The organism is Paenibacillus agri, from assembly GCF_013359945.1.
In the GTDB taxonomy this organism is placed as follows: Bacteria; Bacillota; Bacilli; order Paenibacillales; family Paenibacillaceae; genus Paenibacillus_AQ; species Paenibacillus_AQ agri.
The window spans coordinates 230,686-288,356 of record NZ_JABWCS010000219.1 but is presented as its reverse complement, the minus strand read 5'-3'; the positions used below and the strand labels follow the sequence as shown (position 1 = coordinate 288,356).

Here is a 57,671-nt window from a genome sequence, read left to right as displayed (position 1 = left end):
TCACCCGTGCAGAAGCCGTGAAGGTTCTGACAACCGAGCTCGGATTGACGCCACAGACGAACAGCTTTACAGATGTTACCGCCAGCCACTGGGCTGCTGGATTCATCGGAGCCGCACAACATGCTGGCCTTATGACTGGATACACGAACGGTACGTTTAAAGCAGATGCTCCGATAAGCCGTGAAGAAATGGCCGCTTTGCTGGTAAGAGCATTCAAACTGAGTGACGGCACTACCGTTTCGTTCCCAGACATTCCAGCAAACTCCTGGTCATACAACTATATTGCAGCACTAACAGCTAACCAGATCATCACGGGTTATACAGACGGCACGTTCAGACCTGCCAATAACATCACTAGAGCAGAATTCTCCACAATGGTGACCAAGGTATTGAAGCTAATCAAGTAGTAATTACATCTATCAGCTCTAATCATTCAGCTATCATTTAAGGAATCATACAAGAAGAAGCTATCCCAAAAATAGCTTCTACGACTGGTGTTCCCCATACAGTAACAGGTATTAATAATTCACCTGTCTACTGTATGGGGAGCATTTTTATGATCCAAAAGAAATCCTGAATTTGTTGATTTTCCTGTAGACGGAAGACCTTCCAAGAGGATTGATTTAGTTTGTTTCATAGAGTAACCTCCAGACGCGTCAAATCAATTGGATTTGCCACCCCATCTACGTGAACTATCATATATTCTCTTGCTTTAACGCATCAATAATATTTTCCTTCCTCACTTTTGCGCTGGAATATAACATGGCGGAACCGACAATGACAAATACGGCGACAATGACAGACACAATGCTTATCCATGGTAGGGTGAACCCGTAGCTGAATTTATTCGCAAATGCCCTATAGATTACATACATCACGACGAAGCTGGCGGGCAGCCCGAAGAGCAGCGACTTGATCCCGTAAAAAACACTTTCATAGTTCATCATTTTCGCAAAGCTTTTTGGCGTCATGCCAACGGATTTAAGCATCGCAAATTCTCGTTTTCTCAGGAATATCCCCGTGGAGATCGTATTAAAAATATTCGCAATGGAAATCGCTGAGATTAATACGATAAAACCATAAGAAAAAACGGACATCAAAAGAATTTGTTGCTCTTCGCTTTTTCTGGATTGATATAAATTACTGACATTCAGATTGGTTTCATGCATCTCTTCGATTTCCCGCTGCGTTTTCATCGGTTCCGTACTTTTCAAATAGAGGGATGTATGAACGTTAATAAGGTCCTCGTCGACTGCCAATGTATTCAAGATCCGTTCCGAAACGATAATATCTAACCCGCCTATACCTATCGCGTTCATCCCCATAGGTGCTTGATCCGTCAATGCGGCAATGACTACTTTCTTTATCTCCGTTTCTCTCACATTTGCTTCATAGATATTCGTTAATTCGATGACTTGACCGACCTTCGCATATATGGCCTTCGTCTGCACATATTTTCCTGTGTCCATATCATTGTAATGGATCGTATCCCTCACGATCGCGGCAGGATGCTCCGGGTCTGTGAGCCGTTCGTAATCTACGCCGACCGCTTTGGCATAGGCTTGCAGACTGAAATGATTCAAGGCGTGGATCTTAATATCGTAAGGATATTTTCCGTCTTGCAGCAAACTCTTATCTTTCTTAACCTTCTCTTGCAGTTCATCGGCGATGATCGCTTCATCAATCCAAGCGTTCTTATACAAATCATGCATCACGTTGTATTCCGTTACTCCATCCAGGGATGCAATGTCTTGTACCAAGGAATCGTCTATTCTTTTTCCATTGCTATACGATACGCCAATATCGAAATTGACGCCTTCTTGCGATATATTCAGGGATTGTTTCACCCCGGCAGTAAAAAAGGATACTGTCAAAAACAAAACAATGCTGATCACGAGCGAAAATACGATGGCATGATATCTTCGTTTGTTCCGTTTTAGGTTTTTCAATCCGATTTCCGCTTCGATGCCGAAGAGCTTGCGAATGAATTTCGATGTTTTCACGGCTTTGACTGTGAGCTTTAAGTCGCTTGTTTGACGAATGGCGTCCATGGCGGATACTTTGGATGCTTTGATTGCCGGGAAATACGTCGAAATGAAAATCGTCAGTATCGAGACAACACAGATGATCAAAAGCGTTAACGGCGTGACGATGAGCGTCAGCTTTTCAGTGGTCCATAACGCGCCTTGAATCATGGCATTCATGAACCAAAAGATAATTCCCATCCCGGCAAGACCGCATAAAATTCCAATGGGAATGCTGATCGCACCAATGACGACCCCTTCAAAAAGCACAGAGTTTCTCTTCTGCCTTTTCGTAGCCCCTACGCTTGCGAGCATCCCTAAATGGCGGGAACGTTCCGAAACGGATATTGCGAAAGCATTATAGATGAGTGAAACCGAGCCGATCATAATAACGGCTATCAGAATCACCGATAAGGAGTATATGGTGCTGTATGAGGCTTTATTTTTGGACAAGCCATAATAATGAAGTAAATCGTTATTAAATTGGACCCTCTTGATGTGGTTTCTTTCAGCCAAGTTCTCCGCATGCGTGAACAAGTTCGGATTAATTTTCTGAAGGACTACGGCCGCATTGACTCCATCGTTTGCCCCGATAAGCTTGTCATCGAGATAGCTAATAACTGTATATCCTGGAGCCCAAGCCGTTTCCCACACGGGACGTTTGATGAACCCCACCACCGTATAATCCTTTGTTTTCATATGCTGTAGCGTTTCGGCCAAAGTATCGTTGACCCTACGAAGCGGATCTCTATCATTCAGGGGATGATCGCCCCCTTGCTGAAATCGTTCGCCAACGCGAAGGGTCAAGTGATCGCCAATTTCGTATTTCACTTTAGCATTCGTTGCAACAGCTTCGGAAATAACGACTTCCTTGTCACTTTTCGGCAGACGCCCTTTGCTTAATCCAATTGGAAGTTGCGTGAAAGCTTGTGCATCATATTCCTTGATGATCAAATACGGCTTATTGGGATCCTGCCCGCTTTCTAATAAGGCATATCCAAGATCTTTTGTGACCGCAACCGTTTTGGTTGCATCATCGGCGCGTATCGCCGCGAGTTGTTCTTTGGTTACATCTTGATATTGGACATGCCACTCCCCTCTTTCCGCAATGGTTTGCCTAATCATTAAATTGGAAAAGGAAAAAACAAATGTTGAAACCGCTGTCACCATGGCCACCGAAATGATTACGCCGATGATGGTTACGAGCGTTCTTCGCTTGTTTTGCTTCAAATGCCGGAGGGTGAGCGTATTGACAATATTCATCGCCGGATCACCTCGTCTTTGGCAATTCTTCCGTCTTCAATCGAGATGATCCGATCGGCTTGTAAGGCGATTTGTTCGTCATGCGTAATAACGATCAGCGTTTGATGATAGGTTTTATTCAGCATTTTCAAAAGCTCGACGATCTCGCTGCTATTCTTGCTATCCAAATTCCCCGTTGGCTCGTCTGCCAGCATGATCGCAGGATTGCCAATAATTGCTCTGCCAATCGAGACCCGTTGCTGCTGTCCACCAGATAATTGATTCGGCAGATGGTTTAGCCGATGCTGCAAATTCAGCGTACTGACAAGACTATCCAGATGCTTTTTATCTACTTTCTGCTTATCCAGCAGGAGCGGCAGCGTAATATTCTCCTCCACCGTCAGGACAGGAATCAGGTTGAAGAACTGGTAGATCAAGCCGATTTGCCTGCGCCGAAAGATGGCCAGCTGTGTTTCGTTCAAAGCATACAGGTCCGTATCCTCGACAAAAACTTTACCGCTACTCGGCCGATCCACGCCGCCCAGCATATGGAGAAGCGTCGATTTCCCCGAGCCGGACGGGCCGATAATCGCAACGAATTCGCCTTTTTGAACAGAGAAAGAAACATCGTCAAGCGCCTTTACCACAGATTCACCTGTGCCGTACACTTTAGATAGATTCTCCATTCTTAAAATCTCCAAAGGTATCCCTCCTTTCCTTGATACTCATTCCCAGAAATACTTCATCTTGCTATATCCAACATCCCATAGCGTTCCTTCTCCCTCAATGGTGATCCTAAGCTCATTTGCCTTCGGGAGATACATTTCAGACTCACCTATCTCACCTTGATCTCCTGCAGATATGTGAAGATACTCATCCCCATCGACGGAAACACTGACGCTTCCATAACTACCCTTTTGGTCAGGTATGCCATAATTTATGAAGAGATACATCTCCTCCTCAATGCCTAACGTGTACGTATACGTTTCCTTCATTTTTCCTGCGGTGCTATACACATTATAATGGGGTTTCACAGTATGACCGCCAATGATGAGACTGGATTGTTTCGTTCCCGTTGATAGATTGCCAGCGCTGTCTTTCAATTCATCTATAGCTATAAAAGGACCCATTTCTTTGGTGAACACTTTATCAACCACTACAAAGCACCCCCAGATCCCGCTCATAAGGACAACTATGGAAATACCTGTAGCCGCTATATTTCTCCAGACGTTTGTTGTACGAAATCCAAGCTTATACGCCCCGAATCCAACGGCTGCGCCTATTGCGTTCTGAATGACATCGTTCGTATCGAAGCTGCCAAGCATCGTTATTCCCTGAATGGTCTCCAGTACGAATATGGACAAGATGAACAATGTAATAAATCGAACAAAGCTAGTCCGGTATAACAACGGAATGAAGATTCCAAAAGGGGCGAAGGCTATGAAGTTTCCAATACCCACAAAATCCATCAACGTTGGGTGCAGAAAATCAGGTAGACTTGGCATCTTGAAAAAACTGTCTGGTAAAAAAATAAAGGTGTGCTCAGTAGCGTACCCTGCCTTACCTGCTCTACCGAAAGCGAAAAACAAAAAATAAAGAATTACAATAGAGTAGGATATGGTCAGGAACAAAAGAATCTTACGTTGTTGTTTCAATTGCATTGTGGTACCTCCATCGCTTATCTGATGGATATCATTCTATCTGTCTAACATGACTTTCCGGTGACGATAAAGGTGACAATTCAGTCACTTACGGAGTGTCCTAAACGACTTGCTTATAAAATTTAATCCGAAACTGCGTGCCTTGCCCGCTATCGCTCGTCACATCGATCACTCCGTTCTGGCTGGCAATAATGCTGTGAGCCATCGCAAGCCCTATCCCGATACTCCCTTCGCTGGCATTTTCCCCTTTGTAAAAACGTTTAAAAATATAGGGCAAATCTTCTTTTGGAATGCCTTGTCCATTGTCAGCAATAATGATTTCTGTAAATAAAACATTTTCGGAAAATGTGATCGAAATGGTTCCGCCTTCCTGTGTGTGCTCTACACCGTTTTTCAAAATATTGAGGACTGCTTCGACAGTCCAATTGAAATCGCCGATAAAAGAAACTTCGTCATAACCCGTGATGGAAAGACTTTGTCCCTTAATATCCATCGGAATCATTACCGGCTCTAAGGCCTTTTGAATAAGCTTTTGTATGGGAATTACATCTTTTTTGAATGGGATGGTTTTCGCGTCCATTTTCGATAGTTTTAATAAAGAGGAAACAAGCCAATCGATGCGTTCAAGCTGAATGCGAATATGATGGGTGAACTCTGTTCTTTTGGCAGGAGGCAAGTCAGGGGCGCTTAACAAATCCGCCATTACCGTCATGGAAGTGAGCGGCGTTTTGAGCTGATGCGAAATATCGGATATGGCATCCGTTAGCTGAATTTTGTCCCGCTGCAATAGCGACCGGTGTTCCGATAGCATGAGCGTCACCTTATAAATATCATTTTTTAGAATGCTAAGCTCACCTTCCTGATTATCGCGAACGTCAAGCGTATCATTGCCGTTGCTAATTTCCCGCAAATAGATCGACAGCTTCTCTAGCTCGCGATATCTCCATCTCGTGAATAACAAACTGCTGACAATAAGCACAATGGATAGAATACAAACAAACGCTGCTGTGACAAACGAGATGAACGCAGACACAATGATTGCCGTTACGCTAATGGAACCCATGATGAGCAATAACAATTGAATTTCCCTATTACGCAGCATCTAATCACCAACCTTATAGCCTAAACCACGTACGGTTTTGATCAAAGCCGGTTGCCCTGGATCATCCTCCAGCTTTTCCCTCAGCCTTTTAATATAAACTGTTAAGGTATTGTCGTTCACGAACTCGCCAGCCACGTCCCAGATTTGCTCTAAAAGCTGATTTCTTGTAAGAACCTGTCCAAGGTGGTTACCGAAGATCAGCAATAAGCGATATTCTAAGGCGGTCAGCGAGACCTCGACGCCGTTTTTATGCACTTTACCTTCCAGTGTATGGATACGGACATTGTCGATATCTATGATCGCTTCCGTGTAGGGCGACTTTTGGTATCTCCGCAAAACCGTCTTGATCCGGGAGAGAAGCTCACGAACCCGAAAAGGCTTTGTAATGTAATCATCAGCCCCCATATCAAGACCCATCACAACATTGACCTCATCGTCGATCACCGTTAGGAAAATGACCGGAATGTCCCGCCGCTCTTTCACCATCCTGCACAATTCATAGCCGCTTCCGTCCGGAAGCTGTAAATCGAACAGGCACAAAGCGAACTGATCGATATCTTCGGCAAGCACCTTTTTAGCTGAAGCGACATCATAGCATAAAACTGTTGAATATTGATCCTGCTGTAGTGAATATTCGAGACCTGAGGCGATCGTCTTATCATCTTCGACTAATAAAATTTTCATGTGGGGATCATCCTTACAGTTATTATTCAGATTTTTTTAGGCTTAATTGATCTATCGGCGAAAAATGTGAAATATATTCAAGGGCAGTTGTTCCATATACACTTTTAAAGTGTTTATTTAAGTGGGTCAGATCAAAGAAACCGCATGCAGCTACCGCTGAATAGATATCTCTATTTTTCTCAATCAACTGCTTTGCCCGTTCTACTTTGCAATTAAGGAAGTATTGGTAGGGTGAAATTCCAGTGTGAGCTTTAAATATGCGGATAAATTGATATTTCGATAAATCAAGCTCTGTACAGATCTCATCAAGTTTGAGGACATGTTCCAGGTTCCCATAAATCATATCCTTTGCTTTTCTTATGATCGCGCTATCCTTTTTGTCGTCCGATTTGTCGTCCGAAGAAAGATTGGTCTGCATAAGACTATCCGTCAGAGATAAGAACAATTCACAGCATAACGCCTCATCTTTTTCACCTAATATTGCTTGTGACAGGCTTACAACTCGTTGTCCAAGTCTATCATCGTACACAATAGGTGTTGAAAAGCGTACAATATCCTTTTTTCCTATACCCTCTAGAAGCATTTGCGTATCAATATATAACATTACATAATCTAGACCTGACTTATCATGTGCCATACCGTCATGTACCTGTTCTGGATTGAAGAACATCACACCATTTTGATGAGATAATTGCAAGCTGCCATCTATGTGATAATGTTGAATGCCGCGCAAAGTTACGCCTATTGCATACTCCTTGTGAGCGTGCTTCTTATACTTGAATTCCGTCATACTTGCCGACAATGCGGTAATACCTGCCGATTTTTTATAGAGAAATTTCTCCATTATAGCACCTCTACATGAACTTATCTAAACCCAGATCATGATGCCAGCATAAACTAATAAAATGGCCATCATAACACTAACAATCTTATTGTGCTTCTGTAAGAACTCTTTAAAGATCGTGCCGAACAGCACCCATGTTATAAAAGCTAAAAAGCCGATCAATGTTATCACAATGACACTTAGCATTATAGCAGGGGCTCCACTGTAATAGGGCAGGACAAATGTTGGAATTACAGTCAATGTGAATAATACTAATTTGGGATTTAAAAACTGCATCATGAAGCCAGACCAAAAGGTGGCTGCTTGGTTTTCAGATGGATTTGACGAATCCTTTTTGCAAATTAGATAAGCTAAACAGAGCATATAGAGGCTCCCGATGACCTGCATAATAACTAATACTTTCGGAAGAATCGTTATTAGCAAATTATTCAGAACAGCGGAAATAACAAGTAATAAACCAAAACCAACCGTTGCTCCATACGAATATTTCAATGCTTGCTTTGCCCCAAAATGATTCACAGTAGACAAGATGACGATATTCGTAGGTCCTGGTGTAAACGTGGCTATCATACAGTAAATCAAAAAAGATGTAGTGTCCATGAGAAGGCTCCTTTCAAGCAGTTCTCACATCCTACATCTTATAATGAGTGACATATAGTATATTATTGCTGATCATGAGTTACTTGCGCCAGGTGTACGAATTTGCTCAGCACATCAGTCCCGGCCCGCCTCGTACAGCTTCTGCGCTACCATGGACGGCCTTACGAATGCATCTGTCATGTGGTCACCGTCACCAACAATCAGGCGGAACATGCCGAGCCGCGAAGCCATATGCGGATACCAGCCGAAGCCCTCTGCTCCTGTAAAAACGTTGTCTTGGTAAAAAAACAAATAGCTTTTAGGCGTAGGCAGAGCATAGAACGCCTTAAGATCCAGCTTCTCAAAGAGTGGTTTTGCCGGCTCTGGAGCAACGCCTGCGTATATCCACTTGGCTTGCTCCAAAGTCGCTGTATTAACGAATAGAGCCCGGAAAAGCGAAAACGGAAGCATAATTGTATCGTCATGCGATGCGCCTCTGAGCTGCTCGAACCCTTGCCTCGTTTGCGGTGGCAACTCGTCGGCAACAGACTCCCCGTCTTTTAATACAAATGCGTCCCAGAAGACAAGCCGCTTGAGGCGGTCCGGTATCTGTTCCGCAACTTTCTGAATAACGCTTCCTCCGAAACTATGCCCGACGAGAATGATTTCATGCAGGTTCAGCCTTGTTACATAGTCGACGACAGACTTCGTAATCATGTCATGCGTTACCGCTTTGTTTGGGTCTTTGCCGTGTCCTGCGTACTCTGGCGTGTAGACGGTATGCCCTCTCTTGCGCAGCTCGGCTGCTATACCGTCCCAGAAGTGCGCGTCGGCCCAAGAACCATGTACAAGCACAAAGGTCAGTTTTTGCTCCGGTGGCAACCGGTGACTTTCAAAGGTTTCACGGGCATCATATTGCCCAAACCATCCGTTTGCAGGATATGGGGAGTTATAAAAGCTTGGAAGCATTAAATGGTAATTGGGATAGGGAAATTGAGGAACCTGCGGGTAATAAGGATACATGCTAAAACATCCTCTCAACATCGATATAACTCAGCTTATGCCTAATGCTTTTGAGAGGTTCCTCAGCTTCAACTACTACTTTCAATTTTTCCGATACACCTTAATTCCTTCCCCATTCAATTAGGTTAAGTGCAGTTTATATTTTTCATACCATTTATAAATCGGTAACGCTTTGTCAAGTATTGAATCAGGATCATGAGTTTTTTCTAATTCAGGAAATTCTGAAAACCTATTTAAATATCCATTAACACACCAACGAACAGTCCAGTTTAAATCTGTAGCCCAGGGGAGCCAGAGGTCCACCTCATTTTTCGTTGCATCTTGCAATAAACCATACGTATACCAACCACGCACCCCACCTTCTTTCTCTTGCTTTAAATTCCGCCAATAGATGTCACGCTCATCAGCATCTTTCGGTTTTTGCAAAGCCCAGATGGCGATTTTTCTTACCACAGGTGAATCATCATATGCAAATCTCCATAACTCTTCTCTACTACATCGTTCTTGTCTAACCAACATTGAGAAAGCTAATCCTCTCTCTATGGGATCACTTGAAACAATTGAAATGTATGGATTTGTAATAGCAATTGGGGACGGACGGTTCGGAACACCACTTTTTACGTAGCCATCGTTAAGTGCTTTAATGACATCCGAAACATTAATCCTCGGTGCCAGGTTATCATAGCCGACTAAAGGAATTCCAAAATTAACTAACGCATTCCGTAATGTATCTATCTGGAGATTCGGGTATTTAGAAAGTAAATATGCGCATACCCCTGTCACAAGTGTAGATGCCCCAGAAGTCCCTAAGAAATACGATAATTCATTAGGTTTCTCTAGTGTCTCGCAATAAGGAATTGGCAAGTATAGTCTTGGCGCTAAAACATCCGGTCTAATATGCCCGTCGCCATTTCTACCCCAAGGCTCATCTGGATAAGCTGAATGAACATCTATGTTTGCAGAGCCATGATCATTATAGCCGCCAACTGCTAAATATTCTGTGGGAGGCATTATATTATCTAACCTTGTATTACCGTTAGCACAAATTACAAGGATTCCACTCTTAACAGCTGAAGCCAGTGCCTGAACTGTAGAGTTCTCACTCGTGTTTTTTAACAAAACTGAATTATCCAATGCGTGCCAACCCATACTTAGAATTATTTTTATGTTCCACTCTTGACTTCGTTCAAGAATATAATCTATACCACGTTTTAACCGTTCACCTTCACCCTCTTTAAAAGCTAGATGATTGAGTACTATAAAATTTGAAGCAGGTGATAAACTTGTATATTTTATTCCTTTAAATTCAAAAGGCTCATGAGACAATGCTAGTACAGCCATTAGCCCATGCTCACCTTTATCACCATCCGAATCGTTAGGCTCTTCAAAAGCAATTTCTCGACACTCAACGGATAAATCGTTATGGACTGAAACATATTTAATCCGTGAACCCAAATGACGAATTGTATGATGAGGTCTTATCGTATCAATTATTACAATACCAATATCTTTACCTGCATCCTCTCCAGGTGGGGAAGTAAAGCCAAGTCGTGACCATGTCGGCTCATGTAATTTCTGATGCAATGAATCCTCATCCTCTCTATACATCAATGACGGAACCGGAGAGTGTCTTTGGACAGCTGAAGAACAACCCGGGTTTTCGGCGGTTTCTGCTTCGCGGCATAGAGAAAGTAACGCCACGGTTGGATGACTTTCGCTTGCCCATAACGTGTTGAAGCAAGCTGCAGTAGTCCAAAACGCAGAGCAGCGATTCTCCAATATCGGGGGAATCGCCGTTCTGCGTTCTTTTTTTGTCGTTAGAATGAAAAAAGCTGTCTCCTGTCGTTAGAAAAACTACTTTTGGGACAGCCCCTTTTCGCTATTACAAGTATTATCTATGCTCAAATCATTCCTTAAACAGCTATATCTTTTTTACTGGCCGCAACACCGCATAACCATATCCCTCTGGGAAATGCCGTTGGTAGTCCTGCTTGGTTCCTTCATCCCATACGTATCCCATACCTTTAGGGTCGAAGTTCCATGCTACTCCCTCAACTGTACTCATAACAGCGCTATTATCTTTTAGGTAGTCGAACGTAGGGTGGAAAAAGACCAAATATTCCGATTCTGGAATCTCCCTGCATTCCATCCCTTCCGGAATAGGCCCATCATACTCCAGTGAAACGGGGATTCCATACAAGTACCCCTTCTGCCCATTCTGGTAAAACCATCCTGCCGTCTGACCAAGTTGTCCCGGAAGAGCATGATTAGACATACTCTCCAACGTACCGCTAACCTCATCACAAGAATGTCCGTTTCCCCAGAAGTCCCCATAGTTTGTTACGGAAATGTCCCAGATCCCGATAAATTTGTGTGCTGGAATGAACTCGACTTTGATCTCCGCTGGTTGCAAATGTACTTTACTCATCTTATCCCGCTCCTTGATCAAATAATGATAAGGTGAGAATACCTCCTGACGAATAGCCAACGGAATAGGTCGGGGAGCTTTTTGATATGCTGCAGGGGTGAGCCGAAAAGCCTTGTTGAATGCTCGTGTAAACGCTTCTTGTGATGAGAATCCATACTTTACGGCAACGTCTAAAACCCGCTGATCACTATCGCGGAGCTCCAGGGCGGCACGGCTGATCCTTCGAGTCCAGATGTAATCCCGTAAAGTCATCCCGGTTAATTGATTGAACTGTCTAGAACAATAATAGGGTGAATAGCCTAGCTGTTCTGACATCTGAATAAGAGATGCGCTCTCCGTAATATTGCTCTCCACCCAGTCTACCATTAGCTGGACCATTTCATTCCATTCGTACATGGAAGTCCTCCCTCCTTTCGTTTTGATCATATCACTGGTGATTTTTGCATACTTGATTTGAGTTGTACATCAAAGCTCCCCTATTCTTGCTCCAACTCCTCAAGTTGTAACAACCTTCAGTCCCTTCATACGCATCCACCAGCCCCCAACCAAGACAGTAACCACGTAGATTACGCCACAGGTTAAGAACAAAGGCTTCAAGTCACTCTCAACATAAAGCAATGAGCCAATCATCGGGCCAAGCGCACTGCCTATATACCGGACCAAGTTAAACACGCCGATGACAGTAGCACGCTCTTTCTGGAAATTGTTCCGCCAGAATAGTCGTTGGCATGGACGTAGTCAATCCCATCGTAAAGCCGAATAGACAGACGTCCACAATTAAGAACGGTAGCGATAGCTGGGCGGTTAACGCAAACAGAACGACACTAAACGATTGAAAGAGAAAGGCATATAATAAACCTTTTCCGCTTCCCATAACATTACGCATCCAACTACCCATTCTAATACTCACAATCGTACAGACAGACATCAGGAGGAGTATAGTACCGACTTTTCCTGAAGACATGCTGTAAAACGTACTTAGGATTTGGGGCACGAACACGATGTATACCAAATAAATGACAAACTGGATGAATCCATACAATACGACGACAGCACCAAGATGATTGCGAAAAATAATTGTGAGCGATTTTAGACTAAAGCCTTGCGCAGATCCTGTCTGTGACTTAGTCTCGGGCAGGAACTTCATGTTAGCGAACAGAAGCAGCAGTATGATGAGTGTTAAAAAGATAAACACACCTTGGTATCCGAACTTCTCTCCAATCACTCCACCCAGAAGTGGCCCTATAGCGGGCGCAAGTAAAAGCATAAGCTGATAAGTTGCCATTCCCTTTGCCAACTCTTTTCCACGGAACAAGTCCCCAATTACGGCTGCCCCTATAACAGGAACTGCTGCTGAACCTATACCCTGCAAGACGCGAAACACCAGGAATAAACCAATGGAATGTGAGAATGCGCAGCCTAAAGATGCCACACAATATAAGACAAGCGCGGGTATAAGCACTTTTCTTCTTCCTTTAGTGTCCGCCAGTGGTCCGAACACGTCTGCATAACAGCTAAGGCAATCAAAAATAATGAGACCGTCAAACTCATTAAATAACTTGTTGTATTCAGCTCATTTTGCATGTCGGACAACAGAGGTGTATATAAGTTTTGTCCTAAGGATCCTGTAAAGGCACTGAAGCCAACAAGATATAAAATAAGGCGTAGATTCATAATAACTTTCTCCCTTTCCTCTTAACTGACTAATAGTCAGTTTTATGATGTTCAGCTCATTATATTGACTAACTGACTAATAGTCAATAAAATAAAAAATACAAAAGGGAGGATAAATACCTTGAAAAGAGTCAACAAAAAACCAGAGATACGGCGCCATGAAATCATAGAGACCTCATTGGAACTCTTTAGAGAGAAGGGTTACGATCAAACTGCTGTAAGCGATATTGTCAAAAAAATGGGCATCGCTCAAGGTACGTTTTTTTATCATTTCAAAACTAAAAAAGATATTATGATCGCCATAGTGGAGCGCTTGGTCGATGAAAAAATCACCAAGATCAAAGCGCTGTCAGAAAGCGAAGAAATGAGTGCTGAGGCCAAACTCTATGCCATTTTGTGGAGACAATCCTATGATGATGAGAGCATCATCGAATTTCTTCACCACGAATATAATGCATCGATTCACCAGAAAGTCCTCGTACAAATCGTCCAGGAAAGCGTCCCTTATGTGATACAAATTCTGGAGCAAGGGGTATCCGAAAAGATCTTTCAAATTCAAGACCTGCAGGAAACCGCTGAATTCATACTCGTTGGAGTTAACATTATGTTTGATACAGGGATTTTCTCGTGGCAGGAAAATACATTAGACCAAAAAAAATTAGCATTCAATCGAATCGTCGAGCGTATGCTCGGGAATTCTTTTAGCTTCTCTAACCCTAATACGCTGGGAAAATGATAATACCGTATGAAACATCACTCTATAAATAACAAAACCACTCCTGCTAATATTGGAGTGGTTTCATTATTTTAAAATCGTATTAAACTTTCTTAATCCTTAACATACTGTCAGCACCCTTTTGAAACTCATAACCAACTTTAATTTCTTCTGTAATATAGCCTTGGCTTTGTATAAAATCAATTATCTTATCCAGATGCTCATATCGATTGCAGGATAGGTCCACCAAAGGGAATATGCGTATCTCTTCCTTGGTAACACGCATTAACTCTTGTATAGCTTGCAAGTGGAAGTCATAGTCCAACCGATCAGCGTACATAAATAAGAAATGGGCAGATAGCGTTAAATCAAATTCCTTATCGCTAAAAGGCAATACAGGTAAAACAGCAGGAACATAACGCTCAGGTGACTTTTTCATATCATTGGCACAATCAGTTAACGCTTGTAGCCTGTGGGCTCTTAAACCCTCTACAGACTTAAAATAATCCCATTTGTAATTCCCCTGTGCCTGTTCCATGTTAAGCATAGCATGCTCAATATCTTCAGCCCCTTTTTCAGCAAGCTGTTCAAAAGGATGATCATAAGCAATATCAGTGGCAGTAACATCTGCCCCTAGTTGGTTGGCAATTGCAGTGAACGAACATGCACCCGCCGGGCAATCAAGAATTTTTCGTCCTTTTAACTCCTCTTCAGACAAACCAAACATCAACATGTACTCATCAAATGTTCTTCCAATAAAAACAATCCGACTTAAATCTAATTTAACCTCTGCTCTACTCATCTCGGCTCACCTGTCCTCTTCTCAACTATTCTCATCTAACGGGACTGCTCAGGAAAAATTATACCAATAAATGTTATAAAAAACCATGTTATTGTATAGCTTTTGTAGAAATGCTCTAATTAGCGGGTGAACCATATTTTTTAATGCTGAGCGTTCAGGCTGAAATAGCGTCCCAATAAAGAAAGGATGATCCATTAGTTCCATAATACGAACTTCTCCATCTGTACCAACTCCTGCAATCCGCATACCTGCTTTCTCTAACAGAGGAGCAAACTCAGGGTTTAAGCCATAATTACAAATTCCATACTGCTCAACAATCTCGTGCTCGCCATAAATTTCAGCTACTTTTAAGCCAGGTGTAAGTTTAAAAGTATGCGTTTGCTCGCTTACGAAACAAGTCGCATGTCCCTAGAAATGGTATATTATGTTCTCTTGCAAATCGGATACCATTTAACGCTCCTTGCATACTCTTATAAGGACTAGCCGGAACTGTCCAAAGCGCTTGAAATGTTGCTAGTTTTTGTTCGTAATCCTGCTCTAATGAAGTAGTTGGGATCCATTCGATCTCTATCTGACAACCAAGATCTTGCGAAGCCAATTGAATAGCTTGAGGTATAGCGATATGAGCCACAACTTCTGCGTCGAAGTCACCAATTAATCCAATCTTACTCATAAATACCCCTCCCATAATTTTAAAAGTGTTTATCATAAAAAAGCTGAATTATAATATTCACAACACTTCCCGTCAACTAATTCTAATTCATCGAACTCTTTCAAACCCGTCACTATCCCTGAAGAGATTCAGCTATAGATATTAGATATTCACGACTGCTATGTTCCGCCAATATTTCATACTGCAGCGCCTTCCCCAGTTTCGGACCTAATTCCGCCCAAATCAATTGCTGCTTGTCACTATCCCCAATATAAACAGCTTCGTTTGCACGAATCATTAAGTTATCGATCGTGTGTTGCTCTATATCGGATACATGAACCCTGCTTTTTGTAGTTCCAAAAATCCGAAATTCAAATCTTGTTTCTCCCTTACGAAAAATCATGTTCAAACCTATCAGCGTGTCGTTAGGCTTTAGGTCACGTACAACATTTTTACCAGTCGCTTCACTCTCAGCGGACATCTCATCAATCTCTTCTTGGGTCAAATTATCAAATCCATAGTAGGCATGAATATCCATAATCTCAGCATTGCCAGGAAATACAGGTTCCCATAAAGGCAATTGTGCCTTTAATTCATCTAGACCTTTGAGCCATTTTACCGCCTCGTAATTTGTTTGCTGCGTAATCTTCTTCTCCTCGGCCATATAGATCCCCTTACCCATGCCAGGTTCTAATGACTGAATAACGCTATCAAGATCGTGCTCCTCTTGACAAGAGTTAATATTTAAGATTGCCAGTACCTCTCCTTTTTCACTTTTCATCTCCATGTTCTACACTCTCCTCAATAGATTGAAATATCCGTTCCGTAAAGATGAAGATCAAGACGTTTGGCAATAGACAACGAAGAATAATTATCCCATGAGGTACTATATAACGCGATTCTCTGAGAACGTCGTATCGCTTGTGCCCATGAGGACGTTACGGTCATCGCATATCCTTTTCCACGATAATCTTTCAATGTCTCGACTCCGGCCTCTGCTGCTAGTTCGTTACTTCTCGCACTAAAACAGACAGATACAGCCATGTTATTCTCCGTTACCATATAACAAGGTCCTCGAAATTTCAGTTCCGATAATAGACTAGGGTATCCTGGTTCCAAGCAGTATTTATTGTGTTCCGTAACCAAGGTAGCAGTTGTATGCTCCTTTTCCGTTTCTTGGAATGTAAATGCCGGACCTAGCCATAAGCTCCTGATTTCTTTATCTTTCTCAAGCGCACGAATAACCTTGGCAAGCTGGACAGTTGAATCGCCCTGGTCTATAAGCTGTAGAATGTCATGGACTAAATGGTCAGGTACATCACTGCGGAATCGCACAATACGGCCCGCAATAGTCTGTCCCAAAAAAAATCGCGGAGCAGGCTGATTCATTGGCTCATTAATCGTTGTCATCCGTCCAGCCTGATTATGCAGATAAAGTACATCTGCTTGTATACTCATTAGTTCTAGATGGTTATACAAAAGCTTACCTCCTCTATTGGTTATAGCTCACCCGTTCTCTATACCATTAGATCATCCTTAAAGATCACTCGCTCGTAGTGTAATACATAATCTATGTGTTCACCGGCAGCACCCGTGATATCTTGGCTCTTCCCCTTGCCTTTCAAAATCTTGCCAATCAGCATTACTACTTTGTTTGTATCTGCAATCAAATGAATACGCATCTGTCAATAATTCAAAGAAAGTATGCCTCGATTAAAATCGCTCACTTTTTTGAAATTCAATTCTCATATCCCTCCAAGTAGAGCGTCGAGCTGCTCCCAATGCTCCGCAGTATAGATCATTTCTTCGGCAAAACGGACAGGAACTACGCTGGACGATTCGAGCGACGGCTGAATCCACCAGAACGATTCGATACACCAGACATACTTGATTGCCCTTAAAAGCGAGCCCGGTGGCAACGGCCGCACCTTGCGGTAGCCTTCAGCGAAAGCGATCACCGCATCCTTATGGAACCCGCGCCCGCTGAGCGTACCGGACAGGATAGCCCGCCCGAGGTCCATCTCAGGAAACGAATAGCGTGCTCGGTCGAAATCAACGATGGCTGCCAGAGCGTCTCCTTCGAAAAGCAGGTTGTCTGCCCACAGATCAAGGTGTGCCCAGCCCGCAGTCAGTGGCGCAAAGTCTTCATCTCCAAGTGAATCAAGAATTGCTTTCTGTAATTGCATTGCGTTCCGGACACGCTCAGACGAGTTACGAGCCGTGTCCCAGCTTACCTCCCAGGTGCGCTCAATCTCCTCGCGAGACAACTGCCAAATCGGCTCCTCCGGCGGCACTGCCGCTTCGAACCCTAATGTCGCCGCGGAATCCCAGAAAGCATGCATATCCGCAGCAGCTCTTCCGAGTGAATACATTTTACGCTCACCGATTATGCCAGCAGGCACCATAGTACCCGGACAACGCGTCATGACGGTTATGTACCTTCCGCACGGCAGAATGTGCATGCAGCGCCCTTCCAGCATCAGTGGCTCAGGACACGGTCCTCCAGATTGATAAAAAAGAAGCTGCAGCTGCAGCGCATTTTCAATCTTGCCGCGAAACTCCGGATCATGGATCTTAAACCGCCCGGGATGATAGCTTTTGACGAACAGCCACCCTTTGCTTGTCTCGATGATCCACTTCTCGTTCATTAGCCCGCGCCTTACACGCCCGGCGGATAGAATTTCAGTCGACAAATACTTTTTCAGCCAGTCATCGATTTCGCCAATTAATTGATCCTCAGTCGTTAATGGCATTCAAAACCAACCTTTCTAATCGACAGTTTTAATCCCTAACCTAACCAAAGGAAACATCTCACAAGCAAAATTTCTCTTCCCGCTTCATCAGGCATCACCTGTTCCAAAGGAGCAAGCGTGTGACCGCAAATAAACTTTTTAATTAAATTCCATTTTGATAAAAAAATCCCTTCTTATCACCACCAAAAACCTGCCCTGCTTAGGCTAGGTTCTCCAGGCTGTATGTAACGGCAATAGAGGCTGTCCCAAAAGTCGTTTTTCTAACGAACCGGCCTCAGCTCCCTTCTTTCACTAAAAAAAGTAAGAAGAGCAGCAATTCTCCCGTTATTGGAAAATCACTGCTCTTCGTTGTTGGTCCACTGCGGCTTGCTTCAACACGTTATGGGTAAGCGAAAGCCATCCGACCGGAGGCGTCACTTTCTCTATGCCGCGAAGCAGGAATCGCTGAAAATCACAGTTGTTCTTTAGTTGTCCTGACACACTCTCGGGTTCAAGATTGAAACTCCTGCATGGGGGCTAACGGACCCTATCGTCGTTATTTGCACATTAAACAGCATGTGGAATATGTAACGGACTGAGGGGACGCTATTTCCGCCCAAACCGTGGATTTCACACCGGATTTCTACTCATAACGTCTTTGGAGTCCGTTATTTTCTGGAACCTGTCGGTTACTGGGAAATAACGTCTCTGGGGTCCGTTAGCAGACGGAACAGGGAGCATTTCGTGTATACAACTTATTCTAAAAGCACACACAAATTACTTTTGCGCATCAAGAATAAACATCGAAGCATCTTGTCCCATGAATATCTTACTTCCGGTATAAAAAGTTTTGGATTGGATATTCCCATACCCGATTTTCGTCATCTTGCCGGTTAACTCATCTTGCTGGAATCCGTTATGCACGAGATCTGAAGCGACATTTTCATTTTTATCAAAATCAACGATCAGCAAATGTCCCCCTTCATTGAGAACATCATATAATCTTGATAAAACAAGTTCATAATCAGCAATGTGAAGCAAAACCTGAGCCATAAAAATATAGTCCACACGCAAATCCGATAAGTCTTCCTTTTCAAAATCAAAGCATAATGTATCTGCATTTTGAATATTGAACTCGGAGATTTTTTGCTTAATTTGATTAATCATATTTGGTGAGGTATCAAGAAAAAGCACGGAGTGAAAATCGCCCAGAAGGTTCATGCCAAGGAGACCGGTTCCGCTCCCAAAATCAATAGCCGTCTTGCCTTTTGCATCTACTAAATATTCACGAATGGCATCAGAGGATACCTTGGCAATCTGAATTCTTTCAGGAGTGTCGTATGTGTTCGCTATCATTTCAAACTTATCTGTATTTCCCATTCGTATCTCCCCCATCTGCTTAGATCAAAAACCTGAACCCTAAAAACTTACCCTCACTTAGGGGAGGGTTCACCTGGATTTATCTCTGAGCGATCTACTCCGTATAGCTCATTCATATGCTCCATATGAGCCGCTCCCCAATCATTCATGGCCTGTAGCACTGTACTTAAACCTTTTCCGTAATCCGAAATCGAATATTCTACCATTGGTGGGATTTGGTTATACACTACGCGAAGTACAATATCGTTGTACTCAAGCTCTCTTAATTGCTGGGTGAGCATTTTTTTGTTTATATCGGGGATTGCTTTTTGCAGCTCGCTGAATCTCATTGTACCGTTTGAGATCAATTGCAGCAGAATAGCCGGCTTCCACTTTCCAATTAAAATATCCAGAGCTGATGTAAATTTACAATATTCTTTCATTGCAACCTCCCACTTCTCTTTGCTCTGTTTAGGTAACTTTTTATTTACCAGGTTTAGAAAAAGTGCCTACTTCCTTCATTCAAGCACTACAGCTTATTATACCTTTAGAAAATATGAAAAATAAGGAGGTTGGCATCATTCATGAATATCGCATTATGGATCGTACAAGGACTTGCAGGCATAGGGTTTGTCTACTCAGGCTGGTTGAAGGCATTTCAGTATGAACAAGCCCGCGCATCTTGGGGTTGGGTCAAAGACGTTTCCAAAACGCTCGTCGTCTTTATCGGGTTAGCAGAATTGCTTGGGGCCCTCGGAATCATTCTACCTTTAGCGTTGAATACCACGCCTATATTGACGCCAATTGCTGCGGTTGGACTTGCCGTGACTGTTTTATTCGGTGCTCTATTCCATATTACACGCAAGGAATATCGGGAAATTGGCGTGAATATTGTATTCTTCGCGTTAGTTGTATTTGTTGCTATAGGCCGTTTTTAATCGGCGTTATGATGAAGTCTCTTCGAAATCCTCATTCAGTAGTGGATATAGCCTATGGGGACTTGATGAAGTCACTTTTTATTTTACCCTTAAAAGCGATACGGCTCCCTGCGCTGTCTGTAACGGTAAGTATTGAAAAAGGACCACCCTTTGCGGGATGGCCCTTTCTTTTATAGATCAAGTTTACTGACTAACGAATTTTCATTCGATCACTCATCTGGCGACAGTTCCCGCATGGAGGGACTCAACAGTTACGTGCTTTATCGTGAGCGGCGACTAATGGTACCAAGTAGCTCCCCCGATTGCTATGTACTCTGCACAAGAACCATTTTTCGTTCTTATTCCCCGCAGTAAAAACGATACGCTGCCACCTTTTCAAAAAAAGGTACGAAAAAACCGGTTCATCACCGGGCACTTTCCGCGCCTTTGCTCGCTTGCCTAAATTAATGCGTCGAAATGGCCTTCCGAGTCTACCGTCGCGGTCCGGGGATCGGTCAGACCGATGCCCTTGAGACCTCCCATTCCTTCATTTCGCCAGAGGGGGAGGTGATTTTGAAGCGGAGAAGCCGGTACAAAATTCACGCGGGTACTACTCCCGCTTTTCTGTACGAGTTGGGACTCCAGCAGCCGGATTTGCCGCTGCAGCTGCTCCCGGCGATACGGAGTCTGCATCTCACTTCCCTGCGCCGCGTTCACTTTATCCAGTTCCATCATCAGCCGGTTTCGCTGTTTCTCCAGGGAACTGACATCACTCTGTGTACCACCGTAGGCCGCAATGTCCTGTACCGGACTGATGCCTGCTACTGTCTGTGCCGCCATGATCTTTCCCTCATTTCCTTGGCTCCACTCCAAATCAGCCAAATTCGAAAGTTCTAATCATCTTCATTACCCGGCCAGCCCCGTCATGACAACATCACAGCCGCAATTGGACAATAATCGTCGTATAGTCTCAGTCGGCCGCTTGTTTCGACCATACCAAAGACCTACCGAAGGCTGGCTAAAGTCCCTTCAGAACTCCCCTGCTCGTCCTTCAACCGCAGCAATACAAAATAACAGACACTACTGTTAGTACAACCTAGGGTGCACCAGTAAAAATGAACGCCACAGAGAGTATAGATAATGATGCTTCGAGCACCGTCTTGGAGAATAAACCGCCGATTGTGCCGGCTGCTGTGTATAGAATAATCGACAGGATGATTGCTGCCAAAAACGCCCATATATTAGCAGGCTCATAGTCCAATATGCACGTAGAGATAGCCAGAACAACAGCAGACATGACAAAGACCAAACTGCTTTTACCGATCAGAACATCCTTTCAATGAGTAGGCATAATCATCATATGTATTCGCGGAAAGGCCGCTTAGGCGGATGCCCATTTTAAATATGCGCCCGACGTAAATTCAAACTTCACAAAAAAAGAGCCGCACCATCATCCGGTGCAACTCTTTATCCGTAATTCAATCTTCAAGCTCAGTATAAATTTGAAAGGTCACGCCGAATTTGTCCGTTACATCACCAAACCCAGGGCTGAAGGGTTCTTCTTTAAACGGCATATTGACTTGACCTTCTTGCCGCAAGACTTCATATATCCGCTTGGATTCTTCTACATCATTCGTTGTAATGCAGATGGTGACGCGTTTCCCGTTTTCAGTAGGCGAACCGCCTGGAGTATCCGATAACATGAGCTCCGTTACTCCGACCTTTAGCTTGGCGTGCGCTACAAGACTCCTCAGATCGTCAGTGAACGTGCTGGGCATGTCAGGCATTTCACCGTAAGTCACCATGGAGAGGATTTCTGCACCGATGGCTTATTCATAGAACTGAATGGCTTCCTTTACCCGGTCCTCCAAAGTAATATAAGGGGTAAGTTTTACCGTCATAAGATTGTTCCCTCCTTAAATTTAGATTTATTTCGATGTGGTTCATTAGTATAGACGATCCGGCCACCGTAAAATCATCGGCATTTGATGAGCTCCGCAATCGTTGCTTTCGGCGTGCCGCTTTCTTCTCCTTGCCTGGCTGCTTCCCGCTCCAAAGCCTCCCATGACCAGGCGGAGAGGCTTGGCGCATGTCCCTCGCGAGTAGTATATAGCGTACAGTAATAGTAACGTTCGCCATTATCAAAAAGAGCGTGAAAAGACGTTCTGACAGCATCGACAATCGTAACGCCAGCGTCTCTATTTCTTGCATCGGCTTCATGACCATGGCCCTCCTTTCCGTTAGTCGATCAGCTCAGGTTATTTAAGAACGCTCGTCAATCAGCCGTTCCAGAAACTCCGCAAATGTTGAAGCATACACGTCGATCAAATCATTCATGAGATCATAACACATGACCGGAAATTCTCCCTGATTATCTCTAGCAGACGTATCAAAAAAATAAAGCTCGTCGCTATCCGGCACGAACAAGTCCAGTCTGTGGGGAAACCGCCTTACCCACCATTCCTCAGTTAAATTCAGTCTGTGTATATAAAGAAGGTCGCCGTCGTAATACTCTCTGTGTTCGGGAGCAGCGATGGCTAGAATATTCCCGTCACCAAGCCCGGCATCACCATAATGAATCAGCCACCAGCGATAAGATGGCGGGAGGAGGAATCCTAATTCCTCTTCTACTTCCGCTATCCAGCTCTCTTCCGCACCATGACCAGGAAACCATTTTACAGCGGAAGTTGTTTTCAGTTTTTCTGCCAATCGCTCATACATAATTTTTATCCTCTCTTCCCACTAGATGAGTTTATTATACGTTCAGGTTGTTCCTGGTAAACTGTATTCCGCTCTTTTTACCGGATTAAAGTGAACAGCACAGAGGTAAGCATCCCAAGAACCTTTTTTGGCAAAGGCAGCGTTATTACGTATAATCGCCATAAGAGCTGTGCATCAGAGGAGGATCTATGTTGAACAAGAAGTCACTCATTGCAAGATGGAACCATGACCAGCTTAATGAATTGAGTCGGATGCTCGCCGCTGTTACAGGCAAACATAATCTGCATCGAAAAGACCGCTCTTTTCCATCCTCCCCCTATGGACAAAATGAGGCTGGACTAGAGGATTACCAGGGAGTTACCCTGACCGAGAGCATACAATACCTTACAGTACAGGATGTCGATCTGTCTTATGCACGTTTCGATGATTCTGCAAGCTTGAACACCTCAACCTTTACAAATTGTTGCTTTGACGGGGTCAAACTGAATAGCAGATATGTGACGCATACCTTCAGCCACTGTTCTTTCCGGGGAGCAAAGCTGAATAATGCCAGGATCAGCAAGGAGTTTATCGATTGCGATTTTACAGGCTGCAATTTAAGTAAAGCGATAGCGAACGATGTATCATTCACACGCTGCCATTTTTCCAACGCCAATTTTCGCGGTGCTTTATTATTGTATTGCCGGTTCGAGGAATGCAGCTTTGATGGAGCTTTCTTTCAAGACGGCTCGTTAGCCGGAAGCCGCTTTACGGGAGGGACAGGTTTGCTCCCTGTTTGGGGAAATACGATACTGGACAATGTCAAAATCCAGGAATGATGTCTGTTAGATCACTAATCTATTTTAATCGCCTTGATATCAAGCTCGATTCTCACTTCATTTCCGACGACAATTCCGCCTTTTTCAAGGTGTGTGTTGAATGTCAAACCAAATTCATTACGATCGATACTGGCGGTTGAATTGAATTCCTGCATGCTCCCGGCCGCGGGGGTCTCAGTTCATATTGCCGTTCGCCAGCAGGGACGTAGCTGGTGCTCTGAAACGTAATGGCTGGATACTTGGCAACATGAAAGAATTCGTCGCTCCTCAGGTGTTCATCTCGTTGCCGCTGGCGGGTTGTGATACAGGTGGACAATCAAAACTATTTTAGTCACCAGTAGTTAAACACAGCTAATTCTTTAATTTCCATTGAACTCTCCTAACTATCATGTGAATACAATATGCTGCTATCTCTATACCAGCCTACTACCATTAATCATAAATTAAGCGCTACAGTTAAGCTAGACTACAGCAAAACGCACAAGCGAGTGGCTTGTGCGTTTTGCTTATACCGGCTTTATCTGTTAATAAATCTTGTTCAGTAGCCCAATCACTTCATCAAGAGTGAGACCAAAGGATTTGTAGTAGTAGGTGTCGCTCTCCATTTGCTTCAGGACCATTTCGTTACGTATCCGCAGCATCTCACCCCGCGAGAATTCAGCTACAAAACATCCTTTACTTGTTACCATATTGATCAAACCGCTCCGCTCAAGTTCCTCCCAAGCTTTCTTAACAGTGATGACACTAAACCCCTCTAAGAATTATCATCTCTTACAATCCTTTCATCCCCTCTCAACGCACTTCCTCATACAAAGCCGAATCAAGTCCCTGAACCAACGGTGTCCAATCCCCTGTCGTATATAGCAACAGCCGATGCATCGCACGAGTACATGCCGTATAAAAATGCTTGCGTTCGCTCTCTCGCTGATACGTTTGCGGAGATGCATCATAGATCAGCACGGCGTCGAACTCAACGCCTTTAGCCAAATATACAGGAAGCACCGATACTCCTTTCTCGAAACGCTGGGTCTCCTTCGTAATGAGCCGCAATTCTGCGCCTCCCTGCGCCGTCAACGCTCCGTACGCTTCTCGGCTCTCGGCTGCGGTTTTAGTAATTACAGCGATGGAATCGTAGCCTTCCGCTTGAAGCGCTGCAAGATCCTGCAGAATGCGGGTTGCTCGCTTTTCCACAGTATCCGTAACCACTAGCGAAGGCTTCTCGCCGCTTCTATTAAAAGGTACAATCTCTTCGCCCGGCAGCAATGATTTCGTAAACTCCACAATTTGCCGAGTGGATCGATAGCTCTGAACAAGCCGGATCAGGCTCGTGTCCTCCGGACCATATAGACCGATTAGCGGCGAATTGACATCATGCAGCTGCGTAGCTTGCGGAAAAATCGCTTGCCCAAAGTCGCCAAGCACGGTCATGCGGGCACGAGGAAACAAACGTTTGAGGAAGACATACTGGAACGGCGAATAATCCTGGCCTTCGTCAACGAAAATGTGCCGCACTACGGTGTTCGTCCGCGTACCTTCGAGCAGTTCTTTTAAATACAGGAACGGAGTTGCATCCTCATAAAAAAGCTCATGCCGGCTCAGCTTCTCCTTCGTTTGTCGACAAATCTCTGACCAATGCTGAGGCACTTCGGCCTCACCCGTCATCTGCAGATATAGCGCTTCATCTCCAAACAGTTGACTGTAGAGTCCAATCACATCAATAAACTGGAGTCGCTTCACCTCCCGCCGCAGCGGTTTGAAATGCGCCTTCACAATCATCCGGCGCAGCATCTCTTCTTCCTGTAAGGCAAAATCGAAGATTTCCTCTTCACCCTGCTCTGTCTCCGGACGATCTCCGTAGAGATCCACATACTGCTGCGTAAAATCAAAAACCGCCTGTTCCCGCTCGTACTTCTTACGGAGCATGCTGTAGGCTTCCGCATATTGATCTGTATCGAGGTAATCCAGTTCATCCTGCACCCACTCCGCTTCCTGCTCCTGTCCCTCAAGCGACGCCAGCTCTTTCAACAGCCATTCCTGCAGAAGCAACACGCGATTCATCAACCGGATGGAACTGTCATAGCTGTAGAATTGAGCTTTCATTTGTTCAGCGGTAATCAGCTCACGATCCCGGAAAGTGATACTTTGGAACAACATACCTTCCTTCCCTAGCCAAAGCGCATAGTTCTGGAGTGCATGCAGAAAAGCCTCGGAAGCTTTATACTTCATACTAATCAGCCTTGCTTCAGCCCCCTCGGAACCCGCCGCTGTCAGTACACATTCAATCTGTTCGAACGGATCTTCCAGGGTCATCGTGCCGCCCAGCCAATACGCGAGGTATTCCTGAAAGGTCGTCTGCTGCATATTCTCCTCACCAAGCTCAGGCAGAACAGTCGATACATAGCTGTTGAACATCGGATTGGGCGAAAAAAGTACAATCTGGTCTGCACTGAGCCGCTCCCGGTGCTTATACAATAGATAGGCTACCCGCTGTAGCGCTGCAGAGGTTTTGCCGCTCCCCGCCGCCCCTTGCACAATTAACATATGGCTCTTATCATCGCGGATAATGACATTCTGTTCCTTTTGGATTGTCGCCACGATGCTCTTCATTTGATTATCCGCACCCTTTCCAAGCACCTGCTGAAGCAATTCATCCCCGATCGTTACGCTTGTGTCGAACACATTCTGAAGCTTACCGTCCCGAATCTGATATTGCCGCTTCAAGGTCATGTTCCCGGTGATTTGTCCGCCCGGTGTGTCATACTGAGCAGCCCCTGGGGAGTGATCGTAATACATGCTTGCAATGGGGGTGCGCCAGTCATAGACCAGAAAATCCAGGCCATCTTTATCGATAAAAGAGGATACCCCGATATAAACTTCCTCACTATGCTTCAGGCCGTCCCCATGAAAATCAATCCGCCCGAAGTACGGTGACGGCAACAGACGTTTCATACTTTTATAACGCTGCAGCCGTAATTTATGACTGCGCTCGCGCTCATTCAACAGCGCTTCTTGCTGCTTGATGCTATAGAAGGTCTCTTCGAAATCTTCGTCCGTACTCGTATTGACCGTAACTTCCTCCCAAAACTGCTTGCGTATGTCCACAACCTGATCACGCAGTCCGCTCACTTCCGGCTCCACTTCAGCGATTCTCGACTGTAATTCTTCCGTAACGGCATCCAGCCGTTCCTGTTCTTGCTGCCAATCCTTACCGTTAATCATCTCCTGAACACACTCCTTTTCGTTACCGTTTGAGGATGAAAAAAAGACATTTGACAAACCCTGAGTCACCATGGTAAGATTAATGTGTAGATAAGATGCAATACTTATAACTTATTACATAAAAGTTCAGTAGTGATCTAACTATATCATAATGCTTAAATGGACGCAATCCATTTATTCAGCGAAAGAACCCGCGAAATTCGTCGGGTTCTTTTTTTGTTATCCTGAGAGTTAGAGTCATTCTGAGAATTCCCTCTTTCACCCCTCCGATTTTCCACTATTTATGATATAGTTCTATTAAATTCATTGGTACTAATTATTTGATAAAGTGAGTGAGCAGATGAAAGTTTCAATTGAAGAAATAAGCCAAGACCAGGAAGAGGAAATTCTCATCCGGTGCCATGAGGTCGATGAAGAAATAGACGAAATCGTAAATAAGCTACAATCAGAGAACCTCACTGTGCTTGGACATCATAACGACAAGGTTCATCGGATCAAACTAAGTGAGGTCTATTATTTCGAAGCCGTAGACGGAAAGGTGTTTCTCTACAGCAAGGACGATGTTTTTGAGGTAAAGCAAAAGCTTTATGAATTGGAGGAATTGTGCAAAGAAAAGAGCTGTTTTCGCGCTTCCAAATCAACGATTTTGAACATAGCTAAGATTTCAGTGATTCATCCGACCCTAAGCGGCCGATTCCAAGCGGTTCTGGATAACGGTGAACGCGTGGTGATATCCAGGCAGTATGTGCCTGTGCTTAAAAATATGCTGGGATTGTAAGAGGGAGAGATACCTATGAAGCTTTCCGAATTCGCAAAAAATATTATACATAGTTTCTTGATGATTTTCGCATTAATCATCCTCATCATTACGGTATTACGAACCATTTTTTATCCCGGTCTTGCCTTTGACTTGAAGTCTATTTATATCATCATGGCCTTTTCACTTTTAGGGTCATTAATGAACATTATTTTGTATTCTTCTCATGATTTAAGCGAGCAGCAGATGCGTGTAAGAATTATTATTCATTTCGGGGCTTTAGAATTGATCTTGATTTCCCTTGCTGCTGTCCTTGGTTTTGTGAATAATGCCTTACAAGTCATCATTATGGCATTAGAAATTGCGGTAATCTATGTTATAGTTCGTCTGCTATCGTGGCAAAATGATAAAAAAGAAGCCAAAAAAATCAACGAGAAATTAAAAATGATGCGGTGAGCGGATAGCTTATCGCTCTTTTTTTGCAACTTATTCCCCTGTAGCTACAGCTTATTGTTTTTCTATATACTTCCTTCTATCCGTTTTTTATGATGATGTCATAAAAAATGAACGCGAACTCGAAGGGAGTAACAACGATGGAACTATTGATATTTTGTTTTGCTGTGATCTTAGAGATCGCCCTTGCAATTTATTGCCTGATCACGAAGCACAACCATCAGAAATTAAGAAATTGGGCTAGAATAGCTATCTTTGCTGTCTTTACCACACTTACCTTGACCTCAATCATCATGTGGAGTTTCCGCTGGGTGTTGCTTGCTATACTGCTGTTCCTACCCGCGGCATTTAGCGCGGTTTCTCTTCTCCGCAATAAAATAACTACCAAAGCCTACAAAAGCACGCGGATTGTCAGAAAAGCAATTGTGATGATACTCACGTTGATGCTGGCCCTTGCACCTGCACTTGTTTTCCCCCAGTATAAACCTCTGAAAGTAACAGGTGAATATAAAGTCGCAACCGCTACTTACACCTACATTGACAACAACCGGATTGAAGAATTTAATGACACGGGGAAGAACAGATTTGTTAATGTGGAATTTTGGTATCCCGAGCATGGGAATGGCTCCTTCCCACTTTTGGTGTTCTCGCATGGTGCATACGGAATTAAGTCAAGCAATGCCTCTACCTTTACTGAACTCGCAAGCCATGGTTATATCGTAGTTTCTATTGATCATCCCTATCATTCCTTCTATACAACTTCAGAGGATGGGTCAACTGTTATGATCAATAAAGAATTTTATCAGGAAGTCAACAATGCCAACAAAGATGGTATTTACACGGTAGAACAATTCTATGAACTCTTTCAAAAATGGATGAAGCTGCGGACAGATGACATGAATTTTGTCATCAATACGATCCTGCAAAAAACCAAAAGTGATCCTAACCCACTTTATAAACAAATTAACACGGATAAAATAGGTGTGTTCGGACACTCCATGGGTGGTGCAGCAAGTATTTGGCTTGGCAGAGAGCGTGGTGATGTGAGTGCCGTTGTCAATATTGATGCCCCGATGTTCAGTGAGTTGAATTACGATAAAAAGACTAATGACCTCGTCGCAAGTGGCCAGCCCTACACAACACCCGTTCTTAATATTTATTCTGACGATGTTTGGAAACAGCTTGATAACGGATCTGCTTATGCAGCTAATAAAGTAGCGGACTACAACTTCTCAGAGATCTATACCATTCATTTTCAAGGTGCCAAGCATTTAAGTCTGACGGACTTACCGTTGTTTTCCCCTCTACTGGCCAATATGCTTCAGGGCGGAACAGCAGATATTGATACGCATTACTGCATTGAAACAGAAAATCAAATTATTCTTAATTTCTTTGATTATGTATTAAAGGGAGAGGGCACATTCACACCTAAAGCTACCTATGGGTTAAAATAGAAGAGAGAGACACCAACCCTGCTATCACATAAGCTGCACACTTGGGAGGACACCTTGAATGATTGATGCTCATATTCACCTTGAACAATATGAACCGGAGTTTATTACAAGCACACTGCGTGAGCTGCCCGGCGCGGGCGTCGAAGCGTTACTGGCCGTCTCCATGAATTACGAATCCTGCCTTCGCACGGAAAAGCTGGCCGCTCAGTACCCCGGAATTGTCCAGCCAGCTTACGGCTTCCACCCGGAGCAGCCTGTGCCTTCACCGGAGGAGATCGCCTTGCTGCTGGAATGGATTGAAGCCCGTGCAGACAGACTGACAGCCGTAGGCGAGATTGGGCTGCCCTATTATACGCGGGCAGAAGCGCTCGAACGCGGCGAATCTTTCGAGATGGCGCCATACATTGCGCTGCTCGATAAGTTCTTGGAGCTGGCGGCGCGCCTTCGCAAGCCGGTTGTGCTGCATGCCGTGTACGAGGACGCCATGATCGCTTGCGATCTGCTGGACAAGCACGGCATTACCCGGGCCCATTTTCACTGGTTCAAGGGCCCGGAAGAAGCCATCGCACGGATGATCCAGCGCGGCGATTATATCTCTTTCACGCCCGATCTCCTGTATGAACAGGAGATCCAGGATCTGGCCCGCCGCTACCCGCAGGAGCTGGTGATGGCGGAGACGGACGGCCCTTGGCCCTTTGAAGGGCCATTCACAGGCCGGACCACCCACCCGGCCATGATCCATGACGTGGCCGCTGCTTGGGGGGCATTGCACGGCTATTCGGAGAGCCGGGCTAAAGAAATATTAACCGCAAACACCCTGCGGTTCTATGGGTTGTAACGCCGCTAAGACAAGAGAGGCGTGACGAAAGAGGGAGTTGCCTGCGATCGGCAACTCCCTCTTTTGTCATACAGTATAATTCCAATGCTACTCGCGCGCAGATAATTAGCTTATTATACGTTTCAATATTAGTTGGTGCCGCCCTATTACCATCATGTTTTTACTCCTGAAAACGTTCCGGGCCGTCCGTGCACATAATAGCGATGTCATACATACTTTCTCTTGAAAGATTCCATCAACAAACTTTCTCCGCAAAAGCAGAAATACAAGTGCAACAAGCAATCTGAGTAATACTTGCAACAATACTCTACACTCTATTCTCCTGCAAAATCCCCTGCGGAAACAGGGATATTTGCCTCTTTCGCTGCAGGCCATAGCACCCGCTGCAACAGAAAACCTAGCAGCCCGATCCCCGCAATAACGATCCCGAAATTAACAAAAATGGCGCCAGGGCCAGCATTTTGTACTAAAATTCCTCCAAGCAATGGGGCGATAATCATAACGGCACTTAGAATGGTACTCTGGATGCCAAATATCCGGCCGATGATGTGCGGCGGCGTCTCTTTTTGCAGACAATAATTAAAGGTGATCATCGCCATCCCATTCCCCAGCCCCAGTAGTCCCCCCATCATTAGTACAGGAAAAAGCCCAGCACCCGGCGAGAGGAATCCCAGTCCAGAAAACGCTGCTCCAATCAGTATATAACTACAGCCCATCTTCCAACCGTATCCAGCGCTAGAGTTCATCTTGTTCATCACCATAATCATCAGCAAAGCTCCTGCACCCGAAGCTGCTACCATCCAGCCCAGCATCGCCTCCTGCTCTGGAGCAATGATCCGGAATAAACTAGTGAACTGAAAATCAATCATCTGGATCGCCAGCGATCCGATAAGACCAAATATCATGGTGCTCAGCAGTAAGCGACTGCGCAGAATAAAACTCCAGCCTTCACTCCACATCTGGCTAAGCGGAATTTGTTCCTCCGGAATATCCGAATGCCGCTTCTCTGCAATAGCCCCAGCATTTTTGACAGTGAGCAGCAGCAGGTAAGATCCGGCTCGCAGGCAGGCATTGAGCAAGATACACCATTGGGGCGAAAGTACTGACAACGCCAGCCCGCCGAGCAGCGGACCGGCAATCTTGGAGCTTTGATTCACGATCCCATTCAGAGACGTAGCCTGTAGCAGTTGGTCCTCCCGCACAATGCTGCGAGTCAAGGATTGCTGAGCGGGAACATTTAATGTAGAGAGTCCCGCACGCAGCATCAGTAAGGGGAGCAGCCACCACATATTCGGGGCCAACAGCACCAGAACAGTCAGGATGGCGGTAAGCAGATCACAGATGCGCATCAGCTTGAGCTGGTTCAGCCGGTCAGCAGCCACGCCTGCTACCGAGCCCAGCACAATGCCGGGCAATGCCAGCGATACCGGGATCAACGCAAGCATCAGCGGGCTAGCCTGCCAGCGATAGCCCACAAGCACCTGAATCGCGAGTGCATCGAACCAGTCACCGAAGGTCGCAGTAGCGTAGGCGGTGTAGACGCGCAGGTATACTTTATTGCGCAATAGGCTTGGTTTGGCTTGAGATATAACTTGCATAAGACATTCCTCCAGTTGCTTGAATGGATCCAATTGATCCTAGTGTCAAAGTAACAGAGGAATGTCAGAGAAAGATCAGAGGGGATGAATTGCTCCACGAATAATGGCCTCAAGCGGCCTTAACCATCGGTCCAGTCCCCGGGCCACTTGTTCCGCTTCGAACATTTTCCTGTATTTATCCTGTAGAGCCTGGGGAAATGAAAAAATCACCCCACAGTTCACGATTCGGTGTAGTCCTTGCAGGAATAAGGGGACAAACCCTGAAATCTCCAGGATCTGCAGTCCCTCATCCAGGAGCGCTTCACCGTCACGCCAATTCTTTTGCCGCAGCTTCCATAATCCCTTGGTGATGTTGTAACTGCCACTCTCACGTAGAAAAGGCCTTGCTCTCAGACGCTCCTCTATGTCTCCCAGCATTGCTGCCACTTGTACGTCAGGCGTTCCGGCCGCCAGGTGAACGAACATCTCGCTTATAGCTACTGGTAGTTCAAAATTCTCGTACTCCGGTTCCTGGATGACTGTATAGGTGAGTTTTAAGCGTTCCAGTGCTTTATCCGTCTTCCCAACCACGGCATAAAGATCAAGTATATTCAGGATTTTCAGTTCCTGATGCTGAAACTGTGGCAAAATCTCACGTTCAAGCATTAACTCACAGCTAGCCAACCGATCTACAGGATCGCCAGTAAACATGAAGAACAGCATCAAAGAGTAAAGCCGATCCCTCAGCGGGGCTTCAGTTGTGTGCAGCAGCCATTCCAGATCACCTTGTACAAAATGAACGTAGACAGCATAAAAAGGGTCTAATTCATAACCGAGCACATCTTGCTGCCGCGCCAGGGTCTGCATAGATATGCCCTGTCCATATTGATGATATTTCACGAAAACCTCTCGCATTGTCTCATGCAGCGCTGTATCTTGAATGGATGGAGGAATGAGCGATCCGGCGGTATCTATTACTGCCAAACTGTAGCCGAGACCACGGATTGTTCGGATCGTCAGCCCGCGGAAACCCCCTAGCTTTTTACGCAGTCGGTAAATATGATCATCCACCGTCCGTTCCACCGGATACTCCAGTGGCCACACCTTGTCGAGCAATTGTTCCCGGCTGAAGGTGCGCCCTCTATTCAGATAGAGAAATCGCAGAAGGGCGAATTCTTTGGGCAGCAGCTCCACTGTAAGACCTTCGGCACTAACTTTATATTCATTGTCATGCAATTCAAGCCGCATCCAGGAACCTTCCTTCTCACGGTCACTTTATTTGCCTCATTATATCAGTTTGACCTCGCCTCACTCCAGCGAAAATAGGCATGTAACTTCCTTCTCTCCCAAAAAAGCCTCTACATCTGCTGCAATCAGCAAATATAGAGGCGTAAGCCCAGCTTTATTCTTTTATTAGATCAAATCTGATTTCTGCAACAGTCTCTCGATAATCGCAGCTACTTCTGCACGTGTAATGCTTGCTTTTGGAGCCAACTCAGTGCTGCTTCTACCGGAGACAATGCCTGCTTGCAGGCTGTCTGCAATGGCACTCTTCGCCCATTCCGATGCTTGCCCAGCATCTGTAAAGCTGCCTGCCCCGGTTGCTGTAGCTTGTGTTGCCAGCTTGTCTTTCAGACCGGTAATCTTCATAGCCTTGGCAATGATGTTCATCGCCTGTTCGCGCGTGATTTTGTCTGTTGGACGGAAGGTACCATCTTCGAAACCATTGATCAGATTGTAAGAGACTGCGGTTTGGACCGCACTGCTGTACCAAGCTGAATCCCGTACATCCGTGAACGCTGATCCGCCGTTCTCAAGCTTCAGGCCCAGTCCTCTGACCACAATCGCCGCAAACTCGGCGCGGGTAATATCTTGTCCAGGGTTGAACATACCGTTCCCAACACCGTCAATAACCATCCGGGAGCCCATGTTGTTCACTGCATTTTTAGACCAATGATTGTCAACATCTTTGAACTCTACCGGATGCCATACAATGGAGTAGGTACTGTTGGTGAGACTGTTTACCTTGGCAAAATATTTGCCGTCAATAACAACAATTTTGGTTGGTACATGACGGACAGTGCCATCCGGATCGACAACGATTCCGGTAGTGATTCTGTTAGGGTCTACACCATCAGGGATCGCAATCATACGTTCTACATAGGCGTTGAACTTGGAAATTTCGATCGTTTTGTCGCCATGAATAGCTACAACCTTAAATTCAAGCGGTGGTGCAACTAAAGTGAACTGCCCTTTCGCCGCTGAATTCTCTACAACTTTTAACGTTTCCGGAGTAGATTTATCGACTTCAATTAGGACCTTAATATCCTGAAGGGATACCGCTGATCCGAATTGACTCGAAATGGAATTGATATTAATTTGCTGTGCTGGCAATGTATAAGTGGCTTGCTCTGTTTTAAGCTGCAGCACCGCCTGTTTTTGTTCCATCTCCTTGATCATTTGACCTGTCAGTTGACCAATGGCCACATCTGTATTTGTGACCACAGGGATCGTAATCACAACCCCTTGTGGCTCATTCGCCAGTTTCTCTTCCAGCTTGGACTGGTCAACCGAAATTGTAGTAACCGTCTGATTGTTCACTTGCGTGGATTCAGCCGTACCAATCTTCTCAACCTTACCGTTCACAATAATATCCACACCTGTGCTTCCCGGATTAGGGGTGCTAGGAGTGCTTGGCGTGCTCGGAATAGCCGGTGGTGTAGGCGTTGGGTTGTCCCCACCACCAGTTGAAGGTGCGCTTGGCGTTACGGCGTTAGAGCTTGCTGAAGCTGCGCTGCTACCCTCGCTGTTGACCGCTTTTACTGTGAAGCTGTACGTTGTTCCGTTGCTAAGACCTGTAATTGTGATCGGGCTGGCAGTTCCAGTGCTAACGATTTTACCCGCTGCATCCAGAACGTCATACCTCGTAATCTCGCTTCCCCCATTGTCAACTGGAGATGTAAAGAACACTGTTGCTTGACCGTCCCCTGCAGTTGCAGTTACGTTCGTTGGTGCTTCTGGCGCGCCTTTTGGCGTTGCACTAAGCTCATTGGACAGCGAACCTTCTCCTTCCAAGAGGCTGGACCGTACTGCAAAATAATAAGTTGCGCCATTAATTAGGCCTTTTACATCATAGCTGTATACAGAACTGCTGACAGTCGCCGCTTCAGTCCCGAAGTTGCCTGAAACGAGACTATAGTAGATTTTATAATCGGTAGAGCCTTTAACAGGCGTCCAAATCAGGTTAACCTCCGTATTGCCTGCAACTGCGGATTGCAGCACCGGGGGACCCTCTACGATTGGAGTGGAATCAGTAATCGTAATCGCCAATACTTGTGGCGTGCCTGCACTGAATTGGAACGCCAAGTTGGTTGTGCCAACTGGCTGAACAGACAGGTACTCTTTTTTAATAGAAACTGTGCTGCCACTCAAAGTGTAATCTGTGCCTTCGATCAGCACATTGTCACCGTTCTTGATGCCTGTGAATGTGTTGCCGTTCAGCGTCAAGGTGACCGGTATATCCGCTTGCGCTGAAGTCTTCTTATCAAAATTCGCGCTTGTCGGACCAATGTCACTGTTGTTTGGTGTGCTGTCAGTGACGGTCACTATTAATGTCTGCGCTGCACCTGCACTGAACTCGAAAGTTAGCGTTGTCGTGCCTACCGCTTGTGATGCCAGGTACGATTTCTTAATCGCTACTGTGTTGCCTGTTACCGTGTAGTCCGTTCCGGCCACTAATGTTGCTGTTCCGTTCTTAATGCTGGATAGCGTATTTCCATCCAACGTCAGAACAGTTGTTACATCCGCTTGCGCTGAAACTTTCTTATCGAAGTTCCCGGTTGTCGGTGTAATTGCACTGTTCTTCGGCGTGCTATCGCTCACTGTGATTGCCAGTGTCTGCGGGTTGCCTGCGCTGAACGTGAACACGAGATTCGTAGTTCCTTCAGGCAGCGTAGCCAGATACTCTTTCTTAAGCGTAACTACGTCATTTGTTAGCGTGTAGTCGGTTCCTAACACTAGAGCCGTTGTTCCGTTTTTGATGCTGGATAGCGTATTACCTTTCAGCGTCAGCGTTACGCTCACATCCGCTTGTGCAGAAGCTTTCTTATCGAAGCTTCCGGTTGCAGGCGTGATCACACTGTTCTTCGGCGTGCTGTCGCTCACTGTGATTGCCAGTGTCTGTGGGTTGCCTGCGCTGAACGTGAACACGAGATTCGTAGTTCCTTCGGACAACGAAGCCAGATACTCTTTCTTTAGCGTAACTACGTCATTTGTTAGCGTGTAGTCGGTTTCTAACACTAGAGTCGTTGTTCCGTTCTTGATGCTGGATAACGTGTTGCCTTTCAGCGTCAGCGTTACACTCACATCCGCTTGCGCTGAAGTCTTCTTATCGAAGTTAGCGGTGTTTGTGCTTAGCTCACTGTTCTTCGGCGTGCTGTCGCTCACTGTGATTGCCAGTGTCTGTGGGTTGCCTGCGCTGAACGTGAACACGAGATTCATGACTCCTTCAGGCAGTGTAGCCAGATACTCTTTCTTTAGCGTAACTACGTCATTTGTTAGCGTGTAGTCGGTTTCTAACACTAGAGCCGTTGTTCCGTTCTTGATGCTGGATAACGTGTTGCCTTTCAGCGTCAGCGTTACACTCACATCTGCTTGTGCAGAAGCTTTCTTATCGAAGCTTGCAGTGTTTGTGCTTAGCTCACTGTTCTTCGGCGTGCTGTCGCTCACTGTGATTGCCAGTGTCTGCGGGTTGCCTGCGCTGAACGTGAACACCAGGTTTGTGATTCCTTCAGGCAGTGAAGCCAGATACTCTTTCTTTAGCGTAACTACTTCATTTGTTAGCGTGTAATCGGTTCCTAATACTAGAGCCGTTGTTCCGTTCTTGATGCTGGATAACGTGTTGCCTTTCAGCGTCAGCGTTACGCTCACATCTGCTTGTGCAGAAGCTTTCTTATCGAAGCTGGCAGTGTTTGTGCTTAGCTCACTGTTCTTCGGCGTGCTGTCGCTCACTGTAACGGCTAGTGTCTGCGGGTTGCCTGCGCTGAACGTGAACACCAGGTTCGTGACTCCTTCAGGCAGTGTAGCCAGATACTCTTTCTTAAGCGCAACTACATCATTTGCTAGCGTGTAGTCAGTCCCTAACACTAGAGCCGTTGTTCCGTTCTTGATGCTGGATAACGTGTTGCCTTTCAGCGTCAGCGTTACGCTCACATCTGCTTGTGCAGAAGCTTTCTTATCGAAGTTAGCGGTGTTTGTGCTTAGCTCACTGTTCTTCGGCGTGCTATCGGTCACTGTGATTACCAGTGTCTGTGGGCTGCCTGCACTGAATTCAAAGGTTAGTGTTGTCGTACCAACCGTTTGCGCCGCTAAATACGATTTTTCAATTGTTACTGTGTTGCCTGTAACCGTATAATCTGTGCCGCTCACTAATGCTGTTCCGTCGTTCTTAATGCTGGTCAGCGTGTTGCCATTCAATGTCAGCGTAGTCGTTACATCCGCTTGTACTGCAACGTTCTTGTCAAAGCTCGCAGTATCCGGGCTGATTGTTGATGATACAGGTGAAGTCGTGGTCATCACCAACTGTGAATTGCCGGAGATGATCACTTGACCATTCACAGACATCAGTGAATACGCTTGTGCATCTGTTAAATCAACGTTGGCATTCTGCCAAGTCGTTCCCTGATCATTGGAATAATAGACTTCTGGTTTATAGGTACCGGAAACTGCACCAAGTGCATAGATATTATTCCCTTTTGCCCCCAATACCGGTGTCAAACCGAATAAGGAGTCATTCCCTATTACCGTTGGCGCAGACCAGGTGGCCAGATCCGTGCTGGTACGGGAGAACATTTTATATGAGGGATCATAGCCTAGCAAAATATATTTGGTGCCGTCATAGAGAATATCACTGATAGCATCCGTCTGGTTCGGATAGCTACTAGAGCGATTGGTCCAGTCGGTGCCGTCCGGGGATGTCCAAATGCTCAATCCGTTCACATTAGCGGAGTTATCGTAGGAGTAACCCAGCGCAATAAATTGATTGTTGGTGAAAGTCACAGAGAACAACGCCTGAATAGCTTGATTTGGCACGACAGGATCACTCCATGTGACACCATCTGCTGATGTTTTAAGAGAAGGACTCGTGTACCCCTTCGTACCTACCGCTACGAACTTGCCATTTCCAAAAGCGATATCTGAAAAAAGAGTAGAGTCCGTAACACCCGTCTGCACCGTCCAGGCGGAACCGCCCGTGGAAGTTGCTATTGTGGTTTTATCCTGGTTCCAATCGCCTACCGCAACGTATTTACCATTACCGTAAGCAACGGCATTAAAACTGTTAGCTCTTGCCGACACGCTTGCCGGGTTCCAGGAAGTCAGATCATTCGAGGTCCATATTGCCCCGTCGCTTCCTTGTTTACCCACTGCGACATACTTCGAGCCGTCATGAATGACTTCATTATAAGTTCCGCCCCACTTGTAGCTCCAATCGGAGCCGTTGGAAGAAACCATAAGCCCCTCATTGCCAAGACGGAAATACTTCCCGTTGAGGAAGGATGAACTTTGAGTCACGAAAAAATTGTTATAGGGCTGCATGGTCCATGAGTTACCGTCTGTAGACGTGTAAACCGCCCCATAACCATAAGGAGCTTGAAAGCCAAACAAATAATATTGGGTGCCATCGTAGAATCCATTGAACATCTGATTATTTACTTGTGAGGAGTTTTGTTTAAACGGAGCACCCGCTAGCGTAAATGCAGACAAATTTGTAGACGTCCACATATAACCCCAAGGGTCTGAAATGTAGTACTGGTCTTTCATCCAAACCAGCATATTGGTACCGATAGAGGGGTTGCCCTCTGGATTCACCGGACGTGCAGACGTCCATGTCGTACCATTGGTTGTAGAGTAAATGAATCCTGAAGTATCACCAACTGCAAGGCGGTTACCATTATTGCCTACGGTGATTTGTGTTAGCGCTGTCGTAGCATTCAAACCTGTTGGCACAACTGCGGTCCATGTGATCCCATCAGCGGACTTCAGCAGCTTGCCTTCCGTTAGCGCATAAAATGCAGAGACCCCATTATGATCCAGGTACTTCACATTCGTGATTGTTTTGGTCACACCTGAAGTCCGTTGTGTCCAGTTCGTACCATCTGTAGAGGTGAGTATCACACCATCATTTCCGGTAACAACGAACTTTCCACTTCCATAAGCTGCTCCGTAAAAGACAAAAGAGCTGGGATTGCCCACGCCGGTGTAATTAACATCCGCCTGCGTTTTTACATTACTCCAGTTTTCTGCGTCCGTCGATTTGATAATTGCACCATAGTAGCCGACTGCAATATACAGATTATTGCCGTAAGCAATATTGGTCATCGCTGAACTGGGCAAATCTGATTTGCTCTTGGTAATAAAGGTGTCGGGTGCAGCACCTGCTGCGAATGAACCGGGGGGATGAATGCTGTAAAGTATAAATATGCTGAATAACAACAGGCCTATTTTCGCTAACCTTGATGCCGTGAAGCCTTCTCCCATAAGGTAACCCCCAATATTTTTTTCAATAAAATATAATTAGTAAAGAAGCCGTATACTCCTTCCTCTCATGAATGAAAATCAAAACAAACTAGACTTTGTTAAATCAATCCTATATTTCGACAAAAAAACCGAAATTCCTTCACGAATTCGACCTATAAACAAAAATATTTATGATTATTTTCATAGCAATTTCCGATTAATCCGATTGAAAAGCAAATAACCCATAAGAAGACCACTTTTCAAAGGGATTCACCTTACGGGCTAGTGTTCAATGAGCTTATCCGGTTCTATTCTTGACGCCTTTCAGTATGTATGGGTACCATAGGAATAATATAGTTTATATTTTGATTAACCTAACTGGATAACCGTGGCTGGAGCAAAAGAATAATGCACCCTATTGGGTTCTTGCGACATCATAACCAGCTTAGACATAGGAGAGTGAGAATTTGAGTAGTTTGCAGCATTCATTCCAAGAGGTCTTTACCATTATGGAGGCTTCTTTCCCCATCTCGGAATTCAGAACGCGTGAAGCACAGGAGGCATTGCTGAATCATCCACGTTATCGCCTCATTACAGACAAGAATGACACGGGTAGTGTTATAGCGTTTATGGCTGTGTGGGAATTTCCCGAATTCCGCTTTGTGGAGCATATCGCCGTCGATCCGGCTGCTCGGGGCAAAGGTGCAGGGGACAAGCTCATGCGCGCCTACATCGCAGCATCGGAAATACCGGTACTGCTGGAGGTGGAACCACCGGCTGATGAATGGTCCCGTAGAAGAATCGGTTTTTATGAACGTCTGGGCTTCTGTCTAAATACGTATGACTATATGCAGCCACCGCTCAGAGAGGGTCAGGATGACCTGCCTTTGAAGATCATGAGTCATGGCCGTCCTATAAATGAAGATGAATTCAATCACTTCAAAGACACGGTGTATAGACATGTATATAAGGTCTTGCCTATTGTGTAATATGTCTTAGGGGAGCTAGAACGAGGCATGAAAAACAGCTCTCTACTGTCAGAGAAGCCAAAAAAGCCGGCAAGTCTTCGTGTGGACGAAGTCTCCCGGCTTTTTGTTCTTTTAACGTATGATTAGCACCCTACAGGCTCATATGGAGAATAGGGAATGGTTTACCGGAAGGATCCAGCTCCGAACGGCTCTGCTGCACAAAACCGAACTTAGTGTAAAAAGCACAGGCACCTGGATTTTGCTCATTGACATCTACCTGTAGCTTGTCACCCTTCAGGCTGATTGCCTGATTTAACAATCCCTTGCCAATTCCCTGACCATGCACCTTAGGGTCCACGAACAGCATCTCTACCTTCGGTCCATCCAGGCCGATAAAACCCGTCGGTTTCCCAGCCTCGTCTACTGCCATCCACACTTCCACGCTGGTCAGCGCTTCATCACGCACCATTCCATGGAAGAACTGAATGTCCTCCTCCGTCAAAAAATGATGTGTAGCCCGCACAGCCTGCAGCCAAATCTCCACCAGTTGTTCATGCGCTTGTGCTTCATAAGGAATAATCTTCATCGTAATCTGATCCTGCTTTCATAATATTAATAATAGAAAATAAGTTCGTTATTATTTCAAAAGCGTTACCGACTGCTGCTGCGGGTTCCATTTCACATTAATCCCGAACAGTGCAGGCACGCTACTCAATGGAATCAACAGTCGGTCATTCACATTCCGCGAGGGCAGCATGGTAACACTTGTACCATTAACTACAGCCTTATCAGACAATGGCTTATGCGTCACCGATCGGTTTCCGATCGCTATGGTCAGCTCACCTGTTCCGGCGTTACGGTTCATCGTTCCTCCGCTCAGAGTCACCAGTTCTTTCAACGGAACGTAGACCCGGGATTGTTCGACGACAAACGGTTCTTGCAATTTCGTGGAAACCCCGCCCACGATGAACGTTCCGGGAACAAGAGTCTTCCCTACAGCATATCCATGATTGACCGCAATGCTCTCCATATCGGCAGAAGTCGAAATAATAACAACCGTAGTATTCTTGGAGATCCGTGGATACAACCAGCGAATATCTTCATTATGCATGCGGATGCATCCGGCACTTACATATTTTCCAATAGATGATTCGTTATTATTGCCGTGAATCGCATAAGTAGTGCCTTTCGTCCCGTTCACTTCCAGCCCGAGCCAGCGGTCACCCAGCGGATTGGAAGGATCTCCTCCAGGAATCTTCTCTTTATAATAGGGTCTGTTCTGGATTTTGACAACAATCTTGAAGCTGCCTTCCGGGGTTAAAGCTTTGGTCTTACCTGTAGCTACCGGGAAAGTCTTCTCCAGCTTCCCACCGCTGAAATACGCCAGCTTGTTGGTTTTCTTGTTCACAATTAGCAGGTCCGTGCTGGCGGATGCTTCCGCCACGCCCCCTATGCAGGCTGTGAACAGCAGCCCGAGCACAAGCATAAGCCCAAGGGTCCGCTTCAGAGAAAGCCGCAAACGGCCTTCCGTCAAACAAAAATTCATGTACGCACCTCCGACAAGTCTTTGAGTGTTTCCAGATGAAACACTTTTATTTACATACGAAAACCAGCCGTAATTGTTGCACCACGACCTGTACCTATTTCGTTGCCCTTGTCCACGTTGGATCTACCGCTTCTTTCCCGAACCAAATGCGATAACATAACCGTCCACCAATCCGGCACCACAGGGCTAGTAAATAATGGGGCTACAGAATAATCCAAATTGCTGCAAGTCATAATAAAAGCGCATTATAAACCGAACCCGCCAAGGAGGCTACCCAATTGAATTCAAATCTTTCCAGCCAGATCAACCAATGTGAGCAAATTATTCAGCAACTCGTGAACCAAACGCAACAAGCCAGCCAAAACTACCAGCAACTGCTGCAACAGGAGCAGCAAAATGCAGTAAGACTCGAAGAAATTGCTCAGCGTGAACATAAAGCTGCCCAAATGATTCAAAGTGCGCTGCAAGGTCATCAAACGGCCATCCAGCAAATGCAACAGATCTCTCAGATCTGTAGACAGCTCGAGAGCAGTGCACAGACCAGCAGCTACAATACTTCAGTGCCAAGCTACACTCCATCCTTCACCCCGTCTTATAACCCGTCGTTTAACCAGCAGCAACCCCTGCATTCATCACAGCATTCTCCGATGCATTCAAGCAGTAATATGGGGAACAATTCAGGGTATTCGAGTCATTCCGGATACAACACAGGTTACAGTTCCGGCATGAACCATTCCATCCCGAGCAATTCCATGCAAAACAACAACAGAAGCTATCAATAAACAGCTTACTGCTGTAAAAAAGGGCGAACGGGTCACCGTCCGCCTTTTTTCTAATGCTGATCATCTGGTCAGCGTTCTACCGATCTACCGACCTGCTAACCTACTGACCTGCCGGCTTTCATAAAGCCTTCTACTATACAACCAGGCGGCCTCTCTTCTCGGCCAGACTAATCGTTGCCTCCACTCCGGAGTTGAACTCCAGAAAGTCACTCTCCACACCGTCACTGAAGATTACCCCGTTCTCCGGCATCTGCGAAGTGATGCGCAGCGGACTCTCCTCACCAATCTGTCCAAAAACCAATTCGGCAGAGGTGGCTCTGCTGGGAAATGGCTCTCTTACCGTGAAATACAGCTTGGAATGATCCCAGGGCAGCCTGATTTCCGGCGGATCCTGAGTTCCTGTAGCAGCATTACCTCTGCTGCTATCCGTATCTTCCAACATAGACATTACCTTCATTTCTGCGGCCCTCTTCGATATACCAGCAGCCCCAGCCAGCACGCTTTTGAGCCAGCCAGTCGAGCCAAGCCCAGTCGATACGATAACCCCGCTGGAGGATTGCTGCTCTGTCTGCCCGCTAACCTGCAACTGGTAACGGGCGGACACATGTGTATTTCGGCCAATGAACAGATCGTTGACGCCGTAGAGACTTTGCCCATCGTTAAGCTGAGCCTTGGCTAGTGTTACTTCTGTCAGCTGACGTCTGCCGCGAAGTACATCTGGAATGATCAGTTTCAGATCCTTGACCGTAAAGGGCAATAGCACTCCGTCCCAGCGGCCTGGGTCGGGATTAACTCCAATCAGCGGCTGGCCGTTCAGGTATTTGAGGATGTTAGCGACAAGTCCATCCTGCCCGACAGCCACCACTGTATCCTCTTCTCCAAAGATAAAATTCGGGACATGCTGGCGGTCCAGCACCTGCACCCGCCCCAATGCGCCAAGCTCAATTACGGCTTGTTGCACGGCTGCCCGATAATTAAAGTCTTCAGACACATAGTCGCTGAAGTCTGCCCCCAGCCGCTCAATATAGAACTGGGCTTGCTGGATCGTATTGTAGCGGACGACCAACTCCTCCAGCCGGGTCTTGCGTTTCACCAAAACAATCTTGTTCTCCGATCTTGCGCCACTCATCGGCCTCCCGCCCCTCTGCCCGCTGGCGCAGCGATGCCGTCAGGCTTCGCGATCAGTCCTTGCAGCAGATCCGGCGTGATATTAAGCTGCCCGATCTTTCCGGCATTGCCGGCCAGATCCTGGAACGCGATGGCGATCAGCTTCTCGGGATTCATGCCGACCTGGGTCAAGGCCTGCAGCACATTTGGTGCCACATTTTGCAGCGAGTTCATGATGGCCGACAGCTCATAGGCACGGGCATCTGCTTCTGCTTTTTTATTGGCAATGGCCAGTTCAATCAGTTCCTGCTTCTTCTCTTCCAGTGCCGTATCGAAGCTGAGCTGTTCTTCCTTCATCTGATTCTGCTTCTGCTTCACCGCACGCTCGGCGTCCAATTGCGTCTCCCGGATCTGTTTTTTCTTCGTCTCTACAGCGATCTCGGTGCTCAGCTCATTCTCCTTAACCCGTCTCTCCTGTTCAATCGAAGCATTGCGCCGCTCGTACAGCGCATTGTCGGCATCGCGAAGAATTTCTTCTCTAGCCTGCGCTTCCAGCGCCCGCAGCGTCTCCTTGTTCGGCACGATGGCCAGAATCGACAAGCCCATTAGTTCAATACCCAGCTTCTCAATCTCATCATTCCTGGCGATTTCCTGTGTAATGCTCCGGGCCAGACGTTCACTGGATTGAATGGCATCCCTGAGCGGAAGCTGCTCCATTTGCTTTTTTGTCAGCACTTTGGCGATATTAATGACCCGTTGGGCCAACTTGCCGGGATCATCGGAGAGGTACGTATTTTTTTTCAGGTTATAGGTGTAATTCAAAATTTGCGTTGTTTTACGGTAATCGACGATCCGATAAGTAAGCTGCCCCTGTACAGTCACAGTCTGATAGTCATGGGTAATTTCCTCGAATATGAACGGAACATCTATCGACGATACCGGAACAACAACCACCGAGGTCGTAGGCGCATAATAATGAAAAGAAAGACCGATACCTTCACGGACGACTTTGCCGTTCTTCACCTTCAGTACATATTCACTGGGCTGGAATTTCACAAATCTGAATCCGAACATGGACAAAACCTCCTGTTATTAACTTTTTGTTATTATCATCATGATATCACGTTATTTTGTTATTATCAATATGTTATTAACATTTTTATTGTTGAGTTGTTCATGTTCACTCTTTAAGTGACTCATCTCCACTATTTTGCACAAAATCAATTGTCCGCTTTAGGTTTGTCCATTGAGTCATGAAGCACATTCCTTTATGATATTTTCTATCGAGAATGATTATCATTATTGTTGATGGTCTTATATCTATGTGGGGGGACAAAATATAATGAAGCAAGTTAGACAATCCATAGCCGTATTATGCATGATCATACTGATGGGCACGCTGCTGCTGGCCTGCACCAGTAAGAACGAATCACAAACCAGCAATAATAAAGGGAACAGCACTAGCAACACCATTGCAGAGGCATCTTCGTCACCGGAAGCTACAACCGATACAGCTACAAAAACTGGCGGTACCCATTCGTATACAGATTACAGAGGACATACTGTAGAAATCCCAGATAACCCGCAGAAAATTGTCTTCTTCGGGGAGACATACGGCGACCTCCTCACTTTGGGTGTACAAGCCGTTGGCGCGTCCAAAGGAATGTATGAACACCAAATCTATGAAGATAAAGTTCAAGGCGTAGAGGATGTGGGCTTCCCAATCAACCTGGAAAAGACACTTGAACTGCAGCCCGACTTGATCATTTACTCCGTTACGGATGAAGCAGATTTTGAAGCGTTGTCCAAAATTGCGCCTACCGTCATCTTCGATACCTTTGCGCCGCTGAAGGAACGGATGCTGGAGCTCGGAACAATCCTGGGCAAAACAAAGGAAGCCGAATCCTGGCTGGCCCAGTACAAGGTAAAGGAAGCAGCTATGTGGGAACAGCTTAAGGCTTCCGGGATGAAGCCAGGTGAGACCGCATCGGTCTTCACATATTATCCCGGCGACCGTCTGTTCGTTATGGCCACTACAGGACTTTCACAAGTGTTGTATGAAGAGAATGGCTTTAAGCCGACTCCATTAATCCAGAAGGTGCTGGATGATAACAAAGGCTTCGAGGAAATATCCATGGAGCTGCTTAAGGAATACGCTGGTGATCGTATCTTCATCCTGAATCCGGTAGCGGACGAAGCCAAAAAATCCACGGAACAGCTGATTAACAGCCAGCTGTGGAAGAACCTCCCTGCTGTCAAAAACGGATATGTATACTTCCAGGATATCGAGCAGACATCTGCTGACGCCTCCACCAGAGAATGGCTACTCCAGCAGATTCCGAGTCTCATTTCTAAAAAGTAAAGCGGAGTCACTGCTATAGCAAACGACTCGAAGCCTATCAACATCTGTTGATCGGCTTCTTTATTTTATATACAATAGATATAATTGATAATGATTATCACTGAATCAAGGAGGACACTACCTATGCTTCACCCCACACCCCCTACCGCCCCACTGCATTCCTTACTGTTTCAACTGTCGGATGTTGAACTAAGAATGCAAACTGCCGGTACATCCTCCCAGCCAGCACCTGCTAAGCAGTATACTCTGCTCGTCTTTACCAGCGGTACAGGAGAGCTGCAAGCAGGCGACGAGACTGTGATGCTAAGAACAGAAGCATGCGTTCTACTCTCCCCCGGGGAGACTCTCCATATCTGCGACAACGAGACTAAACTCTATTACTATGAGGTTTGCTTTACATCTATTTATACCAGTGAAAGCAAGACACCTGTAGTGTATTCCCGCCGGTTGCTGACAGGCCGACGGGAACTGGTCGCCTATCCGTTCTCCAAGCTGATCCGGCTTGTGGAGGAATTGTACTCAAACCGCGTATATACCGATGAAATCAGCCACATGAAGCAGAACCTTAGGCTTCAAGAGCTTCTGCTGTTCTTGTTCGAGTATAATTTCCGTTCTGAAGACATAGAAAGTCCAACCCAGTCTGTTGAACGCACGATACGTTACCTTCAGGACCACTATATGGAGAACATTACAGTGAAGCAGCTGGCCCAGATTGCCGGCATGTCCATCTGGCAGTACACCCCAATCTTCCAGAACCTTACCGGGAGCAAGCCGTTAGAGTATTTGACTGATCTGCGGATTCAACACTCCAAGCAGTTGCTGCTCCACTCGGGTGAACCGCTGCGGGAAATCGCCCGCCAGGTCGGTTACACTGATGAGTATTATTTCAACCGCCGCTTCCGGCAGAGAACCGGGATCGCACCGGGTCAATACGCCCACTTCCATCGCCCAACCCGCCGGGTAACGGATTGGACTGGTCATGAAGTAGAGATTCCGGAGAAGCCCAGACGCATCATCTATCACGGCGAGACGATCGGCGATCTGCTGGCACTGGGGATCAAACCTATCGGTGGAGAAGATGCCTTCTCCTGGAATCGGGTCTACAAGCACCGACTGAAAAAGCTGGTCAATGTTGGCTTCCCACTGGATACCGAGGCGGCCGACTCCCTGAGTCCCGATCTTATCATTCTGTCCAGTGCCAATGATGAAGAGTACAGCCGCATCTCTGCCATCGCGCCGACACTAGCCTTCGACTCATTCGCTTCGCTTGAAGAGCGCCTCCGTATACTGGGAAGCTGGCTACATAAAGAAAGCGAGGCCGCAGCCTGGCTGGACAGCTTCAGCACAAAAAACGCTGCCTTGTGGCAGCGCCTGCATGCTGAAGAGCTGGTGAGACCGGGTGAAACGGCCTCTGTTCTGATTCACGACCATGGCAACCGCCTGTTTGCCATGGGATGCACAGGTTTGGCCCCGGCGCTCTATGCGCCAGGCGGCTTTAAACCTGTGGACAGGATCAGAAAAGAGATTCTGGACCAGGATCTTGGCTTCGGTGAGATTGAAGCTGGTGACTTGGCTTCCTACACAGGCGACCGTATCTTCATGCTCATCCCCGAACGGGAGGATTCCCGTTTGGCTATGGAAGAACTACTGCACAGTCCCGAGTGGGCAAGCCTCCCAGCTGTGCAAAACGACTTCGTTTACTTGCTGGACGAGGCTAAATGGAACACCGACGACGCCCTAACCCGGGAAAAGCTGTTGACATGGCTGCCCAAGCTGTTACAAGCTCCTGCTCCGGTAAGCCGATTACTTCAATGATCCCAGAATCCTGCGGATCTCGGTGACCCGCGACGCGTCCACCGGGCGCAGCGGGTCACCGTTCTTCCGAGCGGCGGAGCCAAAATGCAAACGGCGCACGCCCGTGTCGCGTACAAAATCGCTTAAGCCACTGGCGGTCAAGCCGCTGCCAGCCAGAATACGGAGCGGCTTTCCAGCGGTCAGCCGCTCCAGTACGGCTAACCGTTCCGCCCCTTCCGGGGCTGTCCGGCGGCCACCGGATGTCAGAATATCCGTAATCTGTGGATATCCAAGCAACACCTCCAGAGCCTCCAACTGGTCGGTCACTTCATCAAACGCCCGGTGGAAGGTAACCGGCACACCAGGAGCCTCCTCCAGAAGCGAAGCCAGTGCCCGCTCATCAATGGTACCATCAGGGCCCAACACCCCCAACACCAAGGACAACCCGCCCACCGATGCAATGTGACGGATATCTCTGCGCATAACTCTAAGCTCGGATTCATCATATACAAATGAGCGGGCATGCGGACGAATCATTACCCGGACCGGGATGTTAACGGCCGCTCGCACCTGCTCAATCAGGCCAAGACTTGGCGTTAAACCGCCTTCAGCGATGCCTGCAATCAGTTCTATGCGGTCAGCACCATAGCGCTCGGCTGTCACAGCATCCCCTAAGGTTGTCGCAATCACTTCCAATAGCATAGTCACTCTTCCCCCTATCCATGTCTTCCTGATGAATGCTGCTAATATGGCTTTATTTAATTTCTCTATAAGTTACAATAATCTACATTCATTGTACTGCGTTCCAAGGGACTTTTACAATTTTACAACAATTCAGGACTTTATTAGGTAAATAGTCGCCTCATAAATTTATATATATTACATACATATAACACAAATTATCTTGCTATCGAATTTTATTGTAAATATAGTTAACGTCAGTATAATGACAATTAGTATATTTCATCATCGTCATATTGAAAGGATGGGTCGCCCATGACTACCGAACCTATAATCACACTAGTAGAATCATTGACTCCAGAAATTGAACTTGGGTTAAGTGAAATGCTGATCTCTGTTGTGAATGATGGAGCTTCCATCGGCTTCCTCCCGCCATTAGACAAAGCCGAAGCCTTGGATTATTGGCGGAGCGTTTTGAGTCCTGGCGTCTTGCTCTGGATCGCGCGGGAAGGGGATACCATTACAGGTACGATCCAGTTGCAGCTGGCTAGAAAGGCCAATGCGCTCCACCGTGCGGAGATCGCCAAACTGATGGTTCACCCGGATCATCGCAGAAAAGGCATTGCCGGGCGGCTCATGGATACCGCCGAGGCTGCAGCTGCTGCAGAAGACCGTGAGCTGTTGACACTGGATACCCGTGAGGGTGATCCCTCCAACCTGCTCTACCAGTCGCGCGGTTTTATTGAGGCGGGCAGAATCCCGTATTTTGCCCGCTCCGGGAATGGAGAACTCCACACCACAGTGTTGTACTACAAAAAGCAATAACGAAGCACGATTTTATGAATAAACGGCAAGCCCCGGGAGTTGGGGCTTGCCGTTTATTCATGAGGATAAAGCTGATGATCTGCAAGCAGCGTTGCTGGGTCTTTGGTCATTTGACTCCCCTTTCGCCAAATGATAGGGTAGTTTCGAAGTAAAACTTTTTCCGGGAGGGAACATCATGACTGAAGTGAAGCTTACGATTGGCTACGACGAATTCGAAGAGGGTAAGCGGATTGGTGAAGAGATTGAAAAGCTCAGCCAGAGCGCTGAAAGTGCAGCACTGAGCAGCCTGATTATTGGCGATTGGGGACAGACCTATGAGAACAGCTCGGAAGAGGTGGTAGAGGCCCTTGTCCAGCACAGTGCAAGCTTCCCACTGCTTCGTAAGCTGTTCATCGGCGAGATGGACTCTGAGGAATGCGAGATTTCGTGGATTACCCAAAGTGATCTGTCGCCGCTGCTCACTGCCTTTCCGGAGCTGCAATCCTTCACCATTCAAGGCTCGAACAATCTGAGCCTGAGCCATCTGAAGCATGACAAGCTGGAGGAACTGAGAATCATCTGTGGCGGCCTGGGCAAGGATGTTCTTGCGCAAATTGCCGGCAGCAGTCTGCCGAATCTACGCAAGCTAGAGCTGTACCTCGGTGTAGATGAATACGGATTTGACGGCAGTCTGGAGGATATTCTCCCACTAATTGAACCCGGCAAGTTCCCCAAGCTCAACTATCTAGGGTTGAAAAATAGCGAGATGCAGGACGAGATCGCAGCAGCGATCGCAGATGCTCCAATTCTGGATCAGCTCGACACACTCGACCTGTCCCTTGGCACTTTAAGCGATACCGGTGCTGAAGCACTGCTCGCCAGTGATCGAATCAAGAAATTAAAAGCGCTGAATCTCAGCTATCATTATATGTCTAATGAAATGGTAGCCCGCTGGCAGCAGAGCGGACTGCCTGTCGATGTCAGCGATCAGCAGCAAAGCGATGATGACGAGGACTGGCGTTATCCGTCCATTACGGAGTAACGCCGAGATGCAGCCGCTGATCGTCATCGGCCATCCTGGCGACCGGCGGACCGAGGGCATCCGGCAGGCCAGGGAGAGGCTTGGCCTCCCGCCCGCCATCATCCTGCCCTACGCCGGACTGCTACAGGGCCGGTCTTTAGCTGAGCTGCTGGCAGAGCAGCAGCCAGCAATGGCCGACGCTGCCGGCAGGGGCAGCGTTTCCCCGCTGCTGCGCCTGGATTCGCCAGGCGGCAGCTTCGAGAGTGAGCGCGCCCTGATTGCCCTGGGCGCGCCGGACGCCCCGGATACCAGCGATGCGCTGTATCCAGGCTTCGAGCGGCAGCAGCACAGCTCGCTGCCGCCAAACACCGAGCAGCGACAACTCGATTCGCTGCCCCATAGCGCTGAGCGGCCACAGCTCCGCCCGCTGCCGCTCAGCGTCAAGGCGGCGCTCCGGCTGCAGGACCTGCCGGGCGTGCTGCACCATCCTTCCCAGTGGTTCCGCGGCTACTGCCGGCTGCTGGGAAGGTTGAAGCGCGAGGCGGCGGAGGCCTGGCCCGGCGCGGAATGGCTTAATGATCCGGCGGAGATTATCGCCATGACCGACAAACGGGAGACACAGCGAATTCTCGCAGCAGCGGGAGTTCCCGTGCCGCGCCCGCTCGGTGGCACTCAGCCCCCTGTGGACTATGCTTCGCTCCGTAAGAAAATGGCCGCGGAACGAATGCACCGTGTGTTCATCAAGCTGGCCTGCGGCTCTGCCGCTTCCGGCGTGATCGCTTATCAGGTGAACCCTTCCACTGGGGCGGAACTGGCGATAACAACCGTCGGGGTAGAATCCTTCATTACCCGCCCTCCGATCTATTATAATTCGGGGAAGCTGCGCCGCTATACCGATCGCAAAACCATAGAAGCCATTATCAACTGGCTCTATCGGCACGGGGCCTATGCCGAGCAGTGGGTGCCCAAGGCTAGTCAAGGCGGACGATCCTTTGATATCCGTCAGCTTGTCGTCTTCGGAGAGGCCTGCCATGCTGTGGCCCGCTGCAGCACGACACCGATCACAAATCTGCATCTGCGCAGCCAGCGGATGACACCCACCGAAGCCGGGCTATCCGAAGAGATGCTGGAACAAGTGCAGGAGACTGCCAGGCAGGCACTTGCTGCTTTTCCAGGCTCCGCAATTGCGGGGATGGATGTACTGGTATCTGGCAACCCGCAGCGCACATATATTGCCGATGTTAATCCATTCGGCGATCTGCTGTATGATGTGGAGTACCACGGCTACGGTACCTATGAATGGGAGATGAAGATGCTGGCTGACAGACCCCAGCCTTCCCTCCCTCAACATCGTTTATAAAGGACGGATCATCATGACAGATATGAACACTATTGTTGGCACCCATGACATCCTAATGATTACACTCGATACTCTACGTTATGATGCTGCCGTTCTGGAGGAAGAGAATTGTCCCAACCTGTGCGGAACCGGATCATGGGAGAAACGACATACGCCGGGAAGCTTCACTTATGCGGCTCATCACGCATTTTTCGGCGGCTTCCTGCCAACGCCTGCAACAACAGACAAGTCGGAACATATTCGCATGTTCCATTCCAAGAACACCGGGATGAAGACCCATCCCCATACCTGGCTGTTCGATACACCGGACATCGTCTCCGGACTGGCGGCTGAAGGCTACCGGACGGTTTGTATCGGGGGCGTTATTTTTTTCACCAAGAAGAATCCGCTCGCCCGGGTACTGCCCGGTTATTTTCAACAAAGCTACTGGCGTATGAACTTCGGTGTGACGAACCCCCGTTCTACAGAGCATCAGGTGAATCATGCCCTTAAAATTCTGGATACTGTGGATCGGTCACAGCGGTTATTCATGTTCCTGAACGTATCCGCGATCCATGGACCGAACCATTATTTCCTGCCAGGAGCCAAAAAAGACTCCGTCGACAGCCAGCGCGCTGCGCTCCGCTACGTCGATGGAGAACTCGGCCGTCTATTCCAGGCCTTCCGTGAGCGCGGCAATCCGACATTCTGTCTGGCCTTCTCCGACCATGGCACAGCCTATGGCGAAGATGGCTATCAAGGTCACCGGCTCGCGCATGAGACGGTATGGAATGTTCCATACCGCGAATTTATTTTGTGATACCAAATGGATTCCGAAAGGATGGAGAACAGTCTATGGCGTCATCGTATCATCCCCGGTTGCTCCATGGCGACGTTAGCCCGTCCCCCTCATCGGAGGAGCTTCTGCAATGGAAAAGCGGAATTACCGCTGATCCTTATCGTTCTTATCTGTATTCCTATCCGCATAAAACGGCTTACCGTGATTTGGAACCGCCGCTGCCCTTGAATGAACTATGGCGTGACGAACCTGCCGAATCGTTCTTTCTATACATGCATATCCCGTTCTGCGGTGCCCGCTGCGGGTTCTGCAATCTGTTCACACTGCCTGACAAACGGGCTGATGTGCACGCCCGCTATGTGGATGCTCTGGAGCGTCAAGCCCGGCAGTGGGCGCCGTTCACGGCCCATAAGCCATATGCCCGGTTTGCCATTGGCGGCGGCACCCCGACCTTACTTGCCCCGGATCAGCTCCGCCGCCTGTTCTACATTGCCACGGACATCATGGGGCTCGCAACAGACAAAGTCTCGATCTCGGTAGAAACTTCGCCAGAGACCCTTACTGTAGAAAAACTGGAAATTCTGAAAGACGCAAACGTAGACCGGGTCAGCATGGGCATTCAAAGCTTCGTCGCCTCAGAGTCGGCAGCAATTTACCGGCCTCAAGACCCTGACGTAGTGTACCGGGCGTTGGAGCTGCTGGGTCGATATGATTTTCCAATTCTGAATCTCGATCTGATCTATGGACTTCCAGGTCAAACCGTAGAGACTTGGCTGTATTCGCTGAACCAGACGCTGTCTTATAATCCAGGTGAAATCTTCATCTATCCCCTCTACACCCGTGAGCACACGATTGTGAAACCCGGCGATCTGGAGCGACAGGAGGATATCCGGCTACAGTGCTATAATGCTGCCCGCGAATTGCTTGAACGTCATGGGTACCGTCAGTACTCTATGCGCCGCTTCGCTAAAGAGACAGCCGAAAGTCACAAGCCGCTTCTGGATTACAGCTGCCAGGAAGAAGGGATGGTGGGGCTGGGGTGCGGAGCCCGCTCCTATACCCGGGGCGTACACTATGCCTCTCGTTATGGAGTCAGCCGCAAGGCTACGGAGAGCATCATCGCCGATTATGTAGCCGCAGAACGTTATGATACCGCCGATTACGGGATTGTGCTGGAGCCGGAAGAACAGAAACGCCGCTTTATCCTGAAGGCTATTCTGCACAGCGAGGGCTTGAAGCTGTCTCAGTATACTGAACGTTTCGGCACCCTGCTGTGGAGCGATTTTCCTGAGCTAGCTCTGCTCACCGACTCCGGATTTGGCCTTGTGGAGGACGATGTGCTGCGCCTGACCGGCGAAGCTCTAGGCTACTCTGACTCTATCGGCGACTGGTTTATTTCATCCAGCATTCGGGAGCGTATGGAAAGGTTCGTCCTCCCATGAAGGCCGTTCTCTATTACCGCGGGACCCTCACCTCCTGCAACTATGACTGCCCTTACTGCCCCTTCGGCAAAACACGGGATAGCGCCGCAACACTTGCCAAAGACCGTGAGGGCGTCGAGCGGTTCGTACAATGGGTAGGCGATCAGGGAACGTCCGGTCACCGCCTTTCCATCTTCTTCAATCCGTACGGAGAAGGCCTGACTCACCGCTGGTACAAGGACGCCATCACGACCCTTGCAGGTATGGAGCATGTCGATAAGGTGGCGATCCAGACCAACCTGTCGGCCAGATTGGATTTCACTTCCGGGCTGAACCCGGCCAAAGTCGCATTCTGGGCGACCTACCATCCCGGACAAGTAGAAGAAGAACGTTTTCTCGCCCAGTGCATGACCCTCTACAACAGCGGAATTCCTTTCAGTGTAGGCAGTGTGGGCGTCCGCAGTGCCTTTCCCGCTATAGCTTCGCTGCGTACCTCGTTGCCTGAGGACGTATACTTGTGGATCAATGCCTACAAGGATCGCCCGGATTACTACACGGCAGAAGACCTGACCTATCTGCGAGGGTTAGACCCGCACTTTGAAATTAATGCAACAGATTATGAAAGCCTCGGTAAATTCTGCAGCGCTGGCAGCACCGTCTTCTATGTCCAGGGAGCCGGACTGGTGAAACGCTGCTACAAAGACCGGGGTGTAATCGGCAACCTGTACCGGGACGGACTGGAAGGCCTCTCGGCCAAGCGGGCTTGCCGAATGAACGTTTGCGACTGCTATATTGGCTACATCCACATGCCCCATCTGGAGCTGCAGGAAATCTATGGCTCCGGGCTGCTGGAGCGAATCCCATACGGAGATATGAACCTATGAATGAGAACAAGAATACCGGATTTACATTGTGGCTAACCGGCTTGTCCGGTGCCGGCAAATCAACGATCGCCTCCAGACTGACGGAAGTGCTGGAAGAGCTAGGCCTACCTGTGGAATGGCTCGATGGCGATGACCTCCGGCAGCATGTCTGCAAGGGTCTGGGCTTCAGCCGCGAGGACCGGTTCGAAAATATCCGCCGCGCTGTCTATCTCGCAGGGCTGCTGAACCGTCATGACGTAATCACAATCGTATCTGTGATCAGTCCTTACCGCGAGATGCGGGAATACGCCAGGGAGACCCTGTCAGGCTTCGGCGAGATCTATGTAGACTGCCCTTTACAGGTTTGCGAGGAACGGGATGTCAAGGGACTATACGCCAAAGCGCGCCGTGGCGATATCCCCCTGTTCACGGGCATAACTGATCCCTACGAAGTCCCGGAACATCCGGAGCTAACCTTGCATACAGCAGAGCAATCCCCCGAAGAAAGTGTGGCTACTCTGCTGGAATGGCTCAAAAACAACAAGGGGATGTAATGGCCGCGTTAAATTTGCGAAATAGGAGCCCTGCCGGCATTTTCGGACAGGGTTTCTTTGCTGCATGTGGAAATAGAATGGGATAGCCTGACTAATCAGGTACACTAAACAAACCATTGGAGGGACAGCATACCGATGACTTCAATTATAAACTTTGCCCACCGCGGCGCATCCGCCGTCTGCCCGGAGAACACGATGGCGGCCTTCCGCAAGAGCCTGGAGCTGGGAGCGACCGGAATCGAAACTGACGTTCAAATGTCTAAGGATGGCGCACTCATTCTCATTCATGATGAAACGCTGGAACGCACCACAAACGGCACCGGTGCTGTGAAGGATCACACGCTGCGCGAGCTGCTAAGCCTTGATGCCGGCTCCTGGTTCGGCAAATCCTTTGCGGGGGAACCACTGCCGCTGCTGGAAGACCTCCTCGAGCTGCTCCACAAGACCGACACCATTCTCAATATTGAGCTTAAAAACGGAGTGTTCCCGTACCCAGGCATGGAGGAGAAAGTTATCGCCGCTGTCCGCGAATGGGGAATGAGCGACCGGGTTGTCATTTCGAGCTTTAATCACTACTCTCTTGCTTATTTCCACTCCCTGGCACCGGAGATCCGCACGGGTATCCTGTACATGGAAGGCCTGTACCGCCCTTGGGATTATGCCGCTACACTTGGTGCTGCTGCGCTGCATGCCAACCACTATGCAGTACTGCCGGAATTCGTATCAGAAGCTGCGGCACGCGGTGTCGTCTACCATCCATTCACCGTTAATGATCCTGAGCGGATGAAATACCTGATCGATGCAGGTGTAGCCGGCATCATTACGGACCATCCTGACATTCTGGCCGGACTGCTGGCTGCCAAAGGAGTGTGACACGGTGAAAAAGGTCTGGCTGCTCGGCTTCGGCTTTTTCAGCATCAGCATTACGTGGAGCTTATATAACGCGTTTGTTCCTTTTTTCCTGGAAAAGTATGTGCACAGTGTAGCTCTGATCAGCTTTATGATGACCATTGATAATTACTTTGCGCTGTTCCTGCAGCCGTGGATCGGCAACCGCAGCGACCGTACAGTAACCCGCTATGGGCGCAGAATGCCCTATCTGTTAATCGGTATGCCCCTGGCCGCTGTACTGACGATGCTGATTCCGTTCCACACCGGACTATTCACCTTGCTACTCTTCATGATGCTCATGAATCTGGCGATGAGCCTGTACCGTTCGCCTACTGTGGCGCTGATGCCCGATATTACACCAGATAGCCAGCGGACGAAAGCGAACGGATTAATCAACTTCATGGGTGGAATCGGCTCCATCCTGGCCTTTGGTGTGGGATCTATCCTGTATGATTCCAGCCCGGCATTGCCCTTTATTGTGGCCGGACTGATTACACTACTCTGTCTGCTAGTTGTATCAAGATTTATTAATGAGAAACGGGACCGGGTGAAACATACAGCTATGCCTCCTGGTGAAGCATCAGCCGAACCCCCTCTTATCGGCGAAGAGAATTCAATACCGAGTTCTGTACCACTCACTGCCAAAGCTAGACGCATCTCATTTAAAAGCCAATTGGACCGGACCACCCTATTTCTGCTGGCTGCGATTTTCTTCTGGTTCGTTGCTTACCAAGGGGTGGAAACGCTGTTTACGCTGTATGGCAAACATCACCTTGGCCTTAGCGAAAAGGCAGCATCCTTCTCACTCACCTTCTTCTCACTGGCCTTTGTGCTCTTCGCCATTCCCAGCGGCTGGCTGGGGGGGCGGTTCGGCAAGAAAAAAGTCATCATTACCGGTGTATGCGGTCTGATGACTGTGTTTGCGCTTGTAGGTGTGGCAGAGAATCTG

At 47.2% G+C, this 57,671-nt stretch carries 55 protein-coding genes and 3 pseudogenes (2 of these 58 only partly in view); 22 read left to right on the top strand and 36 right to left on the bottom strand.

Annotated features, from left to right (window positions below):
• Positions 1-407, top strand: partial view of an amidase family protein gene (locus tag HPT30_RS25065; RefSeq protein ID WP_246317421.1) — the 3' end only. 2,893 nt of this gene lie to the left of the window's left edge; the window shows 407 of its 3,300 coding nt (coding positions 2,894-3,300); its start codon lies beyond the left edge, outside the window; the stop codon is at positions 405-407.
• Positions 408-695: 288 nt separating this feature from the next.
• Here the strand turns inward: HPT30_RS25065 and HPT30_RS25060 are convergent, their stop codons facing one another.
• The 9 genes from HPT30_RS25060 to HPT30_RS25020 form a co-directional block, all read right to left on the bottom strand.
• Complete coding sequence (locus HPT30_RS25060) at positions 696-3,287, bottom strand: ABC transporter permease (protein WP_175374013.1); 2,592 nt, start codon at positions 3,285-3,287, stop codon at positions 696-698.
• A complete protein-coding gene (locus HPT30_RS25055; protein WP_175374012.1) occupies positions 3,284-3,967 on the bottom strand; it encodes an ABC transporter ATP-binding protein in 684 nt (227 codons plus the stop codon). The genes HPT30_RS25060 and HPT30_RS25055 overlap by 4 nt, the downstream gene beginning before the upstream one ends.
• 24 nt (positions 3,968-3,991) lie before the next feature.
• The gene (locus HPT30_RS25050; RefSeq protein WP_175374011.1) at positions 3,992-4,927 is read right to left on the bottom strand and encodes a VanZ family protein; all 936 of its coding nucleotides are present in this window, start codon (positions 4,925-4,927) and stop codon (positions 3,992-3,994) included.
• A 100-nt stretch (positions 4,928-5,027) separates the two neighbouring features.
• Positions 5,028-6,029, bottom strand: coding sequence for a sensor histidine kinase (locus HPT30_RS25045; RefSeq protein ID WP_175374010.1), 1,002 nt, complete (start codon positions 6,027-6,029; stop codon positions 5,028-5,030).
• Positions 6,030-6,713, bottom strand: coding sequence for a response regulator transcription factor (locus tag HPT30_RS25040; protein WP_175374009.1), 684 nt, complete (start codon positions 6,711-6,713; stop codon positions 6,030-6,032).
• Between the two features lie 22 nt (positions 6,714-6,735).
• Positions 6,736-7,557 (bottom strand): AraC family transcriptional regulator, encoded by an 822-nt coding sequence (locus tag HPT30_RS25035; RefSeq protein ID WP_175374008.1) that lies wholly within the window; start codon positions 7,555-7,557, stop codon positions 6,736-6,738.
• A gap of 24 nt (positions 7,558-7,581) precedes the next feature.
• Positions 7,582-8,157, bottom strand: coding sequence for a LysE family translocator (locus HPT30_RS25030; RefSeq protein ID WP_175374007.1), 576 nt, complete (start codon positions 8,155-8,157; stop codon positions 7,582-7,584).
• Between the two features lie 114 nt (positions 8,158-8,271).
• The gene (locus HPT30_RS25025; RefSeq protein WP_175374006.1) at positions 8,272-9,159 is read right to left on the bottom strand and encodes an alpha/beta fold hydrolase; all 888 of its coding nucleotides are present in this window, start codon (positions 9,157-9,159) and stop codon (positions 8,272-8,274) included.
• 120 nt (positions 9,160-9,279) lie between these two features.
• Positions 9,280-10,743: a S8 family serine peptidase gene (locus HPT30_RS25020; RefSeq protein ID WP_175374005.1), complete on the bottom strand. Its 1,464-nt coding sequence runs from the start codon at positions 10,741-10,743 to the stop codon at positions 9,280-9,282.
• Positions 10,744-10,769: 26 nt separating this feature from the next.
• Between HPT30_RS25020 and HPT30_RS31210 the strand changes: the two are divergent.
• Positions 10,770-10,915: pseudogene (locus HPT30_RS31210) on the top strand (transposase); the annotation flags it as partial.
• 165 nt (positions 10,916-11,080) lie between these two features.
• Here HPT30_RS31210 and HPT30_RS25015 read toward each other — a convergent pair.
• The 3 genes from HPT30_RS25015 to HPT30_RS25005 form a co-directional block, all read right to left on the bottom strand.
• The gene (locus tag HPT30_RS25015; protein ID WP_175374004.1) at positions 11,081-11,983 is read right to left on the bottom strand and encodes an AraC family transcriptional regulator; all 903 of its coding nucleotides are present in this window, start codon (positions 11,981-11,983) and stop codon (positions 11,081-11,083) included.
• 99 nt (positions 11,984-12,082) lie between these two features.
• The gene (locus tag HPT30_RS25010; RefSeq protein ID WP_175374003.1) at positions 12,083-12,250 is read right to left on the bottom strand and encodes a hypothetical protein; all 168 of its coding nucleotides are present in this window, start codon (positions 12,248-12,250) and stop codon (positions 12,083-12,085) included.
• 1 nt (position 12,251) lies between these two features.
• Positions 12,252-13,088, bottom strand: a complete 837-nt coding sequence (locus HPT30_RS25005) for an MFS transporter (RefSeq protein WP_312876369.1) — start codon at positions 13,086-13,088, stop codon at positions 12,252-12,254.
• 294 nt (positions 13,089-13,382) lie between these two features.
• Between HPT30_RS25005 and HPT30_RS25000 the strand changes: the two genes are divergently transcribed.
• A complete protein-coding gene (locus tag HPT30_RS25000; RefSeq protein ID WP_175374001.1) occupies positions 13,383-13,997 on the top strand; it encodes a TetR/AcrR family transcriptional regulator in 615 nt (204 codons plus the stop codon).
• Positions 13,998-14,079: 82 nt separating this feature from the next.
• On the opposite strand, the gene HPT30_RS24995 is transcribed toward HPT30_RS25000, so the two are convergent.
• The 7 genes from HPT30_RS24995 to HPT30_RS24960 form a co-directional block, all read right to left on the bottom strand.
• Positions 14,080-14,778, bottom strand: a complete 699-nt coding sequence (locus HPT30_RS24995) for a class I SAM-dependent methyltransferase (protein WP_175374000.1) — start codon at positions 14,776-14,778, stop codon at positions 14,080-14,082.
• 364 nt (positions 14,779-15,142) lie between these two features.
• Positions 15,143-15,451 (bottom strand): CTP synthase, encoded by a 309-nt coding sequence (locus HPT30_RS30145; protein WP_246317420.1) that lies wholly within the window; start codon positions 15,449-15,451, stop codon positions 15,143-15,145.
• 112 nt (positions 15,452-15,563) lie between these two features.
• Positions 15,564-16,217 (bottom strand): hypothetical protein, encoded by a 654-nt coding sequence (locus tag HPT30_RS24985; protein WP_175373999.1) that lies wholly within the window; start codon positions 16,215-16,217, stop codon positions 15,564-15,566.
• A gap of 14 nt (positions 16,218-16,231) precedes the next feature.
• Positions 16,232-16,909 carry a GNAT family N-acetyltransferase gene (locus HPT30_RS24980; protein WP_175373998.1) on the bottom strand — a complete coding sequence of 226 codons (678 nt, stop codon included), beginning with the start codon at positions 16,907-16,909 and terminating at the stop codon, positions 16,232-16,234.
• Between the two features lie 266 nt (positions 16,910-17,175).
• A complete protein-coding gene (locus HPT30_RS24975) occupies positions 17,176-18,183 on the bottom strand; it encodes a phosphotransferase (RefSeq protein WP_175373997.1) in 1,008 nt (335 codons plus the stop codon).
• Between the two features lie 756 nt (positions 18,184-18,939).
• Positions 18,940-19,542, bottom strand: coding sequence for a class I SAM-dependent methyltransferase (locus HPT30_RS24965; protein WP_175373996.1), 603 nt, complete (start codon positions 19,540-19,542; stop codon positions 18,940-18,942).
• Between the two features lie 53 nt (positions 19,543-19,595).
• A complete protein-coding gene (locus tag HPT30_RS24960; RefSeq protein WP_175373995.1) occupies positions 19,596-19,964 on the bottom strand; it encodes a winged helix-turn-helix transcriptional regulator in 369 nt (122 codons plus the stop codon).
• 141 nt (positions 19,965-20,105) lie between these two features.
• Between HPT30_RS24960 and HPT30_RS24955 the strand changes: the two genes are divergently transcribed.
• Positions 20,106-20,459 (top strand): DoxX family protein, encoded by a 354-nt coding sequence (locus tag HPT30_RS24955; RefSeq protein ID WP_175373994.1) that lies wholly within the window; start codon positions 20,106-20,108, stop codon positions 20,457-20,459.
• A gap of 438 nt (positions 20,460-20,897) precedes the next feature.
• Here the strand turns inward: HPT30_RS24955 and HPT30_RS24950 are convergent, their stop codons facing one another.
• The 5 genes and pseudogenes from HPT30_RS24950 to HPT30_RS24930 form a co-directional block, all read right to left on the bottom strand.
• Positions 20,898-21,278 (bottom strand): hypothetical protein, encoded by a 381-nt coding sequence (locus tag HPT30_RS24950; protein ID WP_175373993.1) that lies wholly within the window; start codon positions 21,276-21,278, stop codon positions 20,898-20,900.
• Positions 21,279-21,534: 256 nt separating this feature from the next.
• Complete coding sequence (locus HPT30_RS24945; RefSeq protein ID WP_175373992.1) at positions 21,535-21,735, bottom strand: hypothetical protein; 201 nt, start codon at positions 21,733-21,735, stop codon at positions 21,535-21,537.
• Between the two features lie 181 nt (positions 21,736-21,916).
• Positions 21,917-22,339, bottom strand: a pseudogene (locus tag HPT30_RS24940) (VOC family protein).
• A gap of 74 nt (positions 22,340-22,413) precedes the next feature.
• Entirely contained in the window at positions 22,414-22,620 is a 207-nt protein-coding gene (locus HPT30_RS30140; RefSeq protein ID WP_312876375.1) for a DUF4303 domain-containing protein, read from the bottom strand.
• An 80-nt stretch (positions 22,621-22,700) separates the two neighbouring features.
• Positions 22,701-23,159, bottom strand: coding sequence for an SMI1/KNR4 family protein (locus HPT30_RS24930; protein WP_175373991.1), 459 nt, complete (start codon positions 23,157-23,159; stop codon positions 22,701-22,703).
• Between the two features lie 188 nt (positions 23,160-23,347).
• On the opposite strand from HPT30_RS24930, the gene HPT30_RS24925 reads away from it, so the two are divergent.
• Positions 23,348-23,977 carry a pentapeptide repeat-containing protein gene (locus tag HPT30_RS24925; RefSeq protein WP_246317419.1) on the top strand — a complete coding sequence of 210 codons (630 nt, stop codon included), beginning with the start codon at positions 23,348-23,350 and terminating at the stop codon, positions 23,975-23,977.
• Positions 23,978-23,991: 14 nt separating this feature from the next.
• Here HPT30_RS24925 and HPT30_RS30135 read toward each other — a convergent pair whose 3' ends face one another.
• From HPT30_RS30135 to helD, 4 genes and pseudogenes are all read right to left on the bottom strand, one after another.
• Positions 23,992-24,132 (bottom strand): YceI family protein, encoded by a 141-nt coding sequence (locus HPT30_RS30135; RefSeq protein WP_246317441.1) that lies wholly within the window; start codon positions 24,130-24,132, stop codon positions 23,992-23,994.
• A complete protein-coding gene (locus tag HPT30_RS24920) occupies positions 24,081-24,293 on the bottom strand; it encodes a YceI family protein (protein ID WP_246317418.1) in 213 nt (70 codons plus the stop codon). Before HPT30_RS24920 ends, HPT30_RS30135 begins: the two co-directional genes overlap by 52 nt.
• A 208-nt stretch (positions 24,294-24,501) precedes the next feature.
• Positions 24,502-24,723 (bottom strand): annotated as a pseudogene (locus HPT30_RS24915) (GntR family transcriptional regulator); the annotation flags it as partial.
• A gap of 46 nt (positions 24,724-24,769) precedes the next feature.
• A complete protein-coding gene (gene helD, locus HPT30_RS24910; RefSeq protein ID WP_175373990.1) occupies positions 24,770-27,196 on the bottom strand; it encodes an RNA polymerase recycling motor HelD in 2,427 nt (808 codons plus the stop codon).
• Between the two features lie 340 nt (positions 27,197-27,536).
• Between helD and HPT30_RS24905 the strand changes: the two genes are divergently transcribed.
• The 4 genes from HPT30_RS24905 (at position 27,537) to HPT30_RS24890 (ending at position 30,698) form a co-directional block, all read left to right on the top strand.
• Positions 27,537-27,974 (top strand): LytTR family DNA-binding domain-containing protein, encoded by a 438-nt coding sequence (locus HPT30_RS24905; protein ID WP_175373989.1) that lies wholly within the window; start codon positions 27,537-27,539, stop codon positions 27,972-27,974.
• Positions 27,975-27,989: 15 nt separating this feature from the next.
• On the top strand, positions 27,990-28,409 hold the full coding sequence (locus HPT30_RS24900; protein WP_175373988.1) for a DUF3021 family protein: 420 nt from the start codon (positions 27,990-27,992) through the stop codon (positions 28,407-28,409).
• A gap of 137 nt (positions 28,410-28,546) precedes the next feature.
• Complete coding sequence (locus HPT30_RS24895; RefSeq protein WP_175373987.1) at positions 28,547-29,860, top strand: alpha/beta hydrolase family protein; 1,314 nt, start codon at positions 28,547-28,549, stop codon at positions 29,858-29,860.
• A gap of 58 nt (positions 29,861-29,918) precedes the next feature.
• Positions 29,919-30,698, top strand: coding sequence for a TatD family hydrolase (locus HPT30_RS24890; RefSeq protein ID WP_175373986.1), 780 nt, complete (start codon positions 29,919-29,921; stop codon positions 30,696-30,698).
• Positions 30,699-31,012: 314 nt separating this feature from the next.
• Here HPT30_RS24890 and HPT30_RS24885 read toward each other — a convergent pair whose 3' ends face one another.
• From HPT30_RS24885 to HPT30_RS30125, 3 genes are all read right to left on the bottom strand, one after another.
• Entirely contained in the window at positions 31,013-32,296 is a 1,284-nt protein-coding gene (locus HPT30_RS24885) for an MFS transporter (RefSeq protein WP_175373985.1), read from the bottom strand.
• Between the two features lie 75 nt (positions 32,297-32,371).
• The gene (locus tag HPT30_RS30505) at positions 32,372-33,523 is read right to left on the bottom strand and encodes a winged helix-turn-helix domain-containing protein (protein WP_175373984.1); all 1,152 of its coding nucleotides are present in this window, start codon (positions 33,521-33,523) and stop codon (positions 32,372-32,374) included.
• A 165-nt stretch (positions 33,524-33,688) separates the two neighbouring features.
• The gene (locus tag HPT30_RS30125) at positions 33,689-39,811 is read right to left on the bottom strand and encodes a X2-like carbohydrate binding domain-containing protein (protein ID WP_246317417.1); all 6,123 of its coding nucleotides are present in this window, start codon (positions 39,809-39,811) and stop codon (positions 33,689-33,691) included.
• A gap of 488 nt (positions 39,812-40,299) precedes the next feature.
• On the opposite strand from HPT30_RS30125, the gene HPT30_RS24865 reads away from it, so the two are divergent.
• A complete protein-coding gene (locus HPT30_RS24865) occupies positions 40,300-40,779 on the top strand; it encodes a GNAT family N-acetyltransferase (protein WP_175374060.1) in 480 nt (159 codons plus the stop codon).
• A gap of 130 nt (positions 40,780-40,909) precedes the next feature.
• Here HPT30_RS24865 and HPT30_RS24860 read toward each other — a convergent pair whose 3' ends face one another.
• Entirely contained in the window at positions 40,910-41,350 is a 441-nt protein-coding gene (locus tag HPT30_RS24860; RefSeq protein WP_175374059.1) for an acetyltransferase, read from the bottom strand.
• Between the two features lie 45 nt (positions 41,351-41,395).
• Positions 41,396-42,304, bottom strand: coding sequence for a L,D-transpeptidase family protein (locus HPT30_RS24855; RefSeq protein ID WP_246317415.1), 909 nt, complete (start codon positions 42,302-42,304; stop codon positions 41,396-41,398).
• 278 nt (positions 42,305-42,582) lie between these two features.
• Between HPT30_RS24855 and HPT30_RS30120 the strand changes: the two genes are divergently transcribed.
• On the top strand, positions 42,583-43,086 hold the full coding sequence (locus HPT30_RS30120; protein WP_246317413.1) for a hypothetical protein: 504 nt from the start codon (positions 42,583-42,585) through the stop codon (positions 43,084-43,086).
• Positions 43,087-43,219: 133 nt separating this feature from the next.
• Here HPT30_RS30120 and HPT30_RS24845 read toward each other — a convergent pair whose 3' ends face one another.
• Positions 43,220-44,215: a diacylglycerol kinase catalytic domain-containing protein gene (locus HPT30_RS24845; protein WP_175373983.1), complete on the bottom strand. Its 996-nt coding sequence runs from the start codon at positions 44,213-44,215 to the stop codon at positions 43,220-43,222.
• The gene (locus HPT30_RS24840) at positions 44,212-45,267 is read right to left on the bottom strand and encodes an SPFH domain-containing protein (protein WP_175373982.1); all 1,056 of its coding nucleotides are present in this window, start codon (positions 45,265-45,267) and stop codon (positions 44,212-44,214) included. Before HPT30_RS24840 ends, HPT30_RS24845 begins: the two co-directional genes overlap by 4 nt.
• A 268-nt stretch (positions 45,268-45,535) precedes the next feature.
• Between HPT30_RS24840 and HPT30_RS24835 the strand changes: the two genes are divergently transcribed.
• Both HPT30_RS24835 and HPT30_RS24830 read left to right on the top strand, forming a co-directional pair.
• Entirely contained in the window at positions 45,536-46,555 is a 1,020-nt protein-coding gene (locus HPT30_RS24835) for an ABC transporter substrate-binding protein (RefSeq protein ID WP_175373981.1), read from the top strand.
• A gap of 123 nt (positions 46,556-46,678) precedes the next feature.
• Complete coding sequence (locus HPT30_RS24830; RefSeq protein WP_175373980.1) at positions 46,679-48,370, top strand: helix-turn-helix domain-containing protein; 1,692 nt, start codon at positions 46,679-46,681, stop codon at positions 48,368-48,370.
• On the opposite strand, the gene HPT30_RS24825 is transcribed toward HPT30_RS24830, so the two are convergent.
• The gene (locus HPT30_RS24825) at positions 48,359-49,051 is read right to left on the bottom strand and encodes a copper homeostasis protein CutC (RefSeq protein ID WP_175374057.1); all 693 of its coding nucleotides are present in this window, start codon (positions 49,049-49,051) and stop codon (positions 48,359-48,361) included. The two genes, HPT30_RS24830 and HPT30_RS24825, sit on opposite strands and share 12 nt — an antisense overlap.
• Positions 49,052-49,345: 294 nt before the next feature.
• Between HPT30_RS24825 and HPT30_RS24820 the strand changes: the two genes are divergently transcribed.
• The 9 genes from HPT30_RS24820 to HPT30_RS24780 all read left to right on the top strand — a co-directional run.
• Positions 49,346-49,855, top strand: coding sequence for a GNAT family N-acetyltransferase (locus tag HPT30_RS24820; protein ID WP_175373979.1), 510 nt, complete (start codon positions 49,346-49,348; stop codon positions 49,853-49,855).
• Between the two features lie 175 nt (positions 49,856-50,030).
• Positions 50,031-50,876 (top strand): STM4015 family protein, encoded by an 846-nt coding sequence (locus HPT30_RS24815; protein WP_175373978.1) that lies wholly within the window; start codon positions 50,031-50,033, stop codon positions 50,874-50,876.
• Positions 50,836-52,215, top strand: a complete 1,380-nt coding sequence (locus tag HPT30_RS24810; protein WP_246317411.1) for an STM4014 family protein — start codon at positions 50,836-50,838, stop codon at positions 52,213-52,215. Before HPT30_RS24815 ends, HPT30_RS24810 begins: the two co-directional genes overlap by 41 nt.
• 13 nt (positions 52,216-52,228) lie before the next feature.
• Positions 52,229-53,014: an STM4013/SEN3800 family hydrolase gene (locus HPT30_RS24805; RefSeq protein ID WP_175373977.1), complete on the top strand. Its 786-nt coding sequence runs from the start codon at positions 52,229-52,231 to the stop codon at positions 53,012-53,014.
• A gap of 35 nt (positions 53,015-53,049) precedes the next feature.
• Positions 53,050-54,435 (top strand): STM4012 family radical SAM protein, encoded by a 1,386-nt coding sequence (locus HPT30_RS24800; protein ID WP_175373976.1) that lies wholly within the window; start codon positions 53,050-53,052, stop codon positions 54,433-54,435.
• Positions 54,432-55,298 (top strand): STM4011 family radical SAM protein, encoded by an 867-nt coding sequence (locus HPT30_RS24795; protein ID WP_175373975.1) that lies wholly within the window; start codon positions 54,432-54,434, stop codon positions 55,296-55,298. Before HPT30_RS24800 ends, HPT30_RS24795 begins: the two co-directional genes overlap by 4 nt.
• Entirely contained in the window at positions 55,295-55,831 is a 537-nt protein-coding gene (gene cysC / locus HPT30_RS24790) for an adenylyl-sulfate kinase (protein WP_175373974.1), read from the top strand. The genes HPT30_RS24795 and cysC overlap by 4 nt, the downstream gene beginning before the upstream one ends.
• Before the next feature lie 135 nt (positions 55,832-55,966).
• The gene (locus tag HPT30_RS24785) at positions 55,967-56,704 is read left to right on the top strand and encodes a glycerophosphodiester phosphodiesterase (RefSeq protein WP_175373973.1); all 738 of its coding nucleotides are present in this window, start codon (positions 55,967-55,969) and stop codon (positions 56,702-56,704) included.
• 4 nt (positions 56,705-56,708) lie between these two features.
• Positions 56,709-57,671, top strand: partial view of an SLC45 family MFS transporter gene (locus HPT30_RS24780; RefSeq protein ID WP_175373972.1) — the 5' portion only. It continues 306 nt past the right edge of the window; only the first 963 of its 1,269 coding nucleotides appear in the window; the start codon lies at positions 56,709-56,711; its stop codon lies off the right edge, out of view.

What these genes read in the sequence shown, in the direction of transcription:
- HPT30_RS24985 (WP_175373999.1), bottom strand. Translation starts at nt 16,217, where the DNA reads ATGGAGATGAAAAGTGAAAAAGGAGAGGTACTGGCAATCTTAAATATT.
- HPT30_RS30505 (WP_175373984.1), bottom strand. Translation starts at nt 33,523, where the DNA reads ATGCGGCTTGAATTGCATGACAATGAATATAAAGTTAGTGCCGAAGGT.
- HPT30_RS24810 (WP_246317411.1), top strand. Translation starts at nt 50,836, where the DNA reads ATGATGACGAGGACTGGCGTTATCCGTCCATTACGGAGTAACGCCGAG.
- HPT30_RS25060 (WP_175374013.1), bottom strand. Translation starts at nt 3,287, where the DNA reads ATGAATATTGTCAATACGCTCACCCTCCGGCATTTGAAGCAAAACAAG.
- HPT30_RS24950 (WP_175373993.1), bottom strand. Translation starts at nt 21,278, where the DNA reads ATGGCGGCACAGACAGTAGCAGGCATCAGTCCGGTACAGGACATTGCG.
- HPT30_RS24995 (WP_175374000.1), bottom strand. Translation starts at nt 14,778, where the DNA reads ATGAGTAGAGCAGAGGTTAAATTAGATTTAAGTCGGATTGTTTTTATT.
- HPT30_RS24955 (WP_175373994.1), top strand. Translation starts at nt 20,106, where the DNA reads ATGAATATCGCATTATGGATCGTACAAGGACTTGCAGGCATAGGGTTT.
- HPT30_RS24905 (WP_175373989.1), top strand. Translation starts at nt 27,537, where the DNA reads ATGAAAGTTTCAATTGAAGAAATAAGCCAAGACCAGGAAGAGGAAATT.
- HPT30_RS24805 (WP_175373977.1), top strand. Translation starts at nt 52,229, where the DNA reads ATGACAGATATGAACACTATTGTTGGCACCCATGACATCCTAATGATT.
- HPT30_RS25030 (WP_175374007.1), bottom strand. Translation starts at nt 8,157, where the DNA reads ATGGACACTACATCTTTTTTGATTTACTGTATGATAGCCACGTTTACA.
- HPT30_RS30125 (WP_246317417.1), bottom strand. Translation starts at nt 39,811, where the DNA reads ATGGGAGAAGGCTTCACGGCATCAAGGTTAGCGAAAATAGGCCTGTTG.
- HPT30_RS25015 (WP_175374004.1), bottom strand. Translation starts at nt 11,983, where the DNA reads ATGTACGAATGGAATGAAATGGTCCAGCTAATGGTAGACTGGGTGGAG.
- HPT30_RS25040 (WP_175374009.1), bottom strand. Translation starts at nt 6,713, where the DNA reads ATGAAAATTTTATTAGTCGAAGATGATAAGACGATCGCCTCAGGTCTC.
- HPT30_RS24890 (WP_175373986.1), top strand. Translation starts at nt 29,919, where the DNA reads ATGATTGATGCTCATATTCACCTTGAACAATATGAACCGGAGTTTATT.
- HPT30_RS24960 (WP_175373995.1), bottom strand. Translation starts at nt 19,964, where the DNA reads ATGAAAGAATATTGTAAATTTACATCAGCTCTGGATATTTTAATTGGA.
- HPT30_RS25045 (WP_175374010.1), bottom strand. Translation starts at nt 6,029, where the DNA reads ATGCTGCGTAATAGGGAAATTCAATTGTTATTGCTCATCATGGGTTCC.
- HPT30_RS24900 (WP_175373988.1), top strand. Translation starts at nt 27,990, where the DNA reads ATGAAGCTTTCCGAATTCGCAAAAAATATTATACATAGTTTCTTGATG.
- HPT30_RS24975 (WP_175373997.1), bottom strand. Translation starts at nt 18,183, where the DNA reads ATGCCATTAACGACTGAGGATCAATTAATTGGCGAAATCGATGACTGG.
- HPT30_RS24825 (WP_175374057.1), bottom strand. Translation starts at nt 49,051, where the DNA reads ATGCTATTGGAAGTGATTGCGACAACCTTAGGGGATGCTGTGACAGCC.
- HPT30_RS24785 (WP_175373973.1), top strand. Translation starts at nt 55,967, where the DNA reads ATGACTTCAATTATAAACTTTGCCCACCGCGGCGCATCCGCCGTCTGC.
- HPT30_RS24840 (WP_175373982.1), bottom strand. Translation starts at nt 45,267, where the DNA reads ATGTTCGGATTCAGATTTGTGAAATTCCAGCCCAGTGAATATGTACTG.
- HPT30_RS24845 (WP_175373983.1), bottom strand. Translation starts at nt 44,215, where the DNA reads ATGAGTGGCGCAAGATCGGAGAACAAGATTGTTTTGGTGAAACGCAAG.
- HPT30_RS24820 (WP_175373979.1), top strand. Translation starts at nt 49,346, where the DNA reads ATGACTACCGAACCTATAATCACACTAGTAGAATCATTGACTCCAGAA.
- HPT30_RS30145 (WP_246317420.1), bottom strand. Translation starts at nt 15,451, where the DNA reads ATGAGTAAGATTGGATTAATTGGTGACTTCGACGCAGAAGTTGTGGCT.
- HPT30_RS24865 (WP_175374060.1), top strand. Translation starts at nt 40,300, where the DNA reads ATGGAGGCTTCTTTCCCCATCTCGGAATTCAGAACGCGTGAAGCACAG.
- HPT30_RS25025 (WP_175374006.1), bottom strand. Translation starts at nt 9,159, where the DNA reads ATGTATCCTTATTACCCGCAGGTTCCTCAATTTCCCTATCCCAATTAC.
- HPT30_RS25035 (WP_175374008.1), bottom strand. Translation starts at nt 7,557, where the DNA reads ATGGAGAAATTTCTCTATAAAAAATCGGCAGGTATTACCGCATTGTCG.
- HPT30_RS24925 (WP_246317419.1), top strand. Translation starts at nt 23,348, where the DNA reads ATGTTGAACAAGAAGTCACTCATTGCAAGATGGAACCATGACCAGCTT.
- HPT30_RS24965 (WP_175373996.1), bottom strand. Translation starts at nt 19,542, where the DNA reads ATGGGAAATACAGATAAGTTTGAAATGATAGCGAACACATACGACACT.
- HPT30_RS24815 (WP_175373978.1), top strand. Translation starts at nt 50,031, where the DNA reads ATGACTGAAGTGAAGCTTACGATTGGCTACGACGAATTCGAAGAGGGT.
- HPT30_RS24895 (WP_175373987.1), top strand. Translation starts at nt 28,547, where the DNA reads ATGGAACTATTGATATTTTGTTTTGCTGTGATCTTAGAGATCGCCCTT.
- HPT30_RS24835 (WP_175373981.1), top strand. Translation starts at nt 45,536, where the DNA reads ATGAAGCAAGTTAGACAATCCATAGCCGTATTATGCATGATCATACTG.
- HPT30_RS30135 (WP_246317441.1), bottom strand. Translation starts at nt 24,132, where the DNA reads ATGCAGGAATTCAATTCAACCGCCAGTATCGATCGTAATGAATTTGGT.
- cysC (WP_175373974.1), top strand. Translation starts at nt 55,295, where the DNA reads ATGAATGAGAACAAGAATACCGGATTTACATTGTGGCTAACCGGCTTG.
- HPT30_RS24855 (WP_246317415.1), bottom strand. Translation starts at nt 42,304, where the DNA reads ATGAATTTTTGTTTGACGGAAGGCCGTTTGCGGCTTTCTCTGAAGCGG.
- HPT30_RS24800 (WP_175373976.1), top strand. Translation starts at nt 53,050, where the DNA reads ATGGCGTCATCGTATCATCCCCGGTTGCTCCATGGCGACGTTAGCCCG.
- helD (WP_175373990.1), bottom strand. Translation starts at nt 27,196, where the DNA reads ATGATTAACGGTAAGGATTGGCAGCAAGAACAGGAACGGCTGGATGCC.
- HPT30_RS24830 (WP_175373980.1), top strand. Translation starts at nt 46,679, where the DNA reads ATGCTTCACCCCACACCCCCTACCGCCCCACTGCATTCCTTACTGTTT.
- HPT30_RS24930 (WP_175373991.1), bottom strand. Translation starts at nt 23,159, where the DNA reads ATGTATGAGCGATTGGCAGAAAAACTGAAAACAACTTCCGCTGTAAAA.
- HPT30_RS25050 (WP_175374011.1), bottom strand. Translation starts at nt 4,927, where the DNA reads ATGCAATTGAAACAACAACGTAAGATTCTTTTGTTCCTGACCATATCC.
- HPT30_RS24795 (WP_175373975.1), top strand. Translation starts at nt 54,432, where the DNA reads ATGAAGGCCGTTCTCTATTACCGCGGGACCCTCACCTCCTGCAACTAT.
- HPT30_RS24885 (WP_175373985.1), bottom strand. Translation starts at nt 32,296, where the DNA reads ATGCAAGTTATATCTCAAGCCAAACCAAGCCTATTGCGCAATAAAGTA.
- HPT30_RS24945 (WP_175373992.1), bottom strand. Translation starts at nt 21,735, where the DNA reads ATGTCTGCTGTTGTTCTGGCTATCTCTACGTGCATATTGGACTATGAG.